Below are 55201 nucleotides of genomic sequence, written 5' to 3'. Positions count from 1 at the left end.
GCTGCTGGGCGGGCTCTATGCGCTGTTCGCGGCGGGGTTGAGCCTGGTCTTCGGCATCATGCGGCTGGTGAACCTCGCCCATGGCGACCTTATCGTCTTTGCCGCCTATCTGGTGCTGATGGGCGTCACGCTGCTTGGCCTGTCGCCCTGGGTCGCTGCGCTCATCGCCATGCCGGTGATGTTCGCGCTTGGCTGGCTGCTGCAGGCCGCCGTGCTGAACCGGGTGCTTGGCAAGGATATCCTGCCGCCGCTTCTCGTCACCTTCGGCCTGTCGGTTGCCCTGCAGAATGGGCTGCTCGAAGCCTTTTCCGCAGACAGCCGGCGCATTCCGGCAGGCGCACTGGAGGGGGCCTCGCTCGATCTCGGGCTGGTCACGGTGGGCGTGATGCCGCTGATGACCTTTGCGTCCGCGATCATCGCCATCGTGGCCTTGAACGGGCTCTTCTATCACACCGCCCTCGGCCGTGCCTTCCGCGCCACCTCGGACGACGCCGTGACGGCGGGCCTGATGGGGATCGAGCCGAAACGGGTGTTCGCCATCGCCACCGGGATCGCGATGGTCGTGGTGACGCTGGCGGCGCTCTATCTCGGCATGCGGGCGAACTTCGATCCCTCGATCGGGCCGGCGCGGCTGATCTATGCCTTCGAGGCGGTGATCATCGGCGGCCTCGGCAGCCTGTGGGGAACGCTTGCGGGCGGGATCATCATCGGCGTGGCCCAGACGGCCGGCGCGGCGGTGAATCCGGAATGGCAGATTCTGGCGGGCCACATCGCCTTTCTGGCCGTGATGCTGCTCAAGCCGCGGGGCCTGTTCCCGCGCGCAGTGGATTGAGGGCGGCATGTATCGGCTGACAACCCGCACCCGCGCCGGAACTGCCACGGAGATCGCCGTGATCGTTCTGGTCGTGGCCGGGCTCGCCTTGCCCGCCGTGACCTCGCGCGGTGTCATACAGGACCTGTTCTTCATTCTCACCATGCTGACGCTGGCGCAGATCTGGAACCTGCTGGCGGGCTATGGCGGTCTCGTCTCGGTGGGTCAGCAGGCCTTCGTCGGCATCGGCGCCTATGCGATGTTCGCCGGGGTGATCCTGCTCGACTGGAACCCGGTTGCCGCGATCCTGCTGGGCGGCCTTGCGGCGCTGGCCCTGGCCGTTCCCACGGCCTTCTTCGCCTTCCGCCTGCAGGGCGCCTATTTCGCCATCGGCACCTGGGTGATCGCCGAGGTGACGCGACTGCTGATCGCGCAATGGAAGGCGCTCGGCGGCGGCACCGGCACCTCGCTGCCACGCGAGGCGACGAGCAACATCATGGGCACGGATGCGATCCGGACGCTGTTCGGCGTGCGCGAGGCGGCCGCCCGCGACATTCTCGCCTATTGGCTGGCGCTGGCGCTGGTCGTGGCCGTCACCGGCTGCATCTACTGGCTGCTGCGCAGTCGCCTCGGGCTGGCGCTGGCGGCCGTGCGCGACAATGTCGATGCGGCCCAGGCGGTCGGCGTCGATGTCGGGCGGCTCAAATGGGCGGTGTTTCTGATCGCCGCGGCCGCCACCGGACTGACCGGCGCGCTGATCTTCGTGCAGACCGCCCGCATCTCGCCGGAGGCGGCCTTCGCCGTCACCGACTGGACGGCCTATGTCATCTTCATCGTCGTCATCGGCGGCATCGGCACCATCGAGGGACCCATCGTCGGGGTGCTGGTGTTCTTTGCGCTGCGTTCGGCGCTGGCCGACTACGGCAGCTGGTACCTGATGACACTCGGCCTCGCCGCCATCGCGGTGATGCTGTTCGCACCGAAGGGGCTGTGGGGGCTGATTTCGGCCCGCACCGGCCTGCACCTGTTTCCGGTCCGCCGCAGGCTGGCCGGTCCTAAGATCGAGGGAGGACATTGATGGCGGATATCGAAACCGACGTGCTGATCGTGGGCACGGGCCCGGCCGGCTCGGCCACGGCGGCACTTCTCGCCAGCTCCGGCGTGGCCAACATGATCGTGAACCGCTACCGCTGGCTGTCGAATACGCCGCGTGCCCACATCACCAACCAGCGCACCATGGAAGTGCTGCGCGACCTCGGGCCGGAGGTTGAGGCCGAGGCCGTGATGCACGCCTCGCCGCAGGAACTGATGGGCGAGAACGTGTTCTGCGAAAGCCTGGCCGGCGAAGAGCTTGGCCGGATGAAGAGCTGGGGCACCGACCCGCTCTCCAAGGCTGAACATCTCCAGTCGTCGCCGTCCTTCATGAACGATCTGCCCCAGACCTTCATGGAGCCGATCCTGTTCAAGACGGCGTGCGCGCGCGGCACGCAGGCGCGCATGAGCACCGAATATGTCAGCCATGTCCAGGATGCGGACGGCGTCACCACGACCTGCCGCGACAGGCTATCGGGCAGGAACTTCACCGTGCGGTCGAAATTCCTCGTCGGCGCCGATGGCGGCAACTCGCTGGTGGCCGAGCATCTGGGCCTGCCTTTCGAGGGCAAGATGGGCGTTGGCGGGTCGATGAACATCCTGTTCCGGGCCGATCTTTCGAAATACGTCGCGCACCGGCCAAGCGTCCTCTACTGGGTCATGCAGCCCGGTGCCGATGTCGGCGGGATCGGCATGGGTCTCGTTCGCATGGTGCGGCCGTGGAACGAGTGGCTCATCGTCTGGGGCTACGACATCAACCAGCCGCCGCCCGATGTGACGCCCGAACTGGCAACCGGCGTCGCGCGCCAGCTGGTCGGAGATACCGACCTTGAGATCGAGCTCCTGGGCGCCAATACCTGGACCGTGAACAACTGCTTTGCCACGCACATGCAGAAGGGGCGGGTGTTCATCATGGGCGACGCCGCGCACCGGCATCCGCCCTCGAACGGGCTTGGCTCCAACACGTCGATCCAGGACGGGTTCAACCTCGCCTGGAAACTCGCCAAGGTCGTCAAGGGGCAGGCGGGGATCGGGCTTCTGGACAGCTACTCGGCCGAGCGTGCGCCGATCGCGCGCCAGATCGTGACGCGCGCGAACCAGTCGATCGCCGAGTTCGGCCCGATCTTCGAGGCGCTCGGCATGGATGGCGGCGTGGATCACGACAAGATCCAGAGGAACATGGAGGCCCGCGCCGACGCCACACAAGCCGCCGAAGCGCAACGCGAAGCGCTGCGCAAGGCCATCGCCTTCAAGAAATACGAGTTCGACGCCCATGGCGTCGAGATGAACCATCGCTATGCGTCGGGCGCCGTGGTGACCGACGGCCACCCCGAGCCGGCTTTCGAGAAGGATCGCGAGCTGCACTATGCGCCCACGACCTGGCCCGGCGCGCGCCTGCCGCATGTCTGGGTCTTCGAGCGCTCGGGCAGGAAGCTCTCGACACTCGACCTTTGCGGACATGGCGAGTTCACGCTGTTGACCGGCATCGGCGGGGAGGCGTGGGTCGCCGCCGCGGAGACGGTCGCCGTGGAACTCGGTCTGCCGATCCGCACCCATGTGATCGGCCCGCGCCGCGCGATCGAGGACCATACCGGCGACTGGGCGCGCGCACGCGAAATCCGCGACGCCGGCTGCCTGGTGGTGCGCCCCGACCATCACGTCGCCTGGCGTTCCGAAACGCTGGCGGCCGATCCGGCGACCGAGCTGCGCCGCGTCTTCAAATCCGTTCTGGCGCGCTGAGGAGGATCCCATGACCGACGAACACGAACACGGCTATTTCACCGAAGCGAACTCGGCCGAAGTCGTCGTGGCGCGCAACAAGAACGCCAAGGACCGGCGGCTCGGCCAGGTCATGGAGGTCATCACCCGCAAGCTGCACGAGGCGGTGAAGGAGATCGAGCCGACGCAGGAGGAATGGTTCGAGGCGGTCATGTTCCTGACGCGGACGGGCCAGATCTGCAACGAGTGGCGGCAGGAGTACATCCTGCTGTCGGATGTCCTCGGCGTCTCGATGCTGGTCGACGCGATCAACAACCGCAAGCCGTCCGGCGCCTCGGAATCCACCGTGCTGGGGCCATTCCATGTCGCCGACGCGCCCGAACTGCCGATGGGCTCGAACATCTGCCTCGACCAGAAGGGCGAGCCGATGTTCGTGCATGGCCGCATCCTCGACACCGATGGCAACCCGATCGCTGGCGCCAAGATCGATGTCTGGCAGGCCAATGACGAGGGCTTCTACGACGTGCAGCAGAAGGGCATCCAGCCCGACTTCAACCTGCGCGGCGTCTTCCGCACCGGCGTGGACGGACGCTACTGGTTCCGCGGCGCAAAGCCCAAATACTACCCGATCCCGGATGACGGGCCGGTCGGCAAGCTGCTCGGCGCGCTGGGGCGCCACCCCTATCGCCCGGCGCATCTCCACTACATCGTCGAGGCCGAGGGTTTCGACGCGCTGACCACGCACATATTCGATCCGGACGACCCGTATATCGATACGGACGCCGTCTTCGGCGTGAAGCAGAGCCTGCTCGCCGAATTCCGCAAGGTCGAGGATGCCGAAGCCGCGGCGAAGGCCAAGGTTGCCGCGCCGTTCTACGACGTCGAGTTCGATTTCGTGCTTTCGCGAAAGAAGAAGTGATCCCCGCGCGCCGGGTGCCGCGCAGGCGCCCGCACGCAGGTCGGTATCGCGCAAAAATGGGAGGAAACTGATGGCCGCACTCGAGAAGATGTTCGATGTCAGAGGCAAGTCGGTGATCGTCACCGGCGGCGCCAGCGGCATCGGCCAGGCCTATGCAGAGATCATGGCCGAGCATGGCGCGAAGGTCTGCATCTTCGACCTGAACCCCGCCGGGCTGGACAAGACCGTCGCCGCGATCAGGGCCGCGGGCGGCGATGTCTGGGGCCAGGTCGTCGATGTCGGCGACCGCGCGTCGATGGCCCAAGCCTTCGACAAGGTGGCCGAGAAGGCGGGCTCGATCGACGTCGTGTTCGCCAATGCCGGGATCGACGCCGGACCGGGCTTCAACAGCCCGACCGGCGAGAGGAACCCCGAGGGCGCCATCGAGAACCTGGCTGACGAGCACTGGGACAAGGTGATCGAGATCAACCTGACTTCGGTCTACACCACCATCAAGCATGCCGTCCGGCACATGAAGCCGAATGGCGGCGGCCAGATCATCGTCACGTCGTCCATCGCCTCGCTGATCAACGAGAGCATCGTGGGCACGCCTTACATGCCCGCCAAGGCCGCGGTGAACCATCTCGTGCGCCACATGGCGATGGAACTCGGCGCCTACAACATCCGCATCAACGCCATTCTGCCCGGACCGTTCATCACCAACATCGCCGGTGGCCGGCTGCGCAATCCGGCCGACCGCCAGGCCTTCGAGGCCCAGTCGCTCGTCGGCCGCATCGGCGATCCGGAGGAGATCAAGGGGCTGGCGCTCTACCTGGCGTCGCCCGCCGCGTCCTACGTCACCGGCTCGCTGATCGTCATCGATGGCGGCTCGCTGCTGCGCATGACTTGAAGAAGCTTTGAACTGACGCCGGTCTCGTCGAGGGGACGGGCCGGCTTAACCCAGGGAGGAAATAACATGACCTACCACAACAGACTCGTGAAATCGGGTTTGCCCAGCCGCCGGACCGTGCTGAAGGGGATTGGGGCCGGTGTTGCGGCCGCCAGTACGCTGGCCATGCCGCGCTATGTGCGCGCCGCGACCGCTGGCAAGATCAAGCTTGGCTATCTCAGCCCCACCACCGGTCCGCTCGCCCTCTTCGGCGAGACGGACGGCTACACCTTGCAGAAGATCCGCGCCCTGCTCGGCGGCCAGCTGCAATGCGCCAACGGCAATACCTACGAGATCGAGATCCTCGATCGCGACAGCCAGTCCAATCCGAACAAGGCATCGGAAATCGCCGGCAACCTCATCCTGAACGACGAGGTGCACCTGCTCGTTCCGGCTTCGACCACCGACACGATCCTGCCCGCGGCCGAACAGTCGGAACTCTATGAGACGCCGTGCATCTCCTCGGGCGCGCCCTGGCAGGCGGTGATCATGCCGCGCGGCGGCGGCAAGCAGACCTTCGACTGGACCTACCATTTCTTCTGGGGTCTCGACGAAGCGCTGAACACCTTCGTCGGGCTCTGGAACCATCTGGAGACCAACAAGAAGGTCGGGATGCTGTTCCCCCAGAACATCGACGGCGAGACCTGGGGCAATGACGAATACGGCCTGCCGGCGCCGACCCGCAAGGCCGGCTACGACGTCGTCGTGCCCGGCTACTTCCAGCCGCGCACCAATGATTTCTCCGCCCAGATATCCGAATTCAAGAAACAGGGCTGCGACATCATCGGCGGCATCACCTATCCGGACGATCTGAAGACCTTCGTCACCCAATGCAACCAGCAGGGCTTCAAGCCGAAGGCGGTCACGGTGGCGGCGGCGCTGCTGTTCCCAGGCGGCGTCGAGGCGATGGGTCCGCTCGGCGCCGGCATGTCCTCCGAGGTCTGGTGGACGCCGGCCTTCCCGTTCAAGTCGTCGCTGACCGGGCAGGTCAGCCGCGACATCGCCGACCAGTGGGAAGCCGATGCGAAGCGGCAGTGGACGCAGCCGCTGGGCTATTCGCATGCCTTGCTCGAGGTCGCGCTCGACATATTGAAGCGCTCCTCCAATCCGCTCGATCGCCAGGCCAACCGCGACGCGCTGGTCGCCACCGATCTGCAGACGCTGGTCGGCCACATCAAGTTCGACGGTTCGCCGCACAAGAACATCTGCAAGACGCCGATCTTCGGCGGCCAGTGGGTGAAGGGCGAGAAATGGCCCTACGACCTGAAGATCGTCGACAACACGGTCAATCAGCTCTTCGCGCCCCAACAGGCGATCAAGCCGATCGCTTGGTGACATGAGCAGGGACGCGGACGGATCCATGGATAGGGCAATCCTGCTGACGGCGCGCGGCGTGTCGAAGTCCTTCGGCGCCGTCCGCGTCCTGCATGAGGTGAGTTTCGACGTGCATCGGGGCGAGGTACTGGGCATCCTCGGCCCGAACGGGGCGGGTAAGACGACGCTGTTCAACATGATCAGCGGCGATTTGAAGGCATCCGGCGGCGAGATCCAGCTCGGCGACACGGCGCTGCGCGGCGAGCCGCCCTTCCGTCGCTGCCAGATGGGAATCGGACGGACCTATCAGATCCCGCGTCCCTATTCCGGCATGACCACCTTCGAGAACCTGCTGGTCGCCGCCGCGGGGGGCGGCGGCCGGTCGGAGAAGCAAAGCTATGCTTTCTGTGCCCAGGTGCTGCGCGATTGCGAGCTTTCCGACAAGGCCAATGTCTCAGCCGGCGCCCTGACGCTGCTCGACCGCAAGCGGCTGGAACTGGCGCGCGCGCTGGCGTCGGATCCGAAGCTGCTGCTGCTGGACGAGATCGCGGGCGGGCTGACCGACGATGAATCGAAAGCGCTGGTGGCGCTGGTGCGCCGCATCCGCGACCGCGGCATCACCATCGTCTGGATCGAGCACGTGCTGCACGCGCTGCTGGCGGTGGCGGACCGGCTGTTGGTGCTGAACTTCGGCGAGAAGATCGCCGAAGGCGTGCCCGCCGAAGTGATCGCGCTGCCCGAGGTCCAGCGCGTCTATATGGGGATCGAGGCATGACGGCCGTTCTTTCCACCCACGGGCTGCTGGCCCGCTATGGCGATTTCCAGGCGCTCTACGGCATCGACATCGAGCTGCACCAGGGTGAGGCCGTGGCCCTGATCGGCGCCAACGGGGCAGGCAAGTCCACCCTCCTGCGTTCGATCATGGGCCTGCTCCCGGTTGGGCGCGAGATGGTGCGGCTGCACGGCGACCCTGTCGGTGGTACCGCGACCGACCGCATGGTGCAGAAGGGCGTCGCCATCGTGCCGGAGGGCCGCCGCCTGTTCACCGGCATGTCGGTCGAGGACAATCTGCGTGTCGCCATCGACCAGGCCGCGCGCATGGGCGCCAAGGGCGGATGGACGCTGCCACGGCTGCACCAGCTGTTCCCGATCCTCAAGGAGAAGGCCCGCACGCAGGTGCAGAGCCTCTCGGGCGGGCAGCAGCAGATGGTGGCCATCGGCCGCGCGCTGCTGTGCCAGCCGCGCGTGCTGCTTTGCGACGAGATCAGCCTCGGCCTTGCGCCCAAGGTGATCCGCGAGATCTATGCCGCCTTGCCCGAAATCCGTGCCACCGGGACGGCGATGATCGTGGTCGAACAGGATGTCGGCCTCGCCCGGACCGCCTCGGACCGTCTCTACTGCATGCTGGAGGGGCGCGTGACCCTGACCGGCAGGTCGGCCGAAATCACGCGCGAGCAGATCGGCAGAGCCTATTTTGGAGCGGGCCATGGAGTGGTTTGACGCCTTGGTGCAGGGGATCCTGCTGGGCGGCATGTATGCCCAGTACGCGCTCGGCATGGCGCTGATGTTCGGCGTCATGCGCATCGTCAACATCAGCCATGGCGATCTGGTGATCCTTCTGTCGCTGATCGGCATCTCGATGGCCACGGCCTGGGGCCTGGGACCGCTGCCTGTGCTGATCGTGTTGGTGCCGCTCGCGGTGCTGATGGGCTGGGTGCTGCAGAAGGCCGTGCTGAACCGGGTGGTGGGCAGCGACCCGCTGCCTTCGCTGATCGCGACCTTCGGACTGTCGATCGCGCTGCAGAACCTGATGCTGCAGATCTGGTCCGCGAACAGCCGGTCGCTGCCCGGACATGGGATCGAGAGCCAATCCATCGAGATCGGCAGCGTCTATATCGGCCTGCTGCCGCTGATCGTGCTGGCGGTCGCCACGGGCCTGACCTGGGGCCTCGATCTGACATTGAAGCGCACGCGCTTCGGCCGGGCGCTGCGCGCCGCGTCGGCCGATGTCGAGGCTGCGGCGATGACCGGCATCAACCCGCGCGCCGTCTATGCGATGGCGACGGCGGCGGCGGTCGGCATCCTGGGCTTTGCCGCCGTCTTCCAGGCGCTGCGGTCGACCGTCGCGCCGGCTGATGGACCGGCCCAGCTGATCTACGCGTTCGAGGCGGTGATCATCGGCGGCATGGGGACGGTATGGGGCGCCTTCGTCGGCTCGATGGTCCTCGGCATCTCGCAGGCCATTGGCTTCCGCATCGATCCAGGTTTTGGCGTGCTCGCCGGACACATCGTCTTCCTGATCGTGCTGGCGACCCGCCCGCAGGGCCTGTTCGGAAAGGCATTGACATGAGTGCGATCCCCTATGTGGAAACCGAGGCGCCCGAAGTCCTGGTGCAGCGCCAGACCCGCTCCGGTCGCGTCGCGATGACGCTGGCGGTGCTGGCGATGATCGCAGTCGCGGCCATGCCGTGGTGGGCCTCGACCGGCACGATCCGCTCGATCCTGGTGTTATGCTGCTACATCGCCGTCGCGCAGATGTGGAACCTGCTCGCCGGCTATGCCGGCCTCGTCTCGGTGGGCCAGCACGCCTTCATGGGCGCGGCCGGCTACGCGCTTTTCGTGTTGGCGCAGACCTACGGCATCAATCCGTTCGCGGCGGTCTTCCTGTCACTGCTGGTGCCGGCCGCACTTGCCGTGCCGATCTACCTTTTGCTTCATCGCCTGGACGGACCGTATTTCTCGATCGGCACATGGGTGGTGGCCGAGGTCTTCCGGCTGACGGCCTCGAACATGCCGTTGGTCAATTCCGGCGCGGGCATGTCGCTGCGCGTGATGAAGGATTATTCGGCCTTCGAGCGCAATGTCGCCATGTCGCTGCTCTGCGCCGGCATGCTGCTGGTCACGCTCGGCGGCAGCTACTGGCTGCTTCGCTCGCGCTTCGGCCTTGCGCTGATCGCCATGCGTGACAATCCGGTTGCGGCAGCCAGCCAGGGCGTGAATGTCGCAAAGCTGCGCTTCCTCGTCTACGTCGCGTCGGCGGTCGGCTGCGGCCTTGCGGGCGCGATCTACTTCATGGCGCAGTTGCGGATCACGCCGGGTTCGGCCTTCGACCCGATGTGGGCGAATGTGGCGATCTTCATCGTCATGGTCGGCGGGATCGGCTCCATCGAGGGCGTTCTGATCGGATCCCTGATCTTCTTCATCGCCGACCGCTGGTTCGGTGAATACGGCGCAACCTATTTCGTCGTCCTCGGCCTGATGACGCTGCTGGTGGCGCTCTACGCCCGCACGGGCATTTGGGGCCTGATCTCGAAACGGTGGGATGCGCCATGGTTCCCGATCCGACGCAAGCTCGTCGATCCGGACCGCTGAGAGGGAGGTTCTTATGAAAGCAGCCATCTTTGATACGGTCGGCAGTCCGCTGCGCGTCGGCACGGTGCCGGACCCGACGCCGGCGCCCGACGAGGTCGTCCTGCGTGTCGCCGCTTGCGGCATCTGCGGCAGCGACCTGCACATCACCGAGGATCCGGTGCCTTTCGGCATCGGCGGAGGCTTCGTTCTCGGTCATGAATTCGCCGGTGACATCATCGCGCTGGGATCACGCGTGGCGGGCCTTGGGGTCGGTGATCGTGTTGCCGTCGTGCCGATGCGCGGCTGCGGGCACTGCCAGGCCTGCAGGCGCGGCGATCCAGGCCGCTGCGCCGACATGGTGCTGATTGGTGGCGGCTATGCGCAATACGCGGCCGTCGCCGCGCGCCAGTGCCATGTCTTGCCTGAAGAGGTGGCACTGGAGGACGGCGCGCTGGCCGAGCCGCTCTCGGTCGCGCTGCACTGCATCGTGCGCTCGGGCATGAAACCGGGCGACCGGGTCGCGGTCCTGGGCGCCGGACCGATCGGCCTGCTCGTCGCCTTCTGGGCGCGGCGGATGGGGGCGTCGTGCGTGGTGGCCGATATCCACAGCCATCAGCGCGACCGCGCGCTGGCGCTTGGCGCGACCGGTTTCGCGCTATCGGGCAACAGGCTGGCCGAGAACCTTGCCGATCTCTGCGGCGGTGCGCCCGATATCGTCTTCGAATGCGTCGGCAAGCGCGGTCTCATCGACGCGGCGGTCAAGGCGGTCCGGCTGCAGGGCACGGTGGTCGGCGTCGGGCTGTGCATCGGCGGCGACGAATGGGACCCGTTCGTCGCGCTGACCAAGGAAGTGAACCTGCTGTTCTCGGTCTTCTTCCATCAGCGCAACGAGTTCGGCGTCGCCCTCGATGCGCTGCGCGGCGGACCTTTCGCGCCGCAGGCGCTGATCACCGATCGGATCGACCTCTCGCCGGTTCCGCAGGTTTTCGAGAGCCTTCGCCGCCGTACCACGCAGTGCAAAGTGCTGATCCAGCCCGACCTTGTCTGAGGAGGAATAAGAATGACCGTTCAGTTCGAAACGCTCGACTACGATGTCGGCGGCATAAAAACGGTGGTGAAGGCCATCGGCAAGGGCAAGCTCGTGCTGTTCCTGCACGGCGCCTCGACGCTGGAAGGTTTCGACTTTGCAGCAGGTCTCGCCGACCGGTTCCGCGTTCTGTGCCCCAGCCATCCGGGCTTCGGCTTTTCGGGTGCCGCGCCGCATGTGGCTGGGATGTCCGACATGGTTCTGCACTATCTGAGTCTGCTCGATGCCCTGAAACTGTCGGAAAAACCTCATCTCATCGGCTTTTCCATGGGCGGCTGGATGGCGACGGAGCTGGCCGGCCTTGCCCGCGAGCGCTTCGACAAGGTGGTGCTGATCGCGCCGGCAGGGCTCAAAGATCCCGCGCACCCGGCCACCGATCTCGGCGCGGTCGCGCCGCAGGAGCTGCCGGCCTTTCTGGCGCATGACGTCTCGGTGGCGTTGCGCTATTTCCCCGACGGCTCGGACCCGGCCTTTGCGGAGGCCTTCGGCGCCGACCGCGCCCGCGAAGGCGAGACGCTGGGCCGCCTGCTGGCGCCATTCGGCATGGTCCATCCCAATCTGCGCCGCTTCCTGGCGCGCATCACCAATCCGGCGCTGGTCGTTTGGGGCACCAAGGACCGTCTGCTGCCGGCCAGCCAGGCGCCACTCTTCGTCGAGGCGCTCCCGGATGCACGCCTGATCCTGGTCGAGGATGCCGGCCATTTCGTCATGCAGGAAAAACCAGAAACGCTGAACAAGATCGGCGACTTCCTCGCCGGCTGATCACATTTCAAACAAGGAGGAGAAAACGATGAACAAACCCATCAAGCATGGCTCATGGGGAACGACCGTCGACCATCGCGACCTGTTGGAGAAGATCGCCGAGATCGGGCCGATCCTGGAAGCCAATGCCGCCGCCGACGAGGAGAGCGGCGAACTGACCCAGGCTACGTTCGAGGCGCTGAAGCCGCTGCGCATGTCGCATATCTTCGCCGCCGAGAGCCTTGGCGGCGCGCAGTTGCCACCCACGCAGGGCCTTGAACTGATCGAAGCGATCACCTGGCATTCGGGATCGGCGGGCTGGGTTTCGATGGTGCATTGCTGCATCGGCGCGATGTCGGCGGCCTTCCTGCCGGACAGTGCGGTCGCGCGGCTTTTCGCGCCGGGCACCGACAACCGTTTCTCGGGGCAGGGCGCGCCGCTGGGCATGCTGAAGAAGGTCGACGGTGGCTATCGGCTGAACGGCAAGTGGAGCTATGGCAGCGGTTTCAGCCACGCCACCTACAGCCACAGCGCCGCCTTCGTCGATGACGGCACCGGCAAGCCCGCCAAGGACGAGAACGGCAATGTCATCGTCATGTGCGCGCATGCGCCGATTTCCGAGCACAAGCAGCTCGGCAATTGGGACGTGCTGGGCCTCGGCGGCACCGGCTCCATCGACTATGCGGCCGAGGAGGTCTTCATCGCCGACGATCTCGTCTTCCCGATCCTGACCGCGCCGCCGCTGCGCCAGAAGGAGTTCTTCAGCCTCGGTGTCGTGGGCCTCGCCGCCATCGGCCATACCGGCTGGGCTCTCGGTGCCGGCCGGCGGATGCTGGACGAGATCGCCAAATTCGCCCGCTCGAAGTCGGGCCGCGCCGGGCTGATCGGCGAGAGCGAGAAGTTCTGGCACGACTATGGCCGCGCCGAGGCCCGCTATCGTGCCGCCCGCGCCTTTGTCTTCGAAACCTGGCGCGACGTCGAGGCGACGGTCGAGGCCGGCAACAGGATGTCGACGCGGCAGATCAGCCTTGTGCATCTCGCCAAGTCCGAGATTCACGAAGTTGGCGTCGATATCTGCAACTTCGCCTACCGCGCAGGTGGCGGTGCGTCGCTGCGCGCCGGTGTGATCCAGCGCACCTTCCGCGAGATGATGGTGGCGGCCAACCACTTCACGATCGCGCCGTCGATCGTCACCTCGGCCGGCCGCGACATCGGCGGCATGTGGAGCGACCGCGTCTGGCAGTTCTACGACCTGATCGAGAAGAAGTAGTCCGAAGGGCCGGGCGGGTGGACACCGCCCGGCCGCCTTTCCACGCAGCAGAAGAGACATGTCGATGAACGCGCCGCATCCGATGACCAACGCCTTTCGCGAAGCCTTTCGCCGCCATCCGGCGGGCGTCGCCGTGATCACGGCCGACCCCGGCGACAGACCGGTGGCGATGACCGTGTCCTCGCTGATCTCGGTGAGTGCCGCGCCGCCGGTCGTCGCCTTCTCGCTGTCGATGAAATCGACCTCGTCCGAGCCCCTGCTGCGGGCCGAGACCATGGTGATCCACCTGCTCCGCTTCACCGATATCGACCTGGCGCAACTCTGCGCGTCGAGCGGCGCGGAACGCTTCCCGCCCGGGGGCGCCTGGGCGCGGCTGCCCACGGGGGAACCGCGCTATACCGGCGTTTCGACCTGGTTTCGCGCACGCCGGCTCGGCCTGCTGCCGATCGAGGGCGCGACGCTGGTCGCGGCGGAGTTGCTGGAAGGCGAGGTACAGCCGGACGAGGTCCCTCCTGAGGCGCATTCGCTGGTCTATCTCGACCGTCGTTGGCATCGCCTGCACAAGGAACTGGACGGCGTGGCCGAGCTGCTCGATACGTCCCGTTTTCTTTAAGCCCGCCTGTGGGCGAGGCGGGCTCAAAATATCGCTCGACGATATGGCGAGTGGCCATCGCGCTGCCGGAAGGGCTGCCACCCGCCGGGGGTAATCCCTGTGCTACTTCGGATTCCTCAAGCCGTTTGTCTTGCGCCACGCCTCGTACTCTGCGCGGGCGTCGTCATGCAGCGGATAATAGCGTTGCAACGGGGCGCCCTGGAGGAGCTTCTCGCGCGAGAATACTTCCCAATCGTGATGCTTCTTGGCTTCCTCGATGACCTTTGCCGCCATTGCGACGGGAACCACCACGACGCCGTCATCGTCGGCAACGATGATGTCGCCGGGGATCACCGTGACACCGCCGCAGGCAATCGGAACGTTGACGGCATTGGGATAGATGCTGGTCTGCACATGATAGTTCGGCGTCCAGCCGCGCAGCCATAGCGGCAGGTCGAGCTTCTCGACATTGGGCCTGTCGCGCATGCATCCATCGATGACGATGCCCGCGCCGCCTCTGCCCTTGAAGTAGGTGGACATCATATCGCCGAAGACACCCGAGCTCATGTCGCCGCGCGCGTCGACCACGACCACGTCGCCGTCCTGGGCGTGATAGAGCACGTGCCGATGCAGTTGCGTCTCCGGATCGGCATATTCTCCCTCGTTGAAGAGATCCGGCCGCTGCGGCAGGAACTGCAGCGTCAGCGCCGGCCCGACGATCGACTTGCCGTGGTTCTGCGCCACCGGTCCGACCATATGCGGATTGCGGAAGCCCATGTGGCCGAGCGTGCCGGCAACGGTCGCGGCGCCGATCTCCCTCAATCCCTCGATCAGGTCCTTGGGCGGCCGGATGATGTCGGAGGTATGCGTCATGGTGGACTCCGGTTGAAATTGAACTACCAGTTGGTGACAGAACCATCGCGGCGCTTGAGGTGGGGCGCTTCCCAGAAGCGGAAGCTCTGCGCCTGGATCGCCGCCTCATTGACCTCGACGCCGAGCCCCGGCAGATCGCCGACCGGATAGGCGGGGCCGTCGAGTTGCGGTTGCACGGGGAAGAACTCGGAACTGTCGAAACCCAGCTTTCTTTCCGGCACCCTGGTCTCGAGCCAGGCGAAATTGGGGACCGCGGCGGCGAGATGCACGGTCGCGGCCGTGCACACCGGGCCGAGCGGATTGTGCGGCATCAGGTCGACATAGTGCGCCTCGCTCCAGCCAGCGATCTTCATCGCTTCGGTGAGCCCGCCGACATTGCAGACATCGAGCCGGTTGAACTGATGGATGCCGCGCTCGATGTAGGGCAGGAACTGCCACTTGCTGGCAAATTCCTCGCCGATGGCGAACGGGATGTCGGTCATCGTGCGCAGGGATTCGTAGGCTTCCGGGGTTTCGTCGCGTATCGGTTCCTCGAGGAAATCGAGCACGCCGCGGCCGAGCTTGTTGCAGAAGCTCGCCGCCTCGGCCACCGACAGCCGATGATGATAGTCGATGCCGAGGACGGCGTCGTCGCCCAGGGCCTCGCGGGCCTTGTTCAGCATCCGCGCGGTCACGCCGATCGACTCGCGCGGCTCGAAGATGTCCTTGCTGCTTTGCCCGGCGGGGAAGAAGCGGATCGCCTGCCAGCCCTGTTCGTACAATTCGCGGGCTCGTTCGATGGCAACATCGCCCTCGGCCTCGTCTCCGGTCGAGGCGAAAGTGGGGACGCGGTCGCGCTGCTTGCCGCCGAGCAATTCGTAGACCGGCACGCCCAGCGCCTTGCCCTTGATGTCGTGAAGCGCGATGTCGATGGCGGAAATCGCCGCCTGCAAAACGCGGCCGCCTTCAAAATACTGGCTGCGATAGGCCTCTTGCCAGATGCGGCCGATCTGCAGGGGATCGCGGCCGATGAGGAATTCGCGATAGTGTTCGACCGCGCCGGTCACGGCCCTCTCGCGGCCGCTCAAGCCGCTCTCGCCCCAGCCGAAGATGCCCTGGTCGGTCTCGACCTTCACCAGCATCTGGTTGCGCGTTCCCACCCACACCGGGTAGGGCTTGATCGCGGTGATCTTGAGCTTCGTCGTCATCAACGCCCACGTCCCAAACGCCTGTCTCAGGCGGCCTCGAGAGCCATTTCAGTTTCGCCGTCGAACAGGTGCATCCGCTCCTGGTCGAACTCCAGCCAGATCTGCTCGTCAGGTTTGACGGCAATGTTGGGGGACACGCTGATGTTGACGATGGCGCCGGAGAGCAGCGCCTGCACGAAGGTGACGTCTCCGGTTGGTTCCACCGTATAGGCCTTGGCCGGAATGGCGCCGGGGACCGCGCTCTTGTGGAGTTTGATCGTCGAGTGTCGCGCACCGAGCACGATCTTCCTGGTGGTCGCATTCTGGGCCTTGCGCGCGTTGCGTTGCGACAGCTGGAGGCTCCAGCCTTCCGCGCTCTTCAGGACGGTGTCGCCGTTTGCCATCGATGCCTCCAGCGGAATAAGGCTCATCGCCGGGCTGCCGACGAAGCTGGCGACGAACATGTTGGCGGGATGCGCGAAAACCTGCGCCGGCGAATCATATTGCTGCAGATAGCCGCCGTTCATCACAGCCATCCTGTCCGCCATGGTCACGGCCTCGAGCTGGTCGTGCGTCACATAGACGATCGTCGCCTTGAGGTCCTGATGGAACCGCTTGATTTCGGACCGCATCTGCACGCGCAGCTTTGCGTCGAGATTGGAGAGCGGTTCGTCCATCAGGAACACCGCCGGATCTCGAACAAGCGCGCGGCCGAGCGCCACGCGCTGCTGTTGCCCGCCCGAGAGTTCGCGCGGCTTGCGCTCGAGCAACTGCGTCATGTCGAGCACCCGCGCCGCTTCCCGGACCTTCTTGTCGATCTCGGCCTTGGGCAGCTTGCGCATCTGCAGCGGGAAGGCGAGGTTCATATAGACCGACTTTTGCGGATAGAGCGCGTAGTTCTGGAACACCATTGCGATGTCCCGGTCCTTGGGGTCGAGGTCGTTGACCACCTGGTCGCCGATGACGATGTCGCCCGACGTGATCGGGATCAGCCCGGCAATGAGGTTGAGCGTCGTCGTCTTGCCGCAGCCAGAGGGGCCGACAAGCGCGACGAACTCGCCGTCATTGACCGTCAGCGAAACCTCGTTGACGGCTTTGAAGCCGCCATAGGTCTTGACGAGATCTTTGAGGACCACATGGGCCATCGGCAACTCCCTAGTGCTTGACCGCGCCTTCTGTGAGGGCGCGTACGAAGTATCGTTGCAGGACGAGGAACAGCACCACGACGGGCACGCTCATCATGAAGCTGGCCGCCATCAGGCCTGGAAAGTCCGTCGTGTTTTCCGAGAAGAAGCGCTGGATGCCGACCGGCAGCGTCAACTGTTCGTTCTTGGAGAGGAAGGTGTAGGCGTAGATGTACTCGTTCCACGCGCCGATGAAGGAATAGATCGCCGTGGCGATGATGCCCGGCGTCGAGAGCGGCATGACGATCAGGATGAAGGCCTGGAACCGCGTTGCCCCGTCGATGCGCGCCGCCTGTTCGAGCTGCACCGGGATGTTGTCGTAGAAGCCCTTGAGCAGCCAGATCGCCAGCGGCAGGCCGAAGGTGAGATAGGTGAGAACGAGCGAGCCATGCGTGTTCACCAGCCCGATCGCGCGCATCAGGATGAAGAGCGGCACGAGAAAGATCACCGCCGGGAACATGTTGCGAAGCAAGACGGTGAAGAACAGGAAGTTCCGGCCCGGGAAGGTGAAGCGCGAAAACGCGTAGGCCGCGGGAACCGCCACGATCACCGAAAGGACAGTCGTGGCGGTGGAGACGAAAAGGCTGTTCCAGAAGAAGCGGAGGAAGTCCTGGCCGACGCTGTTCTGCGGATCGAGCAGCTTCTGGTAGCTGGCGAGGGTCGGTTGGTCAGGCCACCATTGCGGCGGGAATTGCATCGCGGCGAAGCCGGACTTGATCGAGGTGATCAGCATCCAGGCCATCGGCAACGCGGTGTAAAGCAGCATGAAGACGAGGAAGATGCGTCCGCCCCACCGCCATCCGTCTATGCGCATGCGGCGAGGGGCCTGGCCTCGCGGAGGAGTCTCGGCAATCGTGCTCATGCGCCCCCATCCTTGCGATCGTTGCCGCTTAGCGCGCGGACGTAGAAGTAGCCCAACGTCATCAGGATGATGAACAGCAGCACCGAATAGGCCGATGCCACCCCCCAGCGCTGCCGGCCGAAGGCGAGCTCATAGATGTGGGTGATCCAGATATGCGATGCGTTCGACGGCCCGCCGCCGGTCATGATCCAGGGGATGATGAAGGAGTTGAAGTTGGCGACTGCCAGCAGCAGGATCGTCACTGTCGAGACATTGCTCAAATGCGGGAAGGTGACGTGCCAGAAGCGCTGCCACGCATTGGCTCCGTCGACCTTTGCGGCGCGCAGCAGCTGCTCGGGAACCGTCTGCAGGCCTGCCATCATCATGATCATGGCAAACGGAAATTCGCGCCAGATGTTGACGACGATCAGGGAGGGCAGCACCGTTGAGACGCTGTCGATGAAATTCGGCGGCCGGTCGGCCAATCCGAGGCCGACCAGCACCGCGCCGATGATGCCGAAGTCCGAGTGGTAGATCCACTTCCAGATATAGGAGGCGGCGACCGCGCTGATGACCCAGGGAATGATCAGAATGGCGCGCAGGACACCACGGCCGAAAAAGTCGCGGTGGAGCGCCAGCGCGGCGGCAAACCCCAGGACGAAGGAGATGACGGTGGATCCCACAGTCCAGATCAGCGTGTTCCAGGTGACCTTCCAGAACACCGCGCTGGTGAGGATGGCGGTGTAGTTGTTGAAGCCGATGAAGGTCTTGTCGCGAAGCTGCAGGCCAGGCGGCGTATTAAAGAACGACAGCTCGATCGTGTAGTAGATCGGATAGGCGATGACGACGAGCATCACGGCGATCGCGGGCAGCACGTACGCGTAGTCGGCGCGATGCTCCCAGATCTTGCGCAGCACGCCGGCTCCACCGGGTTGCAATCTTCGGCGAGCCTCGGCCTTGCCGGTCACGATCGTCACTTTGGCGTGCCCTTGTTCTTCGGAACGAACCGGCTGACCCTCGGAGCAGCCGGCCAAGATCGCAGGTCAGGCTCGGACTAGAGTCCGCCCATCAGGTCTCTCACCTTCTTGGCCGCGTCGTCCGCTGCCTGATCGACGGTCATCGCTCCGGTCAGGGCATTCTGCAGCATGTCCGGGATGATGATGTTCATGATCTCGGGAGATTGCGGCAGCGCCGGGAACGGGATGCCGTATGGCAGCATCGAGGTGGTGACATCGAGGAACTTGATCTTGTCCAGGCGCTCCTTCATCCATTTGGTCTTGAAGCCGTTGAGATTGCCCGGGTTCGAGCCGGCATAGGCCATCTTCAGCGACCATTCCGGGCTGGTCCACATGCAGATGATGGCCTTCGCAGCCGGTTCGTCCACCTTGCCGCCCTCGACATATTCGGGCTTCAGTATGTGGATGTTCGAGCCGCCGAACACGACCGCGCGCTTGCCGTCAGGGCCGGTCGGAATAAGGCCGTAGCGCATGTTGTCGATGACGGTCTGCGCCTTGTCCTTGTCGGTGCCGGTCGCCTTCTTCTGCAGGTCGAGCATGACGTTGTAGTCGGACGGGTGCGAGATCATCATGCCGAGCTGGCCGGCGAGGAACAGCGGCTGGTTGTCGGCCTGCTGGTTGGTGAGCGCCGAAACCGGAACCGACTTGTCGCGGACGTACATGTCGTAAGAGGCTTGCAGCGCCGCCTTGCTCTGCGGGCTGTCGAGTTCGATCTGCTGATAGGTCGGGTTCGCCTTGGCTTCGTCGAAGACGCCGCCGCCATAGGCCCACAACTGAGGCATGAAGCGATACGGGGTATTGCCGGCATTCTTGCGCGCCACGAGGCCGTAACCGGCAATGCCGAGCTTGTCGTGGATCTGCTTGGAATATTTGACGACGTCGTCCCAGGTTGCCGGAGCCTTGTCCGGATCGAGGCCCGCGCGCTTGAAGATATCGGCATTCCAGATGAACGCCATCGTTTCATTGTTGGTTGGAATGCCGTAGGTCACGCCATCCCAGGTCACGGCTTTCATGGCGCCGGGCCAGAAATCATCCGTCGAATACCCTACATCCTCGGGCTTGAGCGGCTGCAGATAGCCCTTTGAAGCGAACTCGGTGCCGCCCAGGATTTGCAGGCGGACCGCCATCGGCGCCGCATTGCCAAGGAGCGCCGTGCGGAACTTGTCCAGGAGATCGTTGTAGGTGAGGGCCTGTTCCTCGAGCTGGATGTTCGGATAAGTCTTGCGGAAGGTCTCGAAGAAATCCTTGTAGTACTGGCGCAAGAGATCGGGGTCGCCCTCGAACACGCCCTGATACCAGAAAGTCAGTCGCCCCTTGTAGTCGAGCGGGGTGACCTTGGCGCAATCGGCCGCCGTGTCAAATTCCTGCGTGCCCGCAATGGAGCGCACATATTCCGGCGACCACTTGCTCAAGTCGACCGGCGGAGCAGCCAGAGCCGGTGCGGACATCAACGATGCGATTAATGCAGTGGAGACAGTGCCGCGCAGGACGGCACCGCCGAGTGTGAACCTCGTCATAGGTATCCTCCAGGTTTCTCTCCCATGCCGCTCTGCATCGAGGCGAGCGGCTTTATTCGTCGACCGCGGGGACATCTCCTCAAATGTATCCCTTCGAGCGCTTTACACGTTTTCAGATCGCAGATTGGCTGTCAACGCAACAAATCGTACATTGTTTATGGAAATCGTGCGTGATATCGAAAAAGTCGTGTATTCATGGAAGGGGAACCGGCCTTGGCCGAAACGCGGGAATTTAAAGCAGAGCCACCCGAGGGGATCGATCCTCTTGGGGCCTCGAGCGAGGGCGCCTCGCTTTATGAGCTGATCAGGGAGGACATCATCGAGGGCCGGCTCGCCGCCAACGAGCGGCTTGTGGTCACCGATCTGGCCCGGCGTCACGGCACCTCGACCAATCCCGTGCGCGAGGCCCTGCAACTGCTGCGTGGGGAAGGCTTTGTCACCTTTCTCCCCAATCGCGGGGCGCGCGTGCGGCCCATAGACCAGGATTTTGTCCGCGATATCTACGAGATCGGTGTGCTGATCGAGCCGGCGCTGACGCGATGGTTCGTGAGCATGGCCACCGACGAGGACATCGCCGAACTCGAACGTCTTCAAGGTCTGATCGAAGAGAACAACTTCGCCGACACGTTCAGGCACAGCGAGCTGGACACCGCCTTTCACACCGTGATGTACCAGCGGCACTACAACCGCCATGCCGCCGAGCTTTGGTGGAAGCATCGCGAAGTGCTGCGCGCCGTGAGCCGGCGTTTCAATTTCACGCTCGCCCGGCGTGCCGCGATCATTCGCGAGCACCGCGAACTCATCGCGCATGTGAAGGCGGGAAATGCCGACGAGGCAGCCGAACTCATCGCGCGCCATGTCGAGGGCTCCGGGCGGCATGTCCTCGAACACATGCGCGCGCGCAACGCCGCGCGGGCAGGGTAGAGCAATCGGCCCGGAACACCGCTCTTCGGGTCTTCCAGATAAAGGTAGTTGAGAGATGAAAATCACGAGCATTCGGCCGTGGCTGATCAAATCCGATGCTTCTTATTGGGGAGAGTACCTGTTCGTCGAAGTCACGACCGACGAAGGGGTGAGCGGCTGGGGAGAGATCACCACCACGACAAAGCTTGCCAACCGTGCGCTCTGCACGATCCTGCGACAGATCGGCGCCGCCGTGACCGGCGAGGATCCGGCGCGCATCGAGCACCTGTGGCACAAGATTTTCCGCAGCTTCACCTATATGGGCAGCCGCGGCGCCGCCGTCGAATGCGTGAGCGCCATCGACATAGCGCTCTGGGACATCCGTGGCAAAGTCCTCGGCAAGCCAATCTACGAGTTGCTGGGTGGACCGGTGCGCGAGGAAATCGCGCTCTACACCCATCCCAACCAGGCCAAATTCACCAGCAAGGAGGCTGTGGTCCGCGAAATCAGCGACATCGTCGAATCCGGGCACACAGGGCTCAAGTTCGACCCTTTTCCGCATCAGGGCCGCGGCGCCGATGGGCTGTCGCGCGAGCAGCGGGACGGCTATCTCGATGGCAGCATGACCCGCAAGGACGAGCGCGAAGCAGCCGAACTCACGGCTCTGATCCGCGAAACGGCAGGCCCCGACGTCGACATCCTCATCGATGCGCATGGCCGCTTCGACGTCCCCACCGCCATTCGCCTCTGCCGCAGCCTGGAGGAAGCCGGCCAGATCGACTGGTTCGAGGAGCCCTGTCCGCCCGAAAGCCTCAACGCGCTCAAACAGGTTCGTGACAAGGTCAGCGCCCCAATCTCGTGGGGCGAGCGCGGCCATACGAAATGGGATTTCGTGCCGGTGCTCGAGAACAAGCTCGCTGACTACATCATGCCTGACGTCACCTGGACCGGCGGCATTACCGAACTCAAGAAGATTTCCGCCCTGTGCGAAGCCTACTACATCCCGGTCTCGCCGCACGATGCCGCGGGGCCGATCAACGTGGTCGCCGGGGCGCAGGTGATGATGACCGTTCCGAACTTCTACAAGCTCGAAACGTCGGAGTGGAACCTGGGCAAATACGATCACCTCATCGACAGACCGCTCGATGTTTCGAACGGCAGCCTCAAGCTGACGTCGAAGCCTGGTCTCGGTGTCGAGATGAACCGCGACTACCTGCAAGCCCATGAGATCGAGCTGAGCTAGCAAGGCTCAACTTCGGCACGCGCCTGGGGCGACAAGCCCCCGACCAGAACGAGGACAAATCATGCCAAAAACGGGTGGAGCCGGCGAGGCTCTCGATCGGGTCAACACGAATTCCAAGCCATCCGACCTTCGCATCACCGACATGCGGGTGGCCGAAATCGTCGGCGCGCCGTTCACCTCGGCGCTGCTCAAGATCTATACCAACCAGGGCATCGTCGGGCTCGGCGAGGTGCGTGACGGCGCCAGCGCCACCTACGCGCTGATGCTGAAGAGCCGGCTGCTTGGCGAGAACCCTTGCGACATCGATCGCCTGTTTCGCCGCATCAAGCAGTTCGGCGGTCACGGCCGGCAAGGCGGCGGCGTCTCGGCGGTCGAGATCGCGTTGTGGGATCTCGCAGGCAAGGCCTATGGCGTCCCCATCTACCAGATGCTCGGCGGCAAGTTCCGCGATCAGGTGCGCGTCTATTGCGATACCGATGCCGAGAAACCGAGCGGCACCGAAACCGGAAAGCGCCTCAAGCAGCGCATGGACCGCGGTTTCACCTTCCTCAAGATGGACCTGGGCTTGATGCAGATCGCCCATGTCCCGGGCGCCGTGTCCGCGCCCGCCGGCGCACTCGAAGGATTTCATGCCAATCCGCGCGGCCGTGGCGGCACGCTCGAGGAGCGCAAGGCCCGCAATCTCGCCTACGACGCGCAGAACGTGCAGCACCCGTTCACCGGCCTGCATTTCACCGAAAAGGGGATCGACCTGCTCGAGCAGTACATCCACGAGGTTCGCGAGGTGATCGGATACGAGATCCCGCTCGCCATCGACCATGTCGGCCACATCTCGCTGCAGGACGGCATACGCCTGTCGCGCCGTATCGAGAAATACGTTCCAGCCTGGCTGGAGGATGTGATCCCCTGGCAACACACCGAGCAGTACCGGCAGTTGCAGGGGGCCACCACGGTGCCGATCTGCACCGGCGAGGACATCTATCTCAAGGAGGGCTTCGAGCCGCTGCTCAAGAGCGGCGGCCTTTCCGTCATCCACCCGGACCTGCTTACCAGCGGGGGCATTCTCGAGACCAAGAAGATCGGCGACATGGCGCAGGATCACGGCGTCGCCATGGCCATCCATATGGCCGAAAGCCCGATCGCCGCGATGGCCGCCGCGCATGTCGCCACCGCGACCGAGAACTTCATGGCGCTCGAATACCATTCCGCCGATGTCGACTGGTGGGACGATATCGTCACCGGCCTGCCCAAGCCGCTCGTCAAGGACGGCTTCATCACCGTGCCCGACAAGCCGGGGCTGGGCATAGACGATGTGGTCGACGAGGTGATCAGCCAGCATCTGCAGCCCGGTGTCACGGGGATATGGCAATCCACCGAGCATTGGAACAATGAATATAGCTGGGACCGGACCTGGAGTTAGCCCAGACCCCCTGCCATCATTCCCGCCAGGCTCACAGGGCCAACCACCGACCATTCGTGTCGACCTCGCCCAAGGGAGAGGTGAAGAAAGAAACGGACGAAACCATGATCTACGAACTGCGTATCTATGACTGCCTGCCGGGCAGGCTGCCGGCTTTGCTCAAGCGCTTTTCCGACCAAACGCTGGCGATCTGGGAGAGGCATGGCATCCGCCAAGCCGGGTTTTTCACCACGGCGATCGGCGAAAACAGCAATCGCCTCACCTATTTCCTCGCCTGGGAATCGCTGGCCGAGCGTGAGGCGAAATGGTCGGCTTTCGTCACCGATCCGGCATGGCACAGGGCCCGGGACGAGTCTGAGCGCGACGGGCAGATCATTGCCAATATCAGCAGCCAGCTGCTCACGCCGACAGCTTTCTCGTCTGTGAACTAGGACTGCGCCATGAAGATCACCGACCTGCGCTGCGCCGTCATCGGGCGGCATCCCATCGTTCGCGTCGTCACTGACGAGGGTCTCTACGGTCTGGGCGAAGTCGAGTTCACAAAGACCTATCTCAAGCCCTTCGTGCTGCATTTCCGCGAGGCGCTGATCGGCGAGGATCCGACCGACGTCGAGCGGGTGATGCTGAAGATCCGCCAGCGCGGCTCGTTCAAGCCCTATGGCGCCGCCGTCTCCGCCATCGAGCACGCCTTGTGGGACATCGCCGGCAAGGCGGCGGGCGTGCCGGTCTACAAGCTGCTCGGCGGCAAGGTGCGCGACAAGGTACGCGTCTACAACGGCTCGATCCGCCGCAAGCGCGCCGGCGACCGGCCGGAGGATTACGCCGCCGACGCCAAATGGATGATGGAGCAGCCGCAGAATTTCTTCATGATCAAGCAGGGAATCTCGTTCCATTCCAACATGAAGGACAGCATCGAGGGCTTCCACTACGGCGTGACGCAGAAGAAGGCCGGCTATCACGGCGCCATGGATCAGGGCGTGATCAGCGAGCGCGGTTTCAATCACATGCTCGACTGCGTGATCGCGATGAAGGAGGTGCTGGGCGACAAGGTCAGCCTGGCGCTCGACTGCGGCCCGGGCTGGATGCTGCCCGATGCGATCAAGTTCGCCCGCGCCGTCGAGAAGTACAATCTGATGTGGCTCGAGGACATGCTGACCGGCGACTATGTGCCATGGGTCAATCCACAGGCCTATCGCGAGCTGACCACCTCCACATCGACGCCGATCCATACCGGCGAGCAGATCTACCTCAGGCACAATTTCAAGGAACTGATCGAGACGCAGGCGGTGCGGGTGATCGGTCCGGACCCGGCCGATATCGGCGGCATTGCCGAGCTCAAATGGGTTGCCGAGCACGCCTATATGCACTCGATCCTGATGGCGCCGCACGGCACCGCGAACGGCCTGCTCGGCCTCGGCGCGCTGATCAATGTCTGCGCCACCTTGCCGGCAAATTACGTGGCGTTCGAATATCCCAGCGCCTCTGACCCGTGGTGGGAGGATCTGGTGATCGGCCTGCCGGCGCAGATCGTCAAGGACAGCATGGTGGACCTGCTGGAAGCGCCGGGCCTGGGGCTCGATATCGACGCCGAAGCGGCCAGGAAGTATCTCAGCGAAGAGGATGCGGGCTTCTTCGACTGAACCATCCTTCTTTCGCTCAACGTCACCGGCATGCAGCCCAAGCTCCCCTTTCCATGTTGAGGTCGACCGCGCCGGGAGTAATAGTCGCGGCGGAGTTCGTGAGGAGGAAGAGATGACGCTCAACTTCGACCCGAGAGCGAAGGCCACGACGCTTTACCATGGCGAATTCCGGCCGATGTTGATCGGCGGCAAATGGGTCGCGGCGCGGTCCGGCGAGGAGATGCAAGCGCTGAACCCGGCGACAGGCGAGGTGCTGGCCACGGTGCCGCGCGGCGGGGCGGCCGATGTCGACGCGGCCGTGGCCGCCGCACGCGCGGCCTTCGAAGGGCCGTGGTCGAAATTCTCGCCCTATGAGCGACAATGCGTGCTGTTGCGCATCGCCGACCTGTTCGAGACGCATTGGGAAGAGCTCAGCGTTTCCGACACGCTCGACATGGGGCTGCCGATCACCCGCACGCTGGCCAACCGGCGCCGTGTCATCGGCATGCTGCGCTTCTATGGCGGCATGGCGACGGCGTTGCATGGCGAGGCGATCGACAACTCGATCCCTGGCGAGATCGTCTCCTTCACGAGGCGCGAGCCGGTCGGCGTCGTCGGCGCGATCATTCCCTGGAACGCGCCGACCGCCGCTTCGATCTGGAAGATCGCGCCGGCGCTGGCCACCGGCTGCACCATCGTGCTGAAGCCCTCGGAGGAGGCGTCGCTGACGCCGTTGCTGATCGCGCGTCTGATGCAGGAAGCCGGGGTGCCCGACGGCGTCGTCAACATCGTCACCGGCACCGGGGCGGAGGCCGGGGCGCGGCTCGCCGAACATCCCGACGTCAACAAGATCGTCTTCACCGGCTCGACGCTGACCGGACAAGCCATCGCGCGGGCGGGAGTGGCCAACCTCAAGCGGGTTTCGCTGGAGCTCGGCGGCAAGTCGCCGATCATCGTCTGCCGTGACGCTGATATCGACAAAGCCGTTCCGGTCGCGGCGATGGCGGTGTTCGTGCATTCAGGGCAGATCTGCATCGCCGGTTCGCGGCTGTTCGTGGCGCGCGAAATCCACGACGAGTTCGTGCGCCGCGTCGCGGAATTCGCCGGCAGGCTGCGCATCGGCCACGGCATCGAGGCGGAAACCGAAATCGGGCCGCTGATCAATGCCAGGCAGGCCGGCAAGGTGGAGGGCTATATCAAGGCCGGCAGCGACGAGGGCGCCAAACTGGTCGCCGGCGGCTCGCGGCTGACGGGCGCGCTTTATGACGGCGGCAACTTCATCGCGCCGACCGTCTTCGGTGCAGTGTCGGACAAGATGACCATTGCGCGTGAAGAGATTTTCGGACCGGTCATCTCGGCGATGCCCTTCGACACGCTCGACGAAGCGGTGGCGCGCGCCAATGCGACGCCCTATGGGCTCGCCGCCGGCATCTTCACCACGCATCTCGGCACCGCGCACAAGCTGGCGCGCCGCATCAAGGCCGGCTCGGTCTGGGTCAACATGTACCATGCCATCGACCCGGCGGTGCCGTTCGGCGGCATGAAGATGTCCGGCTATGGACGCGAGGGCGGCATCGAGCATCTGCATGAGTATCTGGAGACCAAGTCTGTCTGGATCCAGACAGACTGACGGGTGTGCGGGGCTGACGCGCTATGCGGTTCGCTGCGGCGCAGGCAAATCGCGGGACAGGCGAACCGTTGCAGGGGGGAACCTTTGTTCGGCTGGTGATTTTTGCCTATATAGGAAATACGAATGGCCAGGAGGGTGTTGCCGATGACGACGAAACGGGTTGCGATCTGCGCTCTTGCCATGGCGATGGCCTGTGGCATGTCAATGTCGGCATTCGCCGGGTCCAGGCATCGCCACCACCAGGCCGAGCCGGAACGCTACGTTCCCGCCGATGACGATCTCATCGGCTTCCTGTTCGGCGGTCCGCGCTACTACGACCAGCAGCTGTTCACGACGGCGGCGGGCGCCTGTTCCTACCATCGGGTCGGGCCGGATGCGAACGCGTTGAACAAGATCAACGATCATCACTGCGGAAAGTAGCTGGCCGCTTGCCGGTCAGCGCAAGCCAGTGTCAGGCCCGGCAGTCAATGGCAACTCCAGCAGCCTGAAACTGGCTGATTTCAACGGTTTGCAGCGGGACCCGCCAGTTCTGCGCGAATCTCATCGCCGTGTTCGTCGCGCGCGGGACCTATCGTCGGCGTCTTTTGCGCCCATCCGGAAAAGCGCGGAGCGGCGGCTGCCTGCAGGACGCCGTCCACCGCCAGCCACGAGCCGCGCGCGGCCATGTGCGGATGCTGTGCCGCCTCCCATGGATTGAGCACCGGGGAGACGCAGGCGTCGGAGCCTTCGAACAGGCTTGTCCATTCGTCGCGCGGTTTTGCGGCAAAGATCGCCGCCAGCCGGCTGCCGAGTTCCGGCCAGAGATCACGGTCGAATTGCTTGGAGAATTGCGGATCGGCGGCGAGGCCGAGCCTGTCGAGAAACAGCGCATAGAATTTCGGCTCGATGCACTGGACGCTGATGAAACCACCGTCGGCGGTGCGATAGACGCGGCACCAATGCGGGCCGTCGAGAAGGCTTTGGCCGCGTTCGGCGACGAGCCCGCCGGACTGGCCGAGCACCATCAGCAGGTTCATCATGTGGGCCGAGCCGTCGACGATGGCAGCGTCGACCACCGTGCCCTGGCCGCCGGCACGCGCGTTCATGATGGCGGCCAGCATGCCGATCACCAGGTAAAGCGCGCCGCCGCCTATGTCGCCCGTAAGCGTTGGCGGCGCCATCGGCGGCTCGCCCGGCAAGGAGGCGTACCACAGCGCGCCGGACACGCCGGCATAATTCAAATCATGCCCGGCGGCGCGGGCGAGGGGACCGTCCTGGCCCCAGCCGGTCATGCGGCCGTAGACCAGGCTTGGATTGGCCGCAAGGCAGGCCTCCGGGCCGAGGCCGAGGCGCTCCATGACGCCGGGCCGAAATCCCTCGATCAGGCCCTCGGCGGTGGCAATGAGGCGCATCAGCACGGCGACATCCCCGGCATCCCGGAGATCGAGCGCGATGGAGCGCTTGCCGCGATCGAGCAGCGAGCGTTCGGGCAGGCCAGGAACGGGCGCCTGCTTGCGGTGGACGACGATGACATCGGCGCCGAGATCTGCGAACAACATGCCGGCGAAGGGCGCCGGCCCGAGCGCCTCGATCTCGACGATTCGCATCCCTTTCAGCATTCCACTCTCCACGGCGTTCAGGCGCAGAGTATGGCGCAAGGTGACGGTGTGTAACCCCGCTGTTTTGGCATTGAAGCAAGTGCCGCTCGCATATACTTCAGGGCCATGAAAAAAATCGGTTTTCTGTCATTCGGGCACTGGACGCCCTCGTCGCAATCGCAGGTGCGCTCGGCGTCCGACGCGCTGCTGCAATCCATCGATCTCGCCGTCGCGGCCGAGGAGCTCGGCGCCGACGGCGCCTATTTCCGGGTGCATCATTTCGCCCGCCAGCTTGCCTCGCCGTTCCCGCTGCTGGCGGCGGTGGGCGCCAAGACCAGCCGCATCGAGATCGGCACGGCGGTCATCGACATGCGCTATGAGAATCCGCTCTACATGGCCGAGGATGCCGGTGCCGCCGACATCATCGCCGGCGGGCGGCTGCAGCTTGGCATCAGCCGTGGCTCGCCAGAGCAGGTGATCGATGGCTGGCGCTATTTCGGCTACCAGCCGCAGGAAGGCAAAAGCGACTCCGACATGGCGCGGCATCACGCCGAGGTCTTTCTCGACACGCTGCGCGGCGAGGGGTTCGCGCAACCCAATCCACGTCCGATGTTCCCCAACCCGCCCGGCCTGCTTCGGCTCGAGCCGCATTCGGAAGGTCTGCGCGAGCGCATCTGGTGGGGCGCGGCCACCAACGCCACGTCGGAATGGGCGGCCAAGCTCGGCATGAATCTGCAGAGCTCGACGCTCAAATTCGACGAAAGCGGCAAGCCCTTCCACATCCAGCAGGCCGAACAGATCCGGATCTATCGCGAGGCGTGGAAAGCGGCCGGGCACGCGCGTGAACCACGCGTCTCGGTCAGCCGCAGCATCTTCGCGCTGGTCGACGACCGCGACCGCGCCTATTTCGGCCGCGGCAACGAGAGCCGCGACCAGATCGGTTTCATCGAGGAGAATACGCGGGCGATCTTCGGTCGCAGCTACGCCGCCGAGCCTGACGTGCTGATCAAGGAGCTGGCGCAGGACGAGGCGATCGCCGAGGCCGACACGCTGCTGCTGACCGTACCCAACCAGCTCGGCGTCGACTACAACGCCCACGTCATCGAGGCGATCCTGACCCATGTCGCGCCGGCCCTGGGCTGGCGCTAACGGCCGCGCCGTGTAACCATCGATCGCGGTTGGCGATTCACGAGGTTCACGGCATGGCGAAGAAGGCTTTGATTGCCTGGGGTGGTTGGGAAGGCCACACGCCCGAACGCAGCGCCAACGTCATCCGCGCGCTGCTTCAGCGCAACGGGTTCGATGTCACGCTGGGCCAGGGCACGGCGATGTTCGCCGATCCGGAACTGTCTTCCTTCGATCTCATCGTGCCTGCCATCACCATGTCGACGATCGAAAAGGCCGAGCTGCAGAACCTGACGGCCGCGGTTCGCGGGGGAACAGGCCTCGGCGGCTTCCACGGCACGATGGGCGACAGCTTCCGCAACGAGCCCGACTACCAGTTCATGACCGGCGGCCAATGGGTCGCGCACCCCGGCAACATCATCGACTATCGGGTGGTGATCACACAGCCCGACGACCCGATCACCAGAGGCGTCGGTGATTTCGCCTACCGGTCGGAGCAGTATTACATGCATGTCGACCCCAGCAACGAGGTGCTGGCGACGACCACTTTCAACGACGCGCATTTTCCGGGCATCGATGGTGTCGTCATGCCGGTGGTCTGGAAGCGAAGGTATGGCGCGGGAAAGGTTTTCTACAGTTCACTTGGGCACACGGCGGACGAGTTCGCGGTGCCGGAAATGGCGCTCATTGTCGAGCGTGGTCTGCTTTGGGCGGCGCGGGGGTAGCGGCACGCGAAATCCCGTGAAAATCTGGGCCGAATTCGCTGGGACATCTACGGAGATATCCAATGAGTGATTTCAACTGGTCCACATCCGAGAAGAAGCTCGCGCGCCATGCCTTCGATACGGCTCTTGAGACGGCCCTCGCAAAGACGATGGCCGAATTCAAAAGCAAGGCCGGTGCGGTGACGCAGCCCTCCGAGATGTGGGAGCTGGAAGACTATTTGCGCGAACGGCGGCGGGACATCGATCGGACGTTCGATTACCGCTATTCCCAGCTTCTCTACGTGTTTGCGCAGCTCATTCGCGCAGGTTATCTCGATGAAAAGCTGCTTGTCGGCTTGTCGCAGGACAAACGAGACGTCATTCAGCGGGACTTGGCCTTTGTGGCGAGTCGCTCGGCCAGCTTTCCGTGACGGCCGGTCAAGACCAACCATGGCTTGGAAAAAATGGGATTTGCAAGAAGACTTCGAACCATGCTCGGTCTTCGACGAGCGCCAAAGCCGGAAAACATACCGCAGCACGCATCGATCGGGCGAAGAACGCTCTTCTACACAAAGCCCAGCAATATTTATGGCTGTGACGAGACCTCACCGCTTGAAATAGGAGCGTTCTGCTCCATTGCGGAGGAGACGCTATTCCTTTGTCGTGCCAATCATCCGACGCACTTTGTCTCGACTTTTCCATTCGAAGTTCACATGACAAATTCGATCGCGGCCTATGATGATCTGGTGGTCAACGGGCCGACAAAAATCGGCAACGACGTATGGATTGGTCGACGCGCAATCATCCTACCGGGAATAACCATTGGAGACGGTGCCGTTGTCGGAGCCGGCTCGGTCGTCACCAAGGACGTGGCGCCCTACGCGGTCGTGGCGGGAAATCCTGCCAGGTTCATCCGGAACAGGTTTACCGATGACCAGATCGCGAGTTTGCTCGCTATACGCTGGTGGGAATGGAGCGACGAGAGGATCAAGGCCGACCTGCCGACCTTCTATGGATCCATTGATGCCTTCATCGCCGCCAACCGCGCATCATAGCCCAACGGCGTCAATCCAGAATCCATGGAACTGCTTTCCGCTTGTGCCGAACGGCACATCATGCCCTCACTCAATTCCTCCCGTGATCACATAGGCGCCGGCGGTGCGTCCATCCTCCAACCGCACCACCACTGTCACGATCGAGCCATAGGAGCCGCGCCAGACGCTGTGGAGGCGCTGATGCTCGGCGGCCGGCACGAGTGCACGCCCGCTGAAGCGCGCCCCGGCCCGCTGCATCGCGACCGGCTCTCCGTTGACATGGACTTTGACGTCGGCGTTCTTGGCTTCGGTTGGCTCGACAGGCAGGTCGAGCGTAACTGTGATCTCGTCCTGATCTCCGGACCTGCGCGTCTCAGCGGCGAGCGCGATGGCAAGTCGCGGCGCCGCGCCGCCGCCGGCCTTGGCGCTCCGTCCTGAAAACACATCGTCGGTCAGTTCAGGCGTGCGTGGCGGGCTTGTGCGGCGCTGGGTGGCGCGCTCGAAATCGCCGGCCATGCGCAGCAGATTTTCATCGTCATAGGCCTTGCCGGCGAAGGTCAGGCCGACCGGCATGCCGATGTCGGCCATCGTGCCCATCGGCACGGTGACGGTCGGGATGCCGAAATGGCGCCAGACAAGATTGCCGTTGGCGACCCAGGTGCCGTTGCGCCAGGCAAGGTCCGCCGACGCCTCGTTAATGTCGGCGTTGGCCGGGCCGACATCGGCGGCGGCTGGCAGCACCACGGCGTCGATGCCTTGCGCGTCGAGCCAGTCCTCGAAATCGATCCGCCGTGTCGCTTCCAGCCCTTTCAGGCCGTCTTCAAGCGTTGGGATGTCCCTGAAGGGCGTGACGCCGGATTTGGCGCGTTCGACATAGTCCGCCAGGTCGAAGCCGTCCTCATAGCGGTCGGGCAGCGTGCCGGGCGGCTGCGGGAAGATCTTCGGGCCATCGACCGAAGCGAGATCGTGCAGGGCCGGGTCGGCGTTGGCGCGCAGGAAATCGTCCCAGCCCCAGATGCAGAGATCCCAGATTTCGCGGTCGGCGAAATCCGGCGGCACCAGCCCGCGCTCGACCATGGTGCGGGCGCCGGGACGGTCGCGCTCGTAGTTGGAGACGACGGGGAAATCGACTTCGACCACTTCGGCGCCAAGCCGTTCGAGGTCGGCCGCCGCCTGTCCCCACAGGGCGAGCACCGAGGCACGGGTTTCGATCGGTTTATCGGCCTCGCTGTCGCGGCCGATATACATTTTCGGCACGCCGAGCCGCTTGCCTTTCAGTGAGCCCGCAAGGATCAGATCGGCATAGCGCTGCGGCCGCACTTGAGAGCTTTTCGGCAGCGTGACCCAAGGCTGCGCACGCCAGAAATCGCCGCGCGTCTGCGGGTCGTCGGCGACGATCACGTCGAGCAGTTCGAGCATGTCAGGCATGGTCCGCGTGTGCGGCACCACGACATCCATGGTCGGCACCAGCGGCCAGTTGCCGCGCACGGAAATGACGCCGCGCGACGGGGTGTAGGCGACCAGCGCGTTGTTGGTGGCCGGCGCCCGGCCGGACGACCAGGTCTCTTCGCCGAGCCCGAAGGCGCAGAAGCTGGCGGCCGTTGCAGTGCCCGAGCCATTGGACGAGCCCGAGGCGAAGGCGGCGGTCAGGTAGTCGGCATTGTAGGGGCTTTCGGCGCGGCCATAGACGCCGCGCTGCATGCCGCCATTGGCCATCGGCGGCATGTTGGTGAGGCCGATCAGCACCGCACCGCCGGCGCGCAGCCGGGCGATGGTGAAGGCGTCCTCATTGGCGACCAGGTGCTCGAAGGCCGGCGAGCCGGCGGCGACCGTCAGGCCTTTGACCTTGTAGCTGTCCTTGGCGGTGTAGGGGATGCCGTCGAGCGGCCCGAACAAGGTATTGTTGCGCCGCCGCTGGTCGGAAGCCGCTGCCTCTTCGAACATGGACGGATTGAGCACGGGGACGGCGTTGAGGCTGACGCCATGCCGGTCGAAATGCGCGATCCGCCTGAGATACGCCGCGACCAGCTCGACGCTGGTGACCGTGCCGTCATTGAGCGCGCGGCGCAGTTGGTGGATCGTCGCTTCGACGAGATGAAGGCTGGCATCGGTCATCACGGGTCCCAGGCTGTTATCTGTATGCCATGGATGAGCGAGCCCGCCGGCTTCGGCAAGGGCCAGCAGTCAATCTTTGTCGGAACGCGTTGTTCCTGCGGATAACTTGCCGGCAGGGCTCAGGCGTCTCCGCCGCTCTCCTTCATGCGCTCGATGATCGCGGCCATCAGCGCCAGGTCGCGGCGGGAATCGGCGAGGTCGGTCAGCGGCTTGGTGCCTTCGATGATATGCCGATGGAAAATCTCCAACTCGTTGGAGAAAGCATCGCCGTAAAGCGGCCCCAAGCTTTTCGTCACCGGGCCGAATGGGCTGGCTTCGCTGACCTCGAGCCTGGTCGGCAGGCTGCGGATGTAGGGCGTGTCGTAGATGATGCGCACGCGCCGGGTGTTGGAGCGCACTTCGATCATGGCGTCGAACAGGCCGAGATCGTCGACGACGGCATCATAGAGACAAGCGAAATGGCCGTAGTCGAAGGTGACCGAGGTGTTGGCGCCGCCATTGGTGCGGTGCGCGGCAACCACACCGACAGGCTCGCCGATGAGCCCACGCATCGCCGAGATGTGGTGCGAGGACAGCGCCGTCAGTCCGCGATAGGCGCGCACCAGGTCGGCCGGCGCGTCGGTGCCGACAACCTCGCGGATCAGCGCGTCACGCTCCCTGGCGCCGCGCGCCAGCAAGGCACGATCAATGTCGTTGGGGTAGAGGATGTTCTGGCTCTTCTTCAGGAAATGCCGGCCCTCCGAAATCAGGTCGAAGATGCGGACATGGGTGATGTCGGCATGATCAGGCAATTCGTCCTGGGCCGCCAGATAGGCCGGCGCATAGCGGCGCATGTAGCCGACGAACAGGGTCTTCCTGTAGGCCGGCATCAGCGCCAGCAGCTCGTCGATCTCGCGCACCGTGAGACAAGCGGGCTTCTCGAGCAGGATGTGCTTGTCGGCTTGCATGGCGGCGCGGACGAAGCGGCTGTGGGTGTCGTCCGACGACAGCACGAAGACGACGTCGATGTCGGGTGAATTGATCAGCGCCTCGGCCGTGTCGAAGGCTCTCGCGGCATATTCGGATGTGATGAGCGCCACCAGGCTTGGCGAGACGTCGTAGACGCCCGCGATTACCCAGCGGTCGCGCTGGTCAGCCAGAACGGGCAGATGGATCGACTGCGCGACCTCTCCAAGACCCACAAGCCCGACACGAAGTGGCGCCACTCTCAAACTCCCTTGATTTCATTTGCGGCCGAGGCGGCCAACGATTGATTTCACGGTTGGGCGATCACACCGCGCCGGTGACCAGCGCGACCAGTTCGTTGCCTGATGTCTCGGAGGCACGCACCGTCGCGGCCATCTTTCCCGCCCGCATCACCCAGATCTGGTCGGACAGGCGCCGCACCTGATCGAAATTGTGGCTGACCAGGATGACCGAGACCGACTGTTCGCGCAGGCGGCGGATCAACGCCTCGACATTGGCGGTCTCCTGCACGCCAAGCGCTGCCGTCGGTTCGTCCATCACCACCAGCTTGGCGCCGGAGCCGACGGCGCGGCAGATCGAGATCGCCTGCCGCTGGCCGCCCGACAGGCGGCGCACACGCTGGTTGATCGACGGCACGTTGATCGACAGGCGCGACAGCATGGAGCGCGCCTCGCGTTTCATCGCCTTGCGGTCGAGGAAAGCGAAGGGGCCGATGCGGCGCACGAGCTCGCGGTTGAGGAACAGGTTCTGCGCCACCGTCAGTTCGTCGATCAGCGCCAGGTTCTGGTGCACGGTCTCGATGCCGGCCTTGCGCGCTCCGTCCGGGTTGGAGAAGGGATGTTCGCGGCCATCGAAGACGATCGAGCCGGCATCCGGCACATGCACCCCGACCAGGCAGCGGATCAGCGTCGATTTGCCGGCGCCATTGTCGCCGATGACGGCGGTGACTTCGCCGCGGCGCGCCTGGAAGGCGACATCGGTGAAGGCGCGCACGCCGCCGAAATGCTTGCTCAGGCCATTGCAGGCGATGATAGCGTCCGAGGCGGAGGAGGGGCTGACGGCGCTCATTTCTGGTACCGCATGATCAGCGCTGCCAGGACCACGATGGCGCCCACGGCAAGCGGTTGGTAGAAGGCCGAGACGTTGAGCAGCGTCAGCCCGTTGACCAGCGCGGTGAGCATCAGCGCGCCGATGGCCGGGCCCAATATGCTGGCGCGGCCGCCGAACAGGCTGACGCCGCCCAGCACCACCGCCGCCACCGAATTCAGGAGCAGGCTGGTGTTGATCTGCGGCTCGGCCGAGCCGATGCGGGCAACCAGGAGAATGGCTGCGATGCCGGCGCAGAAGCCGGAGATGGTGTAGGCGGCGATCTTGACGCGGTTGGTGCGGATGCCGAGCGCGCCGGCGCTTTCGACCTGGCCGCCGGTCGCCAAGAGATGGACGCCGAAGCGCGTGTGGTAGAGCGTGATATGCCCCACAATGACGGCCGCGATCGCTACCCAGACCGGATAGCCGAACGGTCCGAACGAGCCCGAAGCGAGTTTCAGCAGGAAGGTCGAGCCGACCATGGTCGGTTCGCCGCCCGACAGGATCAGGCCAAGCCCGGTGATGCCCGACAGCGTGCCGAGCGTCACCACGAAATCGGGGATCTTGCCTGCGGTGATGATGAGGCCGTTGAGGAAGCCGATGGCGCTGGTGGCGAGCACCGCGAGCACGCAGGCGATGAAGATGCCGTAGCCGGCCGCGTTGAGGAGACCGAGGATGATGGCGCCAAGCATGACGGCCGCCGCCAGCGACAGGTCGATGCCTGACGTCGTGACGACGAAGGTCTGGCCGATCGACAACACGACCAGGATGGCCGCCGCCAGCAAGAGCGCCTGCAGATTGGCGATGCTGAGAAAGACCGGCTGGGCGATGCCGAAGACGATGACGAGACCGACCAGGCCGACGACGGATGCCCAGTCGGCCCAGAAGGAAGGATCCAGGAGGAGGGCCGACAGGGAGGGGCGGCTCTCCTCCGCCGTGCCCGCCGAATGGGCGACGGGCGCGTTGTCCGTGGGATTGCTCACTTCAGCATCTCGCGGAAGGGATCGGGATAATCGCCGCCGGGGCGCGGAAAATTCTTCAGCGAGGCGTCGGCATTGTCCTTGTTGATCAGGAGCACGGGTGCGGGCACGTTGGCGGGCAGTTCCTTGCCCTTGGCGGCCAACGCACAGGCTTCGACACCCATGGCGCCGACGACATAGGGATATTGGGCGACGGTGGCCGTGAGTTCGCCCGCCGCGATCGATTTCAGCGCGTCGACGATGCCGTCGAGGCCGATCACCTTGACGTCCTTGCCCGAGGTCTGCACGGCGCGTTCGACGCCGAGCGCCATGATGTCGTTGGCGGCGAAGAAGCCGGCGAGATCGGGGTGCGCCGCGAGGATGTCGGTGGCGGCGGTCAACGCCTTCTCACGATCCCAGTCGGCGCTCACCATCACCGCCACCTCGAGCTTGCCTTCGACGGCCTGCTTGAAGCCCTTGATGCGGGCATTGGAGCCGACATCGCCGACGATGCCGGCGATCAGCGCCACCTTGGAGCCCTTCGGCACCAGCTTCAGCATTTCCTCGCCGGCCAGCGCGCCGGCGGCGACATTGTCGGTGCCGATATAGGCCGAGACGGCAAAGCCGGCGGCCTTTGCCTGTTCGGGGTCGATGGTCGAGTCGATGTTGACGATCGGCTTCTTCTTCTGGGCGACCGGCACCAGCGCCTGGACGAGGTTGGAGACGCTGATCGGGTTGACCAGGTAGCAATCGAAGTCCTGCATGGCCATGGCGGTCAGACGGTCGGCCTGGCCGGTGGCGTCGCCCATATTGGCGGCGGCCTGGACGCTGACATTGACGCCACTGGCTTTGCCTTGCTCCTCGATGCCCTTCTGCATGGTCTGGAAGAAGGGGTTGTCGAGGCCCTTGACGATGGCCGCGACCTTGGCCGCGTCCTCGGCGTGGGCCGAGACGATGGTTGCCAGCAGGCCCGCGCCAAGCGTCAGGCCGTTGAAGATGCGCATTTTGTTCCTCCGCTTCTTGATTGTTGGATGTGTCTTGTCGGCAAGCCCACGGACGCCCGTGGCCGGTGCTGCGAGAGCCATGCCTGCATCGGCAACGCCGCGCGGTCCGCGGCCCGGCGAACGCCAAATGTCTCGCGGACGACGGACCCGGTCGGGACCTTTTCCATGCCAGGCATTTCTCCTCCCAGAGCGCTGACCTAGCCCCATCATCATTTGCGCATGTTTTATAAAAAATTGACACGCGTCAAGATTTAAAATGTGCGAAGCGGTTTTGGCTCGTTGGGCCGCGTTCGACAGATTTCCGGAATTGCCGGCTCGGCAGGGCGGGGCTCTCACCAGGCTCTGTCGGCACCGCCGCCGGCCCGTTTGCCGCCAAGCGGCAATCCATGGGTGCTGCCGTCGCTGTCGCCGCCGAGCAACTGTCAGAAAAATACTGGAGATCAGACATACCAAAACGGCTTGCAGGCGTAAGCTAAAGCTCGCAGAAGTTGTGGAAAAGCATGCCGTTTGAGAAGGCTTTTACCGTCATCCAGCATGAAAGGGGGGGAATCATGCCTGACCACAATGCCATGATCCGCACAGCCATCGGACGGCTGCTTTCCGAGAAGACCGGAGTCGCGGTCATTTCCATGAGAGAGAGTATCACCGAGTTGCTGGCATTGACCGGCGCGGCGCACACCATCGAAACCTTGCAGGATATGCTGCTGGAAATGGCCGAGGTGCGCGGCATGACGGTCGTGCTCGACGTTTAGAGCAGTTCACCGTTTCCCGGAAACGGCGAACTGCTCCAACCTTGTTTTGATGCCCGGGCGGCAGCAGGTAGCCGTTCAGCCGCGACCGGGCCGACGCGTTCTGCCTTGCCCGCTGGTGCAAGCGTGCCATCACCGTAGATCAGGCGGCCGGCGCGGAAGGTGGCGCGGACGCGTGGCACGGGATGGCGGTCGGCCACCACCAAATCGGCCAGAAGGCCGGGCTCGATGGCGCCGCGATCGGTGAGCCCCAGGGCGTTGGCCGGGTTGGCGCTTGTCAGCGCCGCCGCCGCCGCGAGGCCATTGCCTCGCAGCTCCGCCAGGCCGAGCACGGCCGGCAGGATGGACGCCGGATGGTAGTCGCTGGCCAGCATGTCGAGCAACCCGGCTTCATAGGCCTGCCGGGCGGAAAGATTGCCGGAATAGGACTCGCCGCGCAGCGCGTTGGGCGCACCCATGGCAGTATGCATGCCGAGCCTGCGGGCCTCCTGCGCCGCTTCCAGGGTCACCGGGAATTCGCTGAGCGCGGCGCCTAGGCCATGCACCAGTTCGACCTTTTCCAGCGTGTCGTCGTCATGCGAGGCGAGCACGATGCCGGCGGCTTGGGCTCGCGCCGACAGGTCCTGCAGGGCGTTCAGCACATCGCCTTGCCCTTCGCGGCCCGCCATGCGCTTGCCGACGACCTCCGAGGCCGCAACGGACATGCCGCGCTCCTTGGCGATGCGGGCAATGTAGAGCTCGACGTCGCGGTATTGACCCTGTCCGGGCGTGTGGTCCATCAGCGAGATCAGGTGCAGCCTGCCGGCGTCCATCAGCTTCCGCAGCGTGGGAAGCGCCGGGGTGAAGGTCACTTCGAAGCGGGCATGGATACGGTGGTCGACCAACAGGTGGTCCTTCAACCCGGCAATGGTGCCGATGATTTCTGTCGTATGGTCTTCCGAGCGCAGCACGCCGCTGGTGACGCTGGCGCCGATGAAGAGAGCGCGGCATAGGCGGTGGTGATGCCGCAGGAGGCGAGCTTCTTGTCGAGCTCGGCAATGCCGATCCGCATCGGCACATGCACGCCGATGCGCGGCTCGACTTCCCCCTCCACCATGTCGCCATGCATGTCGATGAAGCCGGGCAGCAGCAGGCGGCCGCCGCCCTCGATGTCGGCGTGCCCGACAGGCTTCTCGCGGATCTCGGCGATCCGGCCGTTCTCGATCCTGACGGCGCCGTTGGGGATGACGCGGTCGCGCAGGACAATTTCGAATACACTCAGCCACATGTCATGTCTCTTGCAAGGCAGCGATTTCAAGGTGGATTGCGCGGGCGACAAGGTCGGCGACATCGTTGGGATGATGAAGACGCCGATCATGGCGACGATGCGCCGGCTTGCCGACGCCTCGATCACGATCTCTCCAGGACATGTTTTCTAGTTCACTCGAATGCCGGTTTCCATTTGATTTTTATGACATTTTCATGAAAGCCGGCCTTGCCGGAGCCACTAATTCAGCCGGTACGTGATCGTTCCGACAGCCATTCGGCGGTTTGCCGGCTGGCCTGTTCGGCGGAAAGCTCAAGGGTCAGCCCTTGCAGCAGGCCGTGCAGGAAGATCCCCGCAAAGCAGTCGCCGGCGCCGATCGTGTCGGGCACGGAGACCTGCTTCAGCGGCGTGACGTGATTGAGCGCCTCGCCGTCATAGAGCGAGATGGGCAGCATTCCATCGGTCAGCACCAGCGTCCTCAGGCGAGGCCCGGCAATCCTTGATGCCCGCTCCCAGATCGCGTGCGTGTTCTCGCCGGGAAAGTCGGCGCGCGATCCGATGACGATGTCGGCCGGGCGGTGCGAGGTGCTGCGCAGCGGAAACTGCGAGACCACCAGCGGGATCGTCCGCAGCGAGGCAACAAGACCGTCGTCGAGCACCAGGGCGTTGAGATACGCGGCGTCGCCACTGACAGGCTCCGGTGCGGCGAAGGGAGGGCGCAGCTGGCCGCTGGTGTTCAAAATGGTGCGCTCGCCGTTCGGCTCGAGCAGGATTTCGGTGAACCGGGTTTCGCCGGCCCACATGGTGACGTAGCCGGTGTCGATGCCGCTCGCCCGCAATTCGGCGAGTGCCGCCCGGCCATGGCCGTCGTCCATCAGATTGCTGATCAGCCGGACATCATTGCCGAGCTTCGCCAGCCGGGTGCCGGTGTGGAAGCCGCCGCCGCCAAGCCTGACAACACGATCGGAATAGGTGAGGCGCGCGCCCGAGGCGAGGGGCGAAGACAGCGACCAGACCTGGTCGTGATTGACGTGGCCGACAACGATGACTCTGCTCATGATCCCCTGTGTTCGGTCTTCGGTCGCCAGGCCTGGCGCCAGTGCATCGGCGATGAGGCCGCACGGGCATGCTCTTGGCGCACTATGACCGGGGTCGGCGTCACCGTCGACAAGCGCGTCTTCGTCAAGCGCTCCGGCGTCGGCGCGGACGGAGACACCGTCCACGCCATGGCCTTGCGCCTGCCCGACGAACCGCTCAGGGCTTCCCAGAACCGCGATGAGGCGGAAAGCGGCCAGGAGGCGAAGGTCGCCTCTCAGCCAAACACAGCCAACAATTCACGCAGGCATTCCCGGATGCCCGCGCCGCCTGCTTACCCGCGCTTCTCAATCACGGCGTAAAGCACGTTGCGGTTCTCGCCGAAGAACACCTTGGCCTCTACCGCGTTGCGGTCGACGCTGGCGTTGACGATGTTCCACATGTCGACCTCCGAGCGCAGCAGCAGCACCCAGTCCATGAAGGTTTCGCGGTAGCCGGCGTCAGGGGTGCCCTCGGCGTAGTTGGCGAACAGGAATGTGCCGTTCGGCTTCAGCATCTGCAGGCAGGTCTTGGTGAGTTTCACGGCGACATTGTGCTGGAGGTAATCGTAGAGGCCCGAGGCGTAGATGAGATCGAACTTGCCGAGCTTGTGGCCCCGCGTCAGCACGGTCCGCACCGAGCCGTCGACGGCCTCGACCGCAGTGCCCTGGAAGTCGCGTGCGATCAGCCCGACGCTCTGCGGATCCTGGTCGAGCGCGACCCAGCGCTTGAGACGGCCCTCGGCCAGAGCGACGGAGCGGTTGGCTTCGCGCAGATGGCCGGCGGCGATGGCCAGAACCTCGGTTTCGGGTCCGTTCTTGGCCGCCGCCTCGTCGACATAGCGGGTCAGGAGATCGCGCCGTTCGCGTGCCGCCACGCATGACGGAACGTTCTGGGTATGGCTGTAGAGCGCCTTGCCGATCTCCGAGGCGTTGGCCACACTCTCGGCAACGTGCGGGTCGCAATAGATGTAGTCGAGCAGCTGCGCGTCGCCGGAATAGCCCCTGGGCTTGGTGAAGGACCAGTTCGTCAGCGGATCCTCCAGAAAATACTTCAGGATCGGGTGGTTCTGCGCCACCGGTATCAAGGCCTGCCAGACGTCGGGATGCACCTTGGCCCGCAGCGCGCTGAGCAGCGACAGAAGCCGGCGTACGATCTCGGCGGGATATTTCTGCTGCTCGATCTGCTGCTGTGTGGCGTGGAGGATGAGCGCCAGTTCCGCACGTGCGGTTTCGAACTCTTCGCCGTGATGCTCGAGCTTACCCCGGGGCAGGCTGCCGGCGATAATCTCTGCGGTAATCAGGCTTTGCCCATCGAACACGGTTTGCACACCAGGACTCCTTGGTTAACAGTCAGTTAACTTATTGCGTAGAATGCTCCATTTGCCAACGGCGCTTCGGGCGCATTTTATTGTTATGATTAATTTCCCGCTAACCATCTCAGTTTATTAGCGATATTGCGGATAAGATTCTGGGTCCGAGTTAACGCAAACTTGTCTGGCGCCATCGCATTTTACCGCGTGGCGATCGTGTCGCGTCCCAAGGAGTCGTCCTGCGTGGGGGCAGAAGCTGGAAGAGAGTTCGGAGCGCAAAATCCCCCAACCCGGGGATTTGTGAGCGAACGCGCGTCGTCCAGATCGGCCGATACGGTGGATGTGGAACCGTATGATCCGCGCCAGGAACTGGGGGTGGCGGAACTGCGCATCCTTTACCGCGCCGAAGCCCTGGCGAAGCGAAGGAAAGATGCCAGGCCTGGGCTCTGGATCGCCGTCGTCATCTATGTGCTGTTTTCGGTGTCGGACCTGCTGCTGATACCCGACGTGGCGGCCTACACGATCACGGCGCGCTTCGCGGTCGGATTGACCGCTCTGCTGACCCTGGAAACACAGCTTCGCCGGGGCGTGGCGACGGAGTGGCTCGACGTGACCTGCGCCGCGGCGATCATCTTCGGCTATGTCGGCTGGTTGTTCCCGGCATCCCTGGGCGCCAACAAGGAAACCGTCGCCTACTACATGGTGTTCGGCACCATTTTCATGATGAGTGCCAATCTATTTTTCACGTTCAGCTTCAAGGTGTCGATCATAACGTCGACGATCATATTGTGCATCCTGTACGTGGTGAACTATTTCCTGCCCGCCTCGCTGACATACAAGATGGTGTTCGGGACGTTCTACGTTTCGTGCTTCACCTTCACCTCCTATGTGAACTGGAAGCTGAATGAGGAGCGCTACAACGTCTTCCTGAACGCGCTGGAAGCCAAGATCCAGCACAAGGAGGCCACCGAACGCGGCAAGGCCCTGCTCAGACTGTCGCGGACGGATCCGCTCACCGGCCTGGAAAACCGGCGCGCGATCGACGAGAAGCTGCGCGATTACTGGAGCGACTGGCAAAAGCTTGGCAACGGCTTCGCGGCCATCCTCATCGATGTCGACTTCTTCAAGAAGTTCAATGATTGCTACGGCCACCAGGAAGGCGACCGCTGCCTGATCCATGTGGCCAACGCGCTGAGCGACCTGATCAAGAACTACAATGGCTCGATCGGGCGTTATGGCGGCGAGGAATTCATCGTGCTCGCCCGCATGGACAAGAAGGACCAGGTCGCGGAACTGGCGGAAGCCATTTGCCGCACGGTGGAGACCCTGGCGATCACCCATGAGCTCAGGCGCGACGGCATTTCGATCGTGACGGCGAGCGTGGGCGCCGCCTTCACCAGGGTGCAGGCCGGCGCCAAGCTGGAGAAGATCATCCACGAGGCGGACCGCGCGCTCTATCTGGCAAAGGCCAGCGGCCGCAATTGCGCCAGGCTGTTCGACCCGACCGATCCGCAGAGCAGCGACGAGAGCGAGAACCTCGCGGCGTTGCTGAAGATCGCGATCGGCCAGGGCCTCGTTTCACTCGTCTACCAGCCCATCCAGGATGTCGTGTCGGGCCGCGTCGAAGCGGTGGAGGCGCTGATGCGTCTCAAGATGCTGGACGGAACCCTGGTTCCGCCGAGCCTGTTCATTCCCGTGGCGGAACGCACCGGCGCGATCCTGGAACTCGGCCGCTGGGCGATACGGACGGTGTGCGCCGAGCTGCTGGCGGACGATCACGTCCCTCTCGTCAGTGTCAACGTCTCGCCGATCCAGCTCAAGACGCCTGGCTTCGCCGCGTCCGTCGCGACCATTCTGGGCGAGACGGGCGTGACCGGCAACAGGCTGGCCTTCGAGATCACCGAAGGGCTCGAGATGGAGATGCATTCGGACATCCTGCGCTGCATCAGCGACCTGAAGCTGCTCGGCATCAAGATCTGGCTCGACGATTTCGGCACCGGCTTCGCCGGCCTTTCGTGGCTGCGTCTGATCGATTTCGATACGGTGAAGATCGACCGCTCGTTCCTGCACGACTGCGGCACCCCGAAGGGCATGGCCATGCTGCAGGACATCATCGCGCTGGTGCGCAATCGCGGCCACCAGATCCTGGTCGAAGGCGTGGAAACCGACGAGCAGATCGCGCTGATGCGCGAGTTCGGCATCGACAAGATCCAGGGCTTCCGCGTCGGCCGTCCGGTTCCCGCCGCGAGTTTCCAGGCAAAGCGGGGCGTCCAGAAGCGCCCGTTCCTCAGGTCCGCCTGACAACGCCCGGCGAACTCACCCCAGCAGATTGCGCGCCGTGCGCATGAAGATCCTCGAGCCGATCGGGATCAGGTCGTCGGGAAAATCATAATCCGGATTGTGCAGGGAAGGGTGCCGTTCGCCGGCGCCGAGGAAGAACATCGCCGATCTGGCACTGCGGCCGAACAGGCCGAAATCCTCCGAGGCGCGCATCGGCAGGGCCTCTTGCCCGTGCACGACGCCTTCTTCGTCGAGCGCGCGTTGCAGGTGCTCCACCGCATCCGGCGCGTTGACGCTGGCGACGAAGATCTCGTGGTAATCCCAGCGGGCGGAGAGGCGATGGCGGGCCGCGATCTCGGTCACCAGGGCTTGCGCTCCGGCGCACAGGTCCGCCATGCGCTCGTCGCGGCGGGTGCGCAGCGTCGCCCACACCTCGGCATGTGCGGGCGCGATGCCGAACACGGCTTCGCCCATCGCGGCATGGGTGACGGTGACCATGGAGAAATCGTCGTCGGCGAAGGTGGCGTGGCCGAGCGCGGGCAGCGCCGGCATCAGCTCGGAGATCGCCGGCATCGGCGAAATGCCTGTCTCGGGCATTGAGGAATGCGCTGTCTTGCCCTCGAGCACGATGCGCATGCCGCGCGAGGCGCAGTTGACCACGCCGGGCTTGAGCCTGACCTCGCCGAACGGCACGCCCGGCAGATTGTGCAGCGAGAAGGCGAAATCCGGCGCGATCTCGCCGTAGCGCGGATCGGCGACGACGCCGGCAGCACCATTGCCGGTCTCTTCCGCCGGCTGGAACATCAGCACGACGCGGCCGCTGGCCGGCCGCTCGCGCCCCAGCTGCCGGCCAAGGGCGGCCAGGATCGCGGTGTGCCCGTCATGGCCGCACATATGCGACTTGCCGGGCACTTGCGAGGCGTGCGGCACGCCGGAAAGCTCCTCGATCGGCAGCGCGTCGAGTTCGGAGCGGAACAGCACGGTCGGCCCGGCCTTGCCGCTGTCGTAGACCGCCGCCACGCCGTGCCCGCCGAGGCCGGTCAGCACCTTGTCCGGCCCGGTGTCGGCGAGGAAGGAGACGACTTCTTTCGCCGTCTTCTCCTCCTCATTGGAGATTTCCGGCTGCCGGTGCAGCTTGCGCCGCCATTCGGTCAGCTCGACGATATCCCGGTTGGTCAGCGTCATGCGTTTGCGCCTCCGTTTGTTCCGATCGGCACAGTGTCGCAAACGCCGTCAGCGTACGCGATTGGGGCAGAGCGCTTTGAACTGGTCCAGCGTGACATCGTATGACGAGGCGCCGGAGCCGTCGAGCACCACATTGTCATCGATCGATGTGATCAGGTAGTCCGTCGTCACCTCAGTGCCCTTGTTGCGGCCCTGGAACAGCATGTTGGCGCCATAGAAGGTGGTGAATTTGCCGGTCTTGCAGTTGGCCGTGATCTCGAAGTGCAGGGGCGACTTCATTTCCGCGTCAATGCACTCCTTGGAGAAGTCGTGGCCGTATTCGCGGCAGTAGACGCCGGCCTTGTGCCTGTCGTGCTTGGCCAGGATGCTGGCGTGCTCGGAGCCGATGCCCGACCTTTTGACGATGGTGAGTTCCATTCCCACCTTGTTGCCGTAATAGATGGTCCTGGCTTCGGCGGAAGTGGCCAGCAGCAGGGCGGACAGCACGAGCAGCAGATATCGCATGGAAACGCCTCCCTTTGGCCGGGAGGATTTCACGCAGGCGATCGCACGGTCAAGGCCTCGACGCACAGCCGCCGCCGATGGGCATGGCATCGGCGACGGCGCTGCGCGCTTTCTGGAGCTGCTTTACTGATTGATCTCCGGCTCGACCAGCTTTGCCAGGTTCCGCAGCGATTCCTGCCAGCCGAGATAGCAGGCCTCGACCGGGATGACGTCGGGAATGCCGGCCTGGGTGATGTCGATTTCGGTGCCGACCGAGACTTTTTTCAGGATCACGGTGACCTGGATCTCGCCAGGCAGGTTGGGGTCGTCGAACCTGTCGGTGTAGCGCAGGCGCTCGCCGGGAACGAGTTCGAGATACTCGCCGCCAAAGGCGTGGCTGCCGCCCGTGGTGAAGTTGCGGAAGGACATCTTGAACGTGCCGCCGACCTTGGCCTCGAACTGATGGACCGTGCAGGTGAAGCCGTTCGGCGGAAGCCACTTCGCCAGCGCGTCGGCTTCGACGAAGGCGCGATAGACCTTTTCGGGGCTGGTGGTGAGAACGCGGTGCAAACGTACGGTACCGGGCATATCCTGTCCTTTCATGATGCCTGTTCGATGTCCCAAGGACGAACGGGGCTTGACCGATCCGACACGGGCTCGCAAATTTTCGAGAACCGGTCGCGGACCCAGCCTATCTCTGCATGTCGTTGTCGCAAAACCGCTGCACGCTTTTGGACGACATGCACTGGCGTAGGCCAATTCAGCCTGATTTGGGACTCGATGTTGCGGCGGCTGGACCAATCGTCGCAAATGACGAACCCGATAGCCATTATGAGGAGAGTGTTTATAACGGTCGCTGAAATCGCGATATCCAAGGGGAGACGATGCGCTACATACGTCCGCTTTCAATCGAAGATGCCGTCGGCCAATTGGCCGGATCGGCTGGCACGGCAGCCATTCTGGCCGGAGGCAGCGACCTTCTGGTGAGGATGAAGGGGGGCTTTGTCGAGCCCGACCTGATCGTCGACATCAAGTCGATCGCCGGCTTGAGCGACATCCGCGAAACCGCGGACGGCTTCAGCATCGGTGCTGCCGTTCCCTGCGCCGTGCTGGGCGAGAATGCCGCCCTGAAAAAGGCATGGCCAGGCGTCGTCGAGGCGGCCAAGCTGATCGGCTCGAAGCAGGTGCAGGGACGCTGCACCATAACGGGCAATCTCTGCAATGCCTCGCCGGCCGCCGACAGCGTGCCGGCGCTGGTGGCCGCGGGTGCCAAAGCGGTGATCGCCGGGCCTTCGGGCAAGCGCACCATTGCCGTCGAGGCCGTGCCGACCGGACCGGGCAAGACCTCGCTCGCCAAGGGCGAGATCATCGAGGCGATCCTGCTCGGCAAGCGCTCGCCGCGTTCGGGCGATGCCTATCTGCGCTTCATTCCGCGCACCGAGATGGACATCGCCGTGGTCAGCGCCGGGGTGAACCTGACGATCGACGAGCATGGCGTCGTCACGGCGGCCCGCGTGGCGCTGGGCGCGGCGGCACCGACGGTGCTGCTGGTCGAAGAGGCCGCCGAGGCGCTTATCGGCAGGAAGCTGGACGAGGCCGCGCTCGAGCGGCTGGCCAAGGTCTGCGCCGGCGCCTGCCGCCCGATCGACGACAAGCGCGGTACCATCGAATTCAGACGCAAAGTTGCGGGTGTGCTGGCCAGGAGAGCCGCCACGACCGCCTATGCACGTGCAGGAGGCAAATAATGGCTGGCATTGCAGTCTCGACCACAATCAACGGCGACATAACAGAATATCTCTGCCAGCCTGACGAGACGCTGCTCGACGTGCTGCGCGACCGGCTCGGCCTGACCGGCGCCAAGGAAGGCTGCGGCACCGGCGACTGCGGCGCCTGCAGCATCATCCTCGACAACCGGCTGGTCTGCTCCTGCCTGGTGCTCGGCGCCGAGGCGGAAGGCCGGCGCATCGAGACCGTCGAAGGCATGGCGCATGGCGACCAGCTGCACACGCTGCAGCAGAAATTCCTCGAGCATGCCGCCCTGCAATGCGGCATCTGCACGCCGGGTTTCCTGATCGCCGCCAAGGACCTGCTCGCCAAGAACCCCGACCCGAGCGAGGAGGAAATCCGCTTCGGTCTCGCCGGGAACCTGTGCCGCTGCACCGGCTATGACAAGATCGTGCGCGCCGTCCAGGACGCCGCAATTGTGATGAAGGGAGCCTGAAGATGAATTTCGATCCGCGTTTTTCCGGGCGTAAATTCGCATCCGTCGGCACGCGCCCCATCCGCCCCGACGGCGTCGACAAGGTGACGGGCCGCGCCCGCTACGGCGCCGACTTCAACATGGCCGGCCAGCTGGTCGGCCGAGTGCTGCGCAGCCCGCATGCACACGCGATCATCCGCAAGATCGACATTTCGAAGGCGGAAAAGCTGAACGGCGTGAAGGCGGTGATCACGGCGAAAGACCTGCCCGACCTCACCGATGGCGATGCCGCCATGTACGACATCCTCGACAATTGCATGGCGCGCACCAAGGCGCTCTATGACGGCCATGCGGTGGCCGCGGTCGCGGCGATAGATGCCCGCACGGCCAGGCAGGCGCTGAAGCTGATCGAGGTCGAATACGAGATCCTGCCGCATGTCACCGATGTCGACGAGGCGATGCAGCACCACGCCCCGCTGATCAACGACACGATCTTCACCGAGGGGCTGGAGGAAAAGCCGGCAAAGCCCTCCAACGTCACCAAGCGCAGCCAGTTCGGCCATGGCGACGTCCACCAGGGTTTTGGCCACGCCGATTTCATCGTCGAGCGCTCGTTCAAGACCGAGCAGACGCACCAGGGCTATATCGAGCCGCATGCCTGCGTGGCGAGCGTCTCGTCCGACGGCACCGCCGACCTCTGGGTCTGCACGCAGGGCCATTTCGTCTACCGCCAGCACTGCGCCCAGCTGCTCGGCATCGAAGCCTCGAAGCTGCGCGTCACCTCCTCCGAGATCGGCGGCGGCTTCGGCGGCAAGACCCATGTCTGGGCCGAGCCGGTGGCGCTGGCTCTGTCCCGCAAGGCCGGACGGCCGGTGAAGCTGGTGATGACCCGCGACGAGGTCTTCCGCGCCTCGGGGCCGACCAGCGCCACCTCGATCGACGTCAAGATCGGCGCCCGCAAGGACGGCACCATCACCGCCGCCGAAGCGACGCTGCGCTACAGCGCCGGCCCCTATGCCGGCTCCTGGGCCGAGATCGGCGCCATGACGGCCTTCGCCTGCTACAAGCTCGACAACGTCAAGACCGTCGGCTACGAAGTGCTGGTCAACCGGCCGAAGACCGCGGCCTATCGCGCGCCGTCGGCGCCGATGGCGGCCTTTGCGGTGGAAAGTGCCGTCGATGAGCTCGCCAAGGAGCTCGGCATGGACCCTGTCGACTTCCGCATCAAGAACGCCGCGCAGGAAGGCACGCGCTCGTCCTACGGTCCGGTCTACGGCCCGATCGGCATCGGCCCGACGCTGGAAGCGGTGAAGAACCATCCGCACATGAAGGCGCCGCTCAGGAAAAACCAGGGCAGGGGCATGGCCTGCGGCTTCTGGTTCAATTTCGGCGGCCAGACCTGCACCGACCTCAACATCGGCATGGACGGCTCGGTGTCGCTGGCCGTCGGCACGGTGGATGTCGGCGGGTCGCGTGCCTCGCTGTCGCTGGTGGCGGCGGAGGAGCTCGGCATCGCCTATGAGCACGTCAAGGCTGTTGTCGCCGACACCTCATCCCTCGGTTACAACGACATGACCGACGGCAGCCGCGGCACCTTCTCCTCCTCCATGGCGACCATCTCGGCTGCCCGCAACGCGATCAAGATCCTGCGCGAGCGCGCCGCGCAGATGTGGGACATTTCCGTCGACGACGTGGTCTGGGAACAGGGCCACGCGGTCGCCAAGGGCGAGAAGCACGGCAATCTCGGCAAGCTCTCGCTGAAGGAGATCGCGGCCGAATCCGGCAAGACCGGCGGGCCGATCGCCGGCCACAGCGAGCTCGTCGCCGACGGCGCCGGCGTCTCCTTCGCCACCCATATATGCGACATCGAGGTCGACCCCGAGACCGGCTCGACCCGGGTGATCCGCTACACGGTGGTGCAGGATGCCGGCAAGGCGGTGCACCCGACCTATGTCGAGGGCCAGTACCAGGGCGGTGCGGCGCAAGGCATCGGCTGGGCGCTCAACGAGGAGTATATTTACGGCAAGGACGGAAGGCTGCAGAATGCCGGCTTCCTCGACTACCGCATCCCGGTCTGCTCCGACCTGCCGATGATCGACACGCAGATCCTGGAAATCCCCAACCCCAACCACCCCTATGGCGTGCGCGGCGTCGGCGAAACCTCGATCGTGCCGCCGCTGGCGGCGATCGCCAACGCGGTGTCCAACGCGGCCGGCGTGCGCATGACCCACATCCCGATGTCGCCGCCACGCATCCTGGCGGCCATCGAGGCGGAACGGGGAGGCTGAGCATGATGCCGAAAAGTGCGAAGCGGTTTTCGGATAACATCATGCTCCATCAGGAATAGAGCGAGGTCTAATGGTCGAAGTCACCCTTTGGGGCGCGCTCGGCCAGCTCGCCGGCGGCCAGAGCAAGGTCGAGGTCGAGGCCAAGGACATCAGGGAACTGTTCAGGAAACTGGCTGAACAGTATCCCGGGTTCGAGCCGTGGATCGATCGCGGCATTGCCGTGGCGATCGACGGGACGATTTATCGGGACACGTGGTCGAAGAAGCTGCCGCCGGGGGCGGAGATTTTTCTGCTGCCGCGGTTGGCGGGAGGGTGAGGGGGCAGAGTCTTTCTGCCCTCGACGAAGATCTCACCTGTCACAGTGCGCTCTCTGGAGCTGGCTCGACTATTATGGACTGTCGGTTTCACTGGAGAGTTCGGCAGCCGCTAGCCACTTGAGCCGGCGCCACACTGCTTTCCCGTACTTGGGACAGGGCGTGCGCGACCCTCGTGCGGATTTACTACGAGGGTGGTACTGCTCACTCTATGAAAGCGACTTTAGCGTCTTTGAAATGTAACGCGTCTCGCACCGCTTGAACTTGTTTTTCGTCGGTTCCCTTGGGGAAGACTATTGCGACTTGCCGGTCTCCTTTGTCGACAGCAGAGATACCGGTCGCCTCGTAGAGTTCCAACAACAGGTACCACGAACCATCCTGCGTTTCCTTTATGGTAGGCCTATAAGTCGACTCGTGAAACTTTGCCATGTCCATTCCTCCCTGCGCTGCTGTTCTAGCCCGTCTTAGTACGGCGACCGTAGGGCCCGCCGTGGTCGTGAGCTGAGTAGACTTCAATCTTCGCACCCCCATGGAGCAGCGCCTTCAAGAGTGAGTTAATCTCCGATTCTTCAGTAGTGATTACGACCCTGTCCCCCTCAACTCGCGCATGGAATTCATAGAGCAGCTGTTCTGGATCGAGAGCGAGATTTGTACGTTGATAGAATTCAAGTTGATCCTTGGAGAAGTTTTTGGTGACTTCTCCGGCTTTCAACCTTCCTGCAGCCTCATCTGCCAAGGCGATGTTTGTCGCCTCAGTTAGAGTATCTAACGTAGATTTCGCTGCTCCGGCGCTCTCGAATTTCCCTATGATAACCAAGTTCGCCGAATGTTCGCTCCCGTAGCCTATCCAGACCTTCATTGCACTATCTCCCCCATTGAGCCGACCTGTGCGCGAAGGCGGCTGATGTTCTCAATAATCGACGCATCGCATTGAAGCCGGAGGCCATTCTTTGCAAAAGCTGTTGTTCGTAGCATACCGAACGCGTCGACATGCATAAAATCATAGCTCTCATAGCGAGGATTGCTTGATATCAAGATCGGTGCATCAATACTAGCGGCCCCATGAGCTGAGGCTGCTAGACGGCACTGACCATAATTGTTTTGCGCCCAAGACGAAAGCTGCGCCAAGAGTTCAACGCTGACATTGAGGTCGCCATCAACCGTTGTCTCGGGAAGGAGCAAGAACTCCTCCGCCCCATTCTTGAATGCGAAGGATACTGCCTCTTGCAAATCGGGCCACGTCTCGTTGTTGACGACGAAATTGATGCCGAAGCGAGACGTGTCTCTCACGAACGCCAGCTTCTCTTGGAACTGAGAAAACGGTCGGCCACGCAATCTCTCGTAGGTGGGCCCAATACCGTCCATGGACAGACGGATAAAGTCGACGTTGCCGGACAACGCGTCCACTAAGCCTTTTGAGAACCTATGACCGTGAGTGGTCATCGTGACTGCGAGGCCAGTGTCCTCATGCAAGGTTCGGCATAAGTCGACGAAACCGGGAAATAATGTAGGCTCTCCACCTCCGAAACCTATGCCGAAACAACCCGCGCTATCAAGTTCCCGTGCCCACATCAAAATACTCTCGAAAGTTAGTCGAGCCGGGAGTTTCGAGGCGTAGCAATATGGACACGCTAATTCACACGCGTTGGTAAGGGCGAACGACATGTAGCGCGGTGCGACGGACCACTGAGCAGGGGCAACACATACCTCATCGGCAAGGATGTTCAAGCCGGTTGACCGGTCGAACATGTGGATGCCAGCATAGCCATATCGAGTTTTCATGTCGTCAGACTAGCAGGGCTTTCCGGCTTTTGGCAGAGCTGATTTGAAATATTGAAGAACCCCTATGCATGTAATCCACTTGCCTATTGCGCTTCCTATCGGGATCAAGCGCACCAGCCCTTATCAACTACTCTAATTTTTGTTCCGCCTAGGAAATTCAATGATCTTTCCACTTTCCATTTCGACAGCCTGAAGGGGGGTGCGCTTCGGTGTGACGAGCGGAACAGCACCAGTATCGACGGATAGAAACCCGTCCTCCAAGCCAGCTAGAGATTCTATCTCGCGAGCAGGGAGACACATCGCTGCTTGAAATGACGACCGCGCAAAGATGTTTGATGAAAGAAGGACATCGACCGCTCTTTTCAGCATACGCGGACGCTCGAGCGGCATATCTTTTGGATTGTCGAAAGGTTCCTGGAGGGGACCTCTCCAACCGCGCCGCCCTAGATTCCGATAGAGAGCAGACTTCTCAAATTCATCGATTAACTCTAGGTCATAGGCACGGTAAACCATCGCATTTATTGACATACCCCACTTCTTCTTGAGCGATGAAAAATAGTCCAACGTAGGAACTCGTACCTCAGAACGGAATGAATCCCTTGGAAAAATGAAAGCGCCAGCGAACCGGAACGCCTGCTGCTCCATCATCTTGTGCAGCATAGGGTCGCGAGACTGCTGGGGAGTCGCATAGCGGTGCAGCACGGCATGCCCAAGTTCGTGCGCAGCGTCATAACGCGCCCTAGCAGCGCTAAGCCCGTCTTTGTTGATACCAACAAACATCCGATCCAATATCGGCGAACGAAAACAAAATCCGTCCTGCTTGTCTGACATGATTTCCAAGTTAACTACTGGTATGCCTGCGTTCTCCAAAGCCAGCGTCACATCAGGGATGGGATGAAGTCCGAGTTTCCAGTACGAACGCAGTTTTTCAGCTGCGCCTTCAATTAGGTTGCTGGTTAGCTGACGAAAGTCCCTTGGAAGTGCTAGGTCTGGAATATCAAGCTTGGGGAAATCGAGTTCCCTCTCCAGACAAGAAAACAGCTCACAGAGCCAAGTCATTCTCTGCTCAGTCATCTCCCGAGCATATTTTGTTTCGACGGCCCGGGAGCGCCAAAAGATCAGGTCAATTGCTTCAGGCCACTCTGGTTGAAGGAAGAATTGTATTGGAAAATTAAGCGCCGCCGCCAATTTATCGAGACGATCGCCCTGCGGATTATCAAGGCCGTCTTCATATCGGGTGATGGCGGTGCCAGTTAGCCCCACCAGGTCCGCCAGCGCATTCTTATATAGACCTCGTGCTAGACGGGCCTCTCTTAGCCTTCGACCTCGGAAAGCCTGCACTCCAATAGTCATTACGCAGTGTCCCTTGACGAGTTCTTCTTCTTCGGCAGGATTATGACGCGGTCACGCTGCGGATGAGGCTCTGGCGTCCCGATCTTTTCGACTGGCGCGCGACCAAACATCGCGATCTGATGGAGGTCCAATCGCATAGTCCACTGACGATAGGCGGCGTCTGGTACGCCCAACATCAGGCCACCTAAGCACTTGTGCTCCCGACTAAAGCGAGGACCTGCTGCACCATGAAGCACGACAGCAAGGACGCATCCCGACCAATCTAAGATGCGGCCGGGTTGGTCGCCAAGATCTAGCTCCAGTTGTCTCACATAACTGTTTAGGTCGGAAAGAGCGACCTTGTAGTCGGCAGTTTGAGGATGATCCGTGATTGTGACGATGGGTTCTTGGATCAGAATAACCCGCCCCGCACGGACCAAGATTTTCCGCTGCCCATTGCAATCGAGCCGGCGCCATTCGAATGGCACCCCATGCTGGTGAGCGGCTTGCGCCAATGCCTGCATTGCATAGGCTCCACGACGACGGTTAAACTCCTCCTCGAGGAACCGTTCGTCATGCGTGGACGAATTCTGCAGGGCGTCGAACAGCCGAGCATATCCCCAACCCAATTCAACACAGAGCGTGTACAAGAAATCTGGGTCAAGATCGTCCGTGACGACGCCCCTCACGCCCTGCATCGCATCTAGCATAAAGAATCACTCCTTCAGGGGCGCAGCCACTGAAGCATGACGTCATTTTTGCCAAAAAAAGTCAAGCGTCTTGAAAGTTCGTTCTTGCGTTTATGCTTATAAATGCCATGTGGGTGGAGCGACTAAGTATCGGGAATTCTTCATTTTTCGGCAAATCCGTCCGATTGAGCCTACTCTTTTAATGCACTACAGTCCGCAGCCGCTCGCGCGACTTCAATGGGTCGCGGATCGGCCTTTCCAGCGCGCCGACCTCGCGGCCAGCGGTTCAAGGCACCTAATCATGCGGCTTTTGAGGTGGTGCCAACCGCCCAGGCGCACGCGGAAACGCTCTGCATCGACCACGGAGCCAGCGAAGCGCGAATCTCGGTCGCGACCTTCGGTCCGACCATCCGTACAGAAACTCGTTCCCGCCATTCCCTTCCTTGCCCTAAACCCCAACC

General features: G+C 63.6%; 55 protein-coding genes and 1 pseudogene (1 of these 56 cut by a window edge). 32 read left to right on the top strand and 24 right to left on the bottom strand.

From position 1 onward, the window contains the following. From FJV80_RS13400 to FJV80_RS13335, 14 genes are all read left to right on the top strand, one after another. A protein-coding gene (locus FJV80_RS13400; protein ID WP_142876613.1) for a branched-chain amino acid ABC transporter permease crosses the window boundary here: on the top strand, positions 1–832 show its 3' portion. 32 nt of this gene lie to the left of the window's left edge; 832 of the gene's 864 nt are visible here — the last part of the coding sequence; the start codon falls outside the window, past its left edge; its stop codon occupies positions 830–832. 7 nt (positions 833–839) lie between these two features. Beyond that, positions 840–1889 carry a branched-chain amino acid ABC transporter permease gene (locus FJV80_RS13395; protein WP_142876612.1) on the top strand — a complete coding sequence of 350 codons (1050 nt, stop codon included), beginning with the start codon at positions 840–842 and terminating at the stop codon, positions 1887–1889. After that, complete coding sequence (locus FJV80_RS13390; protein ID WP_142876611.1) at positions 1889–3643, top strand: FAD-dependent monooxygenase; 1755 nt, start codon at positions 1889–1891, stop codon at positions 3641–3643. Before FJV80_RS13395 ends, FJV80_RS13390 begins: the two co-directional genes overlap by 1 nt. 10 nt (positions 3644–3653) lie before the next feature. Beyond that, positions 3654–4541, top strand: coding sequence for an intradiol ring-cleavage dioxygenase (locus FJV80_RS13385; RefSeq protein WP_142876610.1), 888 nt, complete (start codon positions 3654–3656; stop codon positions 4539–4541). A gap of 70 nt (positions 4542–4611) precedes the next feature. After that, positions 4612–5430, top strand: coding sequence for an SDR family NAD(P)-dependent oxidoreductase (locus FJV80_RS13380; protein WP_142876609.1), 819 nt, complete (start codon positions 4612–4614; stop codon positions 5428–5430). A gap of 66 nt (positions 5431–5496) precedes the next feature. Further along, positions 5497–6804 carry an ABC transporter substrate-binding protein gene (locus FJV80_RS13375; protein ID WP_095774990.1) on the top strand — a complete coding sequence of 436 codons (1308 nt, stop codon included), beginning with the start codon at positions 5497–5499 and terminating at the stop codon, positions 6802–6804. Positions 6805–6829: 25 nt separating this feature from the next. Next, a complete protein-coding gene (locus tag FJV80_RS13370) occupies positions 6830–7558 on the top strand; it encodes an ABC transporter ATP-binding protein (RefSeq protein WP_142876608.1) in 729 nt (242 codons plus the stop codon). Then, positions 7555–8283, top strand: a complete 729-nt coding sequence (locus tag FJV80_RS13365; protein WP_142876607.1) for an ABC transporter ATP-binding protein — start codon at positions 7555–7557, stop codon at positions 8281–8283. Before FJV80_RS13370 ends, FJV80_RS13365 begins: the two co-directional genes overlap by 4 nt. After that, entirely contained in the window at positions 8270–9133 is an 864-nt protein-coding gene (locus FJV80_RS13360; protein ID WP_142876606.1) for a branched-chain amino acid ABC transporter permease, read from the top strand. Before FJV80_RS13365 ends, FJV80_RS13360 begins: the two co-directional genes overlap by 14 nt. Further along, entirely contained in the window at positions 9130–10155 is a 1026-nt protein-coding gene (locus FJV80_RS13355) for a branched-chain amino acid ABC transporter permease (protein ID WP_095774987.1), read from the top strand. Before FJV80_RS13360 ends, FJV80_RS13355 begins: the two co-directional genes overlap by 4 nt. A 13-nt stretch (positions 10156–10168) precedes the next feature. Then, positions 10169–11182, top strand: a complete 1014-nt coding sequence (locus FJV80_RS13350; protein ID WP_142876605.1) for an alcohol dehydrogenase catalytic domain-containing protein — start codon at positions 10169–10171, stop codon at positions 11180–11182. A gap of 12 nt (positions 11183–11194) precedes the next feature. Then, a complete protein-coding gene (locus FJV80_RS13345; RefSeq protein WP_142876604.1) occupies positions 11195–11983 on the top strand; it encodes an alpha/beta hydrolase in 789 nt (262 codons plus the stop codon). A 28-nt stretch (positions 11984–12011) separates the two neighbouring features. Then, positions 12012–13232, top strand: a complete 1221-nt coding sequence (locus FJV80_RS13340; protein ID WP_095774984.1) for an acyl-CoA dehydrogenase family protein — start codon at positions 12012–12014, stop codon at positions 13230–13232. A 58-nt stretch (positions 13233–13290) separates the two neighbouring features. Next, complete coding sequence (locus FJV80_RS13335; RefSeq protein ID WP_245318270.1) at positions 13291–13845, top strand: flavin reductase family protein; 555 nt, start codon at positions 13291–13293, stop codon at positions 13843–13845. A 102-nt stretch (positions 13846–13947) separates the two neighbouring features. Here FJV80_RS13335 and FJV80_RS13330 read toward each other — a convergent pair whose 3' ends face one another. The 6 genes from FJV80_RS13330 to FJV80_RS13305 all read right to left on the bottom strand — a co-directional run bounded on the left by FJV80_RS13330 (position 13948) and on the right by FJV80_RS13305 (position 20421). Next, on the bottom strand, positions 13948–14697 hold the full coding sequence (locus FJV80_RS13330; RefSeq protein WP_142876603.1) for a ribonuclease activity regulator RraA: 750 nt from the start codon (positions 14695–14697) through the stop codon (positions 13948–13950). Positions 14698–14720: 23 nt separating this feature from the next. After that, positions 14721–15884, bottom strand: a complete 1164-nt coding sequence (locus FJV80_RS13325; RefSeq protein WP_095789861.1) for a mandelate racemase/muconate lactonizing enzyme family protein — start codon at positions 15882–15884, stop codon at positions 14721–14723. 26 nt (positions 15885–15910) lie between these two features. Further along, a complete protein-coding gene (locus FJV80_RS13320; RefSeq protein ID WP_142876602.1) occupies positions 15911–17008 on the bottom strand; it encodes an ABC transporter ATP-binding protein in 1098 nt (365 codons plus the stop codon). Between the two features lie 10 nt (positions 17009–17018). Beyond that, positions 17019–17909 carry a carbohydrate ABC transporter permease gene (locus FJV80_RS13315; protein ID WP_095774980.1) on the bottom strand — a complete coding sequence of 297 codons (891 nt, stop codon included), beginning with the start codon at positions 17907–17909 and terminating at the stop codon, positions 17019–17021. After that, positions 17906–18865, bottom strand: a complete 960-nt coding sequence (locus FJV80_RS13310) for a sugar ABC transporter permease (RefSeq protein WP_095774979.1) — start codon at positions 18863–18865, stop codon at positions 17906–17908. The genes FJV80_RS13315 and FJV80_RS13310 overlap by 4 nt, the downstream gene beginning before the upstream one ends. 77 nt (positions 18866–18942) lie before the next feature. Then, on the bottom strand, positions 18943–20421 hold the full coding sequence (locus FJV80_RS13305; RefSeq protein ID WP_142876601.1) for a sugar ABC transporter substrate-binding protein: 1479 nt from the start codon (positions 20419–20421) through the stop codon (positions 18943–18945). A gap of 213 nt (positions 20422–20634) precedes the next feature. Between FJV80_RS13305 and FJV80_RS13300 the strand changes: the two genes are divergently transcribed. From FJV80_RS13300 to FJV80_RS13270, 7 genes are all read left to right on the top strand, one after another. Then, on the top strand, positions 20635–21345 hold the full coding sequence (locus FJV80_RS13300) for a GntR family transcriptional regulator (RefSeq protein ID WP_095775052.1): 711 nt from the start codon (positions 20635–20637) through the stop codon (positions 21343–21345). A 55-nt stretch (positions 21346–21400) separates the two neighbouring features. Beyond that, positions 21401–22567: a mandelate racemase/muconate lactonizing enzyme family protein gene (locus tag FJV80_RS13295; RefSeq protein WP_095793361.1), complete on the top strand. Its 1167-nt coding sequence runs from the start codon at positions 21401–21403 to the stop codon at positions 22565–22567. Between the two features lie 61 nt (positions 22568–22628). Next, on the top strand, positions 22629–23987 hold the full coding sequence (locus FJV80_RS13290; protein WP_142876600.1) for a mandelate racemase/muconate lactonizing enzyme family protein: 1359 nt from the start codon (positions 22629–22631) through the stop codon (positions 23985–23987). Positions 23988–24091: 104 nt separating this feature from the next. Continuing rightward, positions 24092–24418 carry an NIPSNAP family protein gene (locus tag FJV80_RS13285; protein ID WP_095793387.1) on the top strand — a complete coding sequence of 109 codons (327 nt, stop codon included), beginning with the start codon at positions 24092–24094 and terminating at the stop codon, positions 24416–24418. A gap of 9 nt (positions 24419–24427) precedes the next feature. Continuing rightward, entirely contained in the window at positions 24428–25627 is a 1200-nt protein-coding gene (locus FJV80_RS13280; protein WP_095774975.1) for a mandelate racemase/muconate lactonizing enzyme family protein, read from the top strand. Between the two features lie 112 nt (positions 25628–25739). Beyond that, the gene (locus tag FJV80_RS13275) at positions 25740–27236 is read left to right on the top strand and encodes an aldehyde dehydrogenase family protein (protein WP_142876599.1); all 1497 of its coding nucleotides are present in this window, start codon (positions 25740–25742) and stop codon (positions 27234–27236) included. A gap of 144 nt (positions 27237–27380) precedes the next feature. Continuing rightward, entirely contained in the window at positions 27381–27656 is a 276-nt protein-coding gene (locus FJV80_RS13270; protein ID WP_142876598.1) for a hypothetical protein, read from the top strand. A gap of 80 nt (positions 27657–27736) precedes the next feature. On the opposite strand, the gene FJV80_RS13265 is transcribed toward FJV80_RS13270, so the two are convergent. Continuing rightward, positions 27737–28834: a CaiB/BaiF CoA-transferase family protein gene (locus FJV80_RS13265; RefSeq protein WP_142876597.1), complete on the bottom strand. Its 1098-nt coding sequence runs from the start codon at positions 28832–28834 to the stop codon at positions 27737–27739. Positions 28835–28939: 105 nt separating this feature from the next. On the opposite strand from FJV80_RS13265, the gene FJV80_RS13260 reads away from it, so the two are divergent. From FJV80_RS13260 to FJV80_RS35010, 4 genes and pseudogenes are all read left to right on the top strand, one after another. Beyond that, positions 28940–29962 carry an LLM class flavin-dependent oxidoreductase gene (locus FJV80_RS13260; RefSeq protein ID WP_142876596.1) on the top strand — a complete coding sequence of 341 codons (1023 nt, stop codon included), beginning with the start codon at positions 28940–28942 and terminating at the stop codon, positions 29960–29962. A 53-nt stretch (positions 29963–30015) separates the two neighbouring features. Further along, positions 30016–30663, top strand: coding sequence for a ThuA domain-containing protein (locus FJV80_RS13255; protein WP_142876595.1), 648 nt, complete (start codon positions 30016–30018; stop codon positions 30661–30663). Between the two features lie 62 nt (positions 30664–30725). Next, positions 30726–31073 (top strand): hypothetical protein, encoded by a 348-nt coding sequence (locus tag FJV80_RS13250; RefSeq protein ID WP_095774970.1) that lies wholly within the window; start codon positions 30726–30728, stop codon positions 31071–31073. Positions 31074–31397: 324 nt separating this feature from the next. Beyond that, a pseudogene (locus FJV80_RS35010) lies at positions 31398–31697 on the top strand (CatB-related O-acetyltransferase); the annotation flags it as partial. A 66-nt stretch (positions 31698–31763) separates the two neighbouring features. Here the strand turns inward: FJV80_RS35010 and FJV80_RS13240 are convergent. The 5 genes from FJV80_RS13240 to FJV80_RS13220 form a co-directional block, all read right to left on the bottom strand. Then, positions 31764–33791, bottom strand: coding sequence for an amidase (locus FJV80_RS13240; protein WP_142876594.1), 2028 nt, complete (start codon positions 33789–33791; stop codon positions 31764–31766). A 119-nt stretch (positions 33792–33910) separates the two neighbouring features. Then, a complete protein-coding gene (locus tag FJV80_RS13235; RefSeq protein ID WP_142876593.1) occupies positions 33911–34996 on the bottom strand; it encodes a Gfo/Idh/MocA family oxidoreductase in 1086 nt (361 codons plus the stop codon). Positions 34997–35060: 64 nt separating this feature from the next. After that, positions 35061–35825, bottom strand: a complete 765-nt coding sequence (locus FJV80_RS13230; RefSeq protein ID WP_095774966.1) for an ATP-binding cassette domain-containing protein — start codon at positions 35823–35825, stop codon at positions 35061–35063. Continuing rightward, the gene (locus FJV80_RS13225) at positions 35822–36826 is read right to left on the bottom strand and encodes an ABC transporter permease (RefSeq protein ID WP_142876592.1); all 1005 of its coding nucleotides are present in this window, start codon (positions 36824–36826) and stop codon (positions 35822–35824) included. Before FJV80_RS13225 ends, FJV80_RS13230 begins: the two co-directional genes overlap by 4 nt. After that, the gene (locus tag FJV80_RS13220) at positions 36823–37806 is read right to left on the bottom strand and encodes a substrate-binding domain-containing protein (protein WP_142876591.1); all 984 of its coding nucleotides are present in this window, start codon (positions 37804–37806) and stop codon (positions 36823–36825) included. Before FJV80_RS13220 ends, FJV80_RS13225 begins: the two co-directional genes overlap by 4 nt. A gap of 500 nt (positions 37807–38306) precedes the next feature. Here FJV80_RS13220 and FJV80_RS13215 point away from each other — a divergent pair, with 500 nt between their 5' ends. Beyond that, complete coding sequence (locus tag FJV80_RS13215) at positions 38307–38558, top strand: hypothetical protein (RefSeq protein ID WP_246688957.1); 252 nt, start codon at positions 38307–38309, stop codon at positions 38556–38558. Here FJV80_RS13215 and FJV80_RS13210 read toward each other — a convergent pair. From FJV80_RS13210 to FJV80_RS13205, 3 genes are all read right to left on the bottom strand, one after another. Then, complete coding sequence (locus FJV80_RS13210; protein WP_348643965.1) at positions 38555–39505, bottom strand: alpha-D-ribose 1-methylphosphonate 5-triphosphate diphosphatase; 951 nt, start codon at positions 39503–39505, stop codon at positions 38555–38557. The genes FJV80_RS13215 and FJV80_RS13210 overlap by 4 nt on opposite strands. Then, on the bottom strand, positions 39451–39948 hold the full coding sequence (locus FJV80_RS35700) for a hypothetical protein (RefSeq protein WP_348643964.1): 498 nt from the start codon (positions 39946–39948) through the stop codon (positions 39451–39453). The genes FJV80_RS13210 and FJV80_RS35700 overlap by 55 nt, the downstream gene beginning before the upstream one ends. 98 nt (positions 39949–40046) lie before the next feature. Continuing rightward, entirely contained in the window at positions 40047–40859 is an 813-nt protein-coding gene (locus FJV80_RS13205) for a PfkB family carbohydrate kinase (RefSeq protein ID WP_142876590.1), read from the bottom strand. Positions 40860–40943: 84 nt separating this feature from the next. On the opposite strand from FJV80_RS13205, the gene FJV80_RS13200 reads away from it, so the two are divergent. After that, a complete protein-coding gene (locus FJV80_RS13200; protein ID WP_142876589.1) occupies positions 40944–41198 on the top strand; it encodes a hypothetical protein in 255 nt (84 codons plus the stop codon). Here the strand turns inward: FJV80_RS13200 and FJV80_RS13195 are convergent. Further along, positions 41171–42205, bottom strand: a complete 1035-nt coding sequence (locus tag FJV80_RS13195) for a class I SAM-dependent methyltransferase (protein ID WP_095774959.1) — start codon at positions 42203–42205, stop codon at positions 41171–41173. The genes FJV80_RS13200 and FJV80_RS13195 overlap by 28 nt on opposite strands. Before the next feature lie 318 nt (positions 42206–42523). On the opposite strand from FJV80_RS13195, the gene FJV80_RS13190 reads away from it, so the two are divergent. After that, positions 42524–44488: an EAL domain-containing protein gene (locus FJV80_RS13190; RefSeq protein WP_245318281.1), complete on the top strand. Its 1965-nt coding sequence runs from the start codon at positions 42524–42526 to the stop codon at positions 44486–44488. 15 nt (positions 44489–44503) lie between these two features. Here the strand turns inward: FJV80_RS13190 and FJV80_RS13185 are convergent, their stop codons facing one another. The 3 genes from FJV80_RS13185 to FJV80_RS13175 form a co-directional block, all read right to left on the bottom strand. Further along, positions 44504–45652 (bottom strand): amidohydrolase, encoded by a 1149-nt coding sequence (locus tag FJV80_RS13185; RefSeq protein ID WP_142876588.1) that lies wholly within the window; start codon positions 45650–45652, stop codon positions 44504–44506. 48 nt (positions 45653–45700) lie between these two features. Beyond that, the gene (locus tag FJV80_RS13180; protein ID WP_142876587.1) at positions 45701–46156 is read right to left on the bottom strand and encodes a hypothetical protein; all 456 of its coding nucleotides are present in this window, start codon (positions 46154–46156) and stop codon (positions 45701–45703) included. A 123-nt stretch (positions 46157–46279) separates the two neighbouring features. Next, entirely contained in the window at positions 46280–46723 is a 444-nt protein-coding gene (locus FJV80_RS13175; RefSeq protein WP_095789881.1) for an SRPBCC family protein, read from the bottom strand. 296 nt (positions 46724–47019) lie between these two features. On the opposite strand from FJV80_RS13175, the gene FJV80_RS13170 reads away from it, so the two are divergent. From FJV80_RS13170 to FJV80_RS13155, 4 genes are all read left to right on the top strand, one after another. Beyond that, positions 47020–47880 carry a xanthine dehydrogenase family protein subunit M gene (locus tag FJV80_RS13170; protein WP_142876586.1) on the top strand — a complete coding sequence of 287 codons (861 nt, stop codon included), beginning with the start codon at positions 47020–47022 and terminating at the stop codon, positions 47878–47880. Then, a complete protein-coding gene (locus FJV80_RS13165; RefSeq protein WP_095793376.1) occupies positions 47880–48356 on the top strand; it encodes a (2Fe-2S)-binding protein in 477 nt (158 codons plus the stop codon). Before FJV80_RS13170 ends, FJV80_RS13165 begins: the two co-directional genes overlap by 1 nt. Positions 48357–48358: 2 nt before the next feature. Further along, positions 48359–50623 (top strand): xanthine dehydrogenase family protein molybdopterin-binding subunit, encoded by a 2265-nt coding sequence (locus FJV80_RS13160; RefSeq protein ID WP_142876585.1) that lies wholly within the window; start codon positions 48359–48361, stop codon positions 50621–50623. Positions 50624–50693: 70 nt separating this feature from the next. Beyond that, positions 50694–50939: a MoaD/ThiS family protein gene (locus tag FJV80_RS13155; RefSeq protein WP_142876584.1), complete on the top strand. Its 246-nt coding sequence runs from the start codon at positions 50694–50696 to the stop codon at positions 50937–50939. 202 nt (positions 50940–51141) lie between these two features. Here FJV80_RS13155 and FJV80_RS13150 read toward each other — a convergent pair whose 3' ends face one another. The 5 genes from FJV80_RS13150 to FJV80_RS13130 all read right to left on the bottom strand — a co-directional run bounded on the left by FJV80_RS13150 (position 51142) and on the right by FJV80_RS13130 (position 54761). Further along, positions 51142–51366, bottom strand: coding sequence for a hypothetical protein (locus FJV80_RS13150; protein ID WP_142876583.1), 225 nt, complete (start codon positions 51364–51366; stop codon positions 51142–51144). A 25-nt stretch (positions 51367–51391) separates the two neighbouring features. Next, the gene (locus FJV80_RS13145; protein WP_142876582.1) at positions 51392–51796 is read right to left on the bottom strand and encodes a DUF6375 family protein; all 405 of its coding nucleotides are present in this window, start codon (positions 51794–51796) and stop codon (positions 51392–51394) included. Beyond that, entirely contained in the window at positions 51793–52602 is an 810-nt protein-coding gene (locus tag FJV80_RS13140; protein ID WP_246688965.1) for a radical SAM protein, read from the bottom strand. The genes FJV80_RS13145 and FJV80_RS13140 overlap by 4 nt, the downstream gene beginning before the upstream one ends. A gap of 249 nt (positions 52603–52851) precedes the next feature. Beyond that, positions 52852–54072: an XRE family transcriptional regulator gene (locus tag FJV80_RS13135; RefSeq protein ID WP_142876580.1), complete on the bottom strand. Its 1221-nt coding sequence runs from the start codon at positions 54070–54072 to the stop codon at positions 52852–52854. Beyond that, positions 54072–54761, bottom strand: coding sequence for a hypothetical protein (locus FJV80_RS13130; protein WP_142876579.1), 690 nt, complete (start codon positions 54759–54761; stop codon positions 54072–54074). Before FJV80_RS13130 ends, FJV80_RS13135 begins: the two co-directional genes overlap by 1 nt. Between the last annotated feature and the right edge of the window lie 440 nt (positions 54762–55201).

The sequence above is a fragment of the Mesorhizobium sp. WSM4310 genome (assembly GCF_007003935.1).
Classification (GTDB): domain Bacteria; phylum Pseudomonadota; class Alphaproteobacteria; order Rhizobiales; family Rhizobiaceae; genus Mesorhizobium.
The sequence above is the reverse complement of the archived record's forward strand: the minus strand, read 5'-3'. Positions and strand labels throughout refer to the sequence as shown.

What these genes read in the sequence shown, in the direction of transcription:
- FJV80_RS13395 (WP_142876612.1), top strand. Translation starts at nt 840, where the DNA reads ATGTATCGGCTGACAACCCGCACCCGCGCCGGAACTGCCACGGAGATC.
- FJV80_RS13390 (WP_142876611.1), top strand. Translation starts at nt 1,889, where the DNA reads ATGGCGGATATCGAAACCGACGTGCTGATCGTGGGCACGGGCCCGGCC.
- FJV80_RS13385 (WP_142876610.1), top strand. Translation starts at nt 3,654, where the DNA reads ATGACCGACGAACACGAACACGGCTATTTCACCGAAGCGAACTCGGCC.
- FJV80_RS13380 (WP_142876609.1), top strand. Translation starts at nt 4,612, where the DNA reads ATGGCCGCACTCGAGAAGATGTTCGATGTCAGAGGCAAGTCGGTGATC.
- FJV80_RS13375 (WP_095774990.1), top strand. Translation starts at nt 5,497, where the DNA reads ATGACCTACCACAACAGACTCGTGAAATCGGGTTTGCCCAGCCGCCGG.
- FJV80_RS13370 (WP_142876608.1), top strand. Translation starts at nt 6,830, where the DNA reads ATGGATAGGGCAATCCTGCTGACGGCGCGCGGCGTGTCGAAGTCCTTC.
- FJV80_RS13365 (WP_142876607.1), top strand. Translation starts at nt 7,555, where the DNA reads ATGACGGCCGTTCTTTCCACCCACGGGCTGCTGGCCCGCTATGGCGAT.
- FJV80_RS13360 (WP_142876606.1), top strand. Translation starts at nt 8,270, where the DNA reads ATGGAGTGGTTTGACGCCTTGGTGCAGGGGATCCTGCTGGGCGGCATG.
- FJV80_RS13355 (WP_095774987.1), top strand. Translation starts at nt 9,130, where the DNA reads ATGAGTGCGATCCCCTATGTGGAAACCGAGGCGCCCGAAGTCCTGGTG.
- FJV80_RS13350 (WP_142876605.1), top strand. Translation starts at nt 10,169, where the DNA reads ATGAAAGCAGCCATCTTTGATACGGTCGGCAGTCCGCTGCGCGTCGGC.
- FJV80_RS13345 (WP_142876604.1), top strand. Translation starts at nt 11,195, where the DNA reads ATGACCGTTCAGTTCGAAACGCTCGACTACGATGTCGGCGGCATAAAA.
- FJV80_RS13340 (WP_095774984.1), top strand. Translation starts at nt 12,012, where the DNA reads ATGAACAAACCCATCAAGCATGGCTCATGGGGAACGACCGTCGACCAT.
- FJV80_RS13335 (WP_245318270.1), top strand. Translation starts at nt 13,291, where the DNA reads ATGTCGATGAACGCGCCGCATCCGATGACCAACGCCTTTCGCGAAGCC.
- FJV80_RS13330 (WP_142876603.1), bottom strand. Translation starts at nt 14,697, where the DNA reads ATGACGCATACCTCCGACATCATCCGGCCGCCCAAGGACCTGATCGAG.
- FJV80_RS13325 (WP_095789861.1), bottom strand. Translation starts at nt 15,884, where the DNA reads ATGACGACGAAGCTCAAGATCACCGCGATCAAGCCCTACCCGGTGTGG.
- FJV80_RS13320 (WP_142876602.1), bottom strand. Translation starts at nt 17,008, where the DNA reads ATGGCCCATGTGGTCCTCAAAGATCTCGTCAAGACCTATGGCGGCTTC.
- FJV80_RS13315 (WP_095774980.1), bottom strand. Translation starts at nt 17,909, where the DNA reads ATGAGCACGATTGCCGAGACTCCTCCGCGAGGCCAGGCCCCTCGCCGC.
- FJV80_RS13305 (WP_142876601.1), bottom strand. Translation starts at nt 20,421, where the DNA reads ATGACGAGGTTCACACTCGGCGGTGCCGTCCTGCGCGGCACTGTCTCC.
- FJV80_RS13295 (WP_095793361.1), top strand. Translation starts at nt 21,401, where the DNA reads ATGAAAATCACGAGCATTCGGCCGTGGCTGATCAAATCCGATGCTTCT.
- FJV80_RS13290 (WP_142876600.1), top strand. Translation starts at nt 22,629, where the DNA reads ATGCCAAAAACGGGTGGAGCCGGCGAGGCTCTCGATCGGGTCAACACG.
- FJV80_RS13285 (WP_095793387.1), top strand. Translation starts at nt 24,092, where the DNA reads ATGATCTACGAACTGCGTATCTATGACTGCCTGCCGGGCAGGCTGCCG.
- FJV80_RS13280 (WP_095774975.1), top strand. Translation starts at nt 24,428, where the DNA reads ATGAAGATCACCGACCTGCGCTGCGCCGTCATCGGGCGGCATCCCATC.
- FJV80_RS13275 (WP_142876599.1), top strand. Translation starts at nt 25,740, where the DNA reads ATGACGCTCAACTTCGACCCGAGAGCGAAGGCCACGACGCTTTACCAT.
- FJV80_RS13270 (WP_142876598.1), top strand. Translation starts at nt 27,381, where the DNA reads ATGACGACGAAACGGGTTGCGATCTGCGCTCTTGCCATGGCGATGGCC.
- FJV80_RS13265 (WP_142876597.1), bottom strand. Translation starts at nt 28,834, where the DNA reads ATGCTGAAAGGGATGCGAATCGTCGAGATCGAGGCGCTCGGGCCGGCG.
- FJV80_RS13260 (WP_142876596.1), top strand. Translation starts at nt 28,940, where the DNA reads ATGAAAAAAATCGGTTTTCTGTCATTCGGGCACTGGACGCCCTCGTCG.
- FJV80_RS13255 (WP_142876595.1), top strand. Translation starts at nt 30,016, where the DNA reads ATGGCGAAGAAGGCTTTGATTGCCTGGGGTGGTTGGGAAGGCCACACG.
- FJV80_RS13250 (WP_095774970.1), top strand. Translation starts at nt 30,726, where the DNA reads ATGAGTGATTTCAACTGGTCCACATCCGAGAAGAAGCTCGCGCGCCAT.
- FJV80_RS13240 (WP_142876594.1), bottom strand. Translation starts at nt 33,791, where the DNA reads ATGACCGATGCCAGCCTTCATCTCGTCGAAGCGACGATCCACCAACTG.
- FJV80_RS13230 (WP_095774966.1), bottom strand. Translation starts at nt 35,825, where the DNA reads ATGAGCGCCGTCAGCCCCTCCTCCGCCTCGGACGCTATCATCGCCTGC.
- FJV80_RS13220 (WP_142876591.1), bottom strand. Translation starts at nt 37,806, where the DNA reads ATGCGCATCTTCAACGGCCTGACGCTTGGCGCGGGCCTGCTGGCAACC.
- FJV80_RS13215 (WP_246688957.1), top strand. Translation starts at nt 38,307, where the DNA reads ATGCCGTTTGAGAAGGCTTTTACCGTCATCCAGCATGAAAGGGGGGGA.
- FJV80_RS13205 (WP_142876590.1), bottom strand. Translation starts at nt 40,859, where the DNA reads ATGAGCAGAGTCATCGTTGTCGGCCACGTCAATCACGACCAGGTCTGG.
- FJV80_RS13200 (WP_142876589.1), top strand. Translation starts at nt 40,944, where the DNA reads ATGACCGGGGTCGGCGTCACCGTCGACAAGCGCGTCTTCGTCAAGCGC.
- FJV80_RS13185 (WP_142876588.1), bottom strand. Translation starts at nt 45,652, where the DNA reads ATGACGCTGACCAACCGGGATATCGTCGAGCTGACCGAATGGCGGCGC.
- FJV80_RS13180 (WP_142876587.1), bottom strand. Translation starts at nt 46,156, where the DNA reads ATGCGATATCTGCTGCTCGTGCTGTCCGCCCTGCTGCTGGCCACTTCC.
- FJV80_RS13175 (WP_095789881.1), bottom strand. Translation starts at nt 46,723, where the DNA reads ATGCCCGGTACCGTACGTTTGCACCGCGTTCTCACCACCAGCCCCGAA.
- FJV80_RS13170 (WP_142876586.1), top strand. Translation starts at nt 47,020, where the DNA reads ATGCGCTACATACGTCCGCTTTCAATCGAAGATGCCGTCGGCCAATTG.
- FJV80_RS13165 (WP_095793376.1), top strand. Translation starts at nt 47,880, where the DNA reads ATGGCTGGCATTGCAGTCTCGACCACAATCAACGGCGACATAACAGAA.
- FJV80_RS13160 (WP_142876585.1), top strand. Translation starts at nt 48,359, where the DNA reads ATGAATTTCGATCCGCGTTTTTCCGGGCGTAAATTCGCATCCGTCGGC.
- FJV80_RS13155 (WP_142876584.1), top strand. Translation starts at nt 50,694, where the DNA reads ATGGTCGAAGTCACCCTTTGGGGCGCGCTCGGCCAGCTCGCCGGCGGC.
- FJV80_RS13150 (WP_142876583.1), bottom strand. Translation starts at nt 51,366, where the DNA reads ATGGCAAAGTTTCACGAGTCGACTTATAGGCCTACCATAAAGGAAACG.
- FJV80_RS13145 (WP_142876582.1), bottom strand. Translation starts at nt 51,796, where the DNA reads ATGAAGGTCTGGATAGGCTACGGGAGCGAACATTCGGCGAACTTGGTT.
- FJV80_RS13140 (WP_246688965.1), bottom strand. Translation starts at nt 52,602, where the DNA reads ATGTCGTTCGCCCTTACCAACGCGTGTGAATTAGCGTGTCCATATTGC.
- FJV80_RS13135 (WP_142876580.1), bottom strand. Translation starts at nt 54,072, where the DNA reads ATGACTATTGGAGTGCAGGCTTTCCGAGGTCGAAGGCTAAGAGAGGCC.
- FJV80_RS13130 (WP_142876579.1), bottom strand. Translation starts at nt 54,761, where the DNA reads ATGCTAGATGCGATGCAGGGCGTGAGGGGCGTCGTCACGGACGATCTT.